Source organism: Mesorhizobium kowhaii, from assembly GCF_042431665.1.
In the GTDB taxonomy this organism is placed as follows: domain Bacteria; phylum Pseudomonadota; class Alphaproteobacteria; order Rhizobiales; family Rhizobiaceae; genus Mesorhizobium; species Mesorhizobium kowhaii.
Genome location: NZ_JBHLYT010000053.1, coordinates 795090 through 852346 on the forward strand (window position 1 = coordinate 795090; position 57257 = coordinate 852346).

Annotated in this window: 47 protein-coding genes and 3 pseudogenes (2 of these 50 cut by a window edge); 16 read left to right on the forward strand and 34 right to left on the reverse strand. The window is 63.0% G+C overall.

The window, feature by feature from the left end:
- On the reverse strand, positions 1-331 hold the 5' portion of the coding sequence (locus tag ACFFNA_RS31085; protein ID WP_378923628.1) for a basic amino acid/polyamine antiporter. Its footprint begins 1100 nt before the window's first position; 331 of the gene's 1431 nt are visible here — the first part of the coding sequence; its start codon is at positions 329-331; the stop codon falls past the left edge of the window.
- Between the two features lie 341 nt (positions 332-672).
- Here ACFFNA_RS31085 and ACFFNA_RS31090 point away from each other — a divergent pair.
- From ACFFNA_RS31090 to ACFFNA_RS31110, 5 genes and pseudogenes are all read left to right on the forward strand, one after another.
- Positions 673-2059, forward strand: a pseudogene (locus tag ACFFNA_RS31090) (basic amino acid/polyamine antiporter).
- Positions 2060-2082: 23 nt separating this feature from the next.
- Positions 2083-3321 (forward strand): arginine deiminase, encoded by a 1239-nt coding sequence (locus ACFFNA_RS31095; RefSeq protein WP_378923841.1) that lies wholly within the window; start codon positions 2083-2085, stop codon positions 3319-3321.
- A 70-nt stretch (positions 3322-3391) separates the two neighbouring features.
- Positions 3392-3964, forward strand: a complete 573-nt coding sequence (locus ACFFNA_RS31100; RefSeq protein WP_245446328.1) for an HdeD family acid-resistance protein — start codon at positions 3392-3394, stop codon at positions 3962-3964.
- Between the two features lie 49 nt (positions 3965-4013).
- Complete coding sequence (locus ACFFNA_RS31105) at positions 4014-5171, forward strand: efflux RND transporter periplasmic adaptor subunit (RefSeq protein WP_378923629.1); 1158 nt, start codon at positions 4014-4016, stop codon at positions 5169-5171.
- On the forward strand, positions 5168-8188 hold the full coding sequence (locus ACFFNA_RS31110) for an efflux RND transporter permease subunit (RefSeq protein WP_378923630.1): 3021 nt from the start codon (positions 5168-5170) through the stop codon (positions 8186-8188). The genes ACFFNA_RS31105 and ACFFNA_RS31110 overlap by 4 nt, the downstream gene beginning before the upstream one ends.
- Before the next feature lie 250 nt (positions 8189-8438).
- Here ACFFNA_RS31110 and ACFFNA_RS31115 read toward each other — a convergent pair whose 3' ends face one another.
- On the reverse strand, positions 8439-10508 hold the full coding sequence (locus ACFFNA_RS31115) for an oxidoreductase (RefSeq protein WP_378923631.1): 2070 nt from the start codon (positions 10506-10508) through the stop codon (positions 8439-8441).
- A gap of 277 nt (positions 10509-10785) precedes the next feature.
- On the opposite strand from ACFFNA_RS31115, the gene argE reads away from it, so the two are divergent.
- Positions 10786-11952 (forward strand): acetylornithine deacetylase, encoded by a 1167-nt coding sequence (gene argE, locus ACFFNA_RS31120; RefSeq protein ID WP_378923632.1) that lies wholly within the window; start codon positions 10786-10788, stop codon positions 11950-11952.
- A gap of 12 nt (positions 11953-11964) precedes the next feature.
- On the opposite strand, the gene ACFFNA_RS31125 is transcribed toward argE, so the two are convergent.
- The 13 genes and pseudogenes from ACFFNA_RS31125 to ACFFNA_RS31185 form a co-directional block, all read right to left on the reverse strand.
- Positions 11965-12900, reverse strand: coding sequence for a LysR family transcriptional regulator (locus ACFFNA_RS31125; protein ID WP_111547928.1), 936 nt, complete (start codon positions 12898-12900; stop codon positions 11965-11967).
- Between the two features lie 50 nt (positions 12901-12950).
- A complete protein-coding gene (locus ACFFNA_RS31130) occupies positions 12951-14441 on the reverse strand; it encodes an aldehyde dehydrogenase (RefSeq protein ID WP_378923633.1) in 1491 nt (496 codons plus the stop codon).
- 26 nt (positions 14442-14467) lie between these two features.
- A complete protein-coding gene (locus ACFFNA_RS31135; protein WP_378923634.1) occupies positions 14468-15142 on the reverse strand; it encodes a DUF1028 domain-containing protein in 675 nt (224 codons plus the stop codon).
- A gap of 5 nt (positions 15143-15147) precedes the next feature.
- Positions 15148-15564, reverse strand: coding sequence for a RidA family protein (locus ACFFNA_RS31140; protein WP_111548058.1), 417 nt, complete (start codon positions 15562-15564; stop codon positions 15148-15150).
- A gap of 44 nt (positions 15565-15608) precedes the next feature.
- On the reverse strand, positions 15609-16883 hold the full coding sequence (locus ACFFNA_RS31145) for a flavin-containing monooxygenase (protein ID WP_111547925.1): 1275 nt from the start codon (positions 16881-16883) through the stop codon (positions 15609-15611).
- 232 nt (positions 16884-17115) lie between these two features.
- The gene (locus ACFFNA_RS31150; protein ID WP_378923635.1) at positions 17116-19491 is read right to left on the reverse strand and encodes a beta-glucosidase family protein; all 2376 of its coding nucleotides are present in this window, start codon (positions 19489-19491) and stop codon (positions 17116-17118) included.
- A 61-nt stretch (positions 19492-19552) separates the two neighbouring features.
- Positions 19553-20623: an ABC transporter ATP-binding protein gene (locus tag ACFFNA_RS31155; protein WP_111547923.1), complete on the reverse strand. Its 1071-nt coding sequence runs from the start codon at positions 20621-20623 to the stop codon at positions 19553-19555.
- 1 nt (position 20624) lies between these two features.
- The gene (locus ACFFNA_RS31160; protein WP_111547922.1) at positions 20625-21509 is read right to left on the reverse strand and encodes a carbohydrate ABC transporter permease; all 885 of its coding nucleotides are present in this window, start codon (positions 21507-21509) and stop codon (positions 20625-20627) included.
- Positions 21506-22381, reverse strand: coding sequence for a carbohydrate ABC transporter permease (locus ACFFNA_RS31165; RefSeq protein WP_111547921.1), 876 nt, complete (start codon positions 22379-22381; stop codon positions 21506-21508). The genes ACFFNA_RS31160 and ACFFNA_RS31165 overlap by 4 nt, the downstream gene beginning before the upstream one ends.
- Positions 22382-22506: 125 nt before the next feature.
- Complete coding sequence (locus tag ACFFNA_RS31170) at positions 22507-23742, reverse strand: ABC transporter substrate-binding protein (protein WP_378923636.1); 1236 nt, start codon at positions 23740-23742, stop codon at positions 22507-22509.
- A gap of 60 nt (positions 23743-23802) precedes the next feature.
- Positions 23803-25311, reverse strand: a complete 1509-nt coding sequence (locus ACFFNA_RS31175) for a glycoside hydrolase family 3 C-terminal domain-containing protein (RefSeq protein ID WP_378923842.1) — start codon at positions 25309-25311, stop codon at positions 23803-23805.
- An 18-nt stretch (positions 25312-25329) separates the two neighbouring features.
- A pseudogene (locus ACFFNA_RS31180) lies at positions 25330-26207 on the reverse strand (glycoside hydrolase family 3 protein); the annotation flags it as partial.
- Positions 26208-26326: 119 nt separating this feature from the next.
- Positions 26327-26467, reverse strand: a complete 141-nt coding sequence (locus ACFFNA_RS31185) for a hypothetical protein (RefSeq protein WP_167458743.1) — start codon at positions 26465-26467, stop codon at positions 26327-26329.
- Between ACFFNA_RS31185 and ACFFNA_RS31190 the strand changes: the two genes are divergently transcribed.
- The gene (locus tag ACFFNA_RS31190; RefSeq protein ID WP_378923637.1) at positions 26402-27445 is read left to right on the forward strand and encodes a helix-turn-helix transcriptional regulator; all 1044 of its coding nucleotides are present in this window, start codon (positions 26402-26404) and stop codon (positions 27443-27445) included. The two genes, ACFFNA_RS31185 and ACFFNA_RS31190, sit on opposite strands and share 66 nt — an antisense overlap.
- A gap of 85 nt (positions 27446-27530) precedes the next feature.
- On the opposite strand, the gene ACFFNA_RS31195 is transcribed toward ACFFNA_RS31190, so the two are convergent.
- The 5 genes from ACFFNA_RS31195 to ACFFNA_RS31215 all read right to left on the reverse strand — a co-directional run bounded on the left by ACFFNA_RS31195 (position 27531) and on the right by ACFFNA_RS31215 (position 32472).
- On the reverse strand, positions 27531-29135 hold the full coding sequence (locus ACFFNA_RS31195) for a GMC family oxidoreductase (RefSeq protein ID WP_111547917.1): 1605 nt from the start codon (positions 29133-29135) through the stop codon (positions 27531-27533).
- A gap of 95 nt (positions 29136-29230) precedes the next feature.
- Positions 29231-30034, reverse strand: a complete 804-nt coding sequence (locus ACFFNA_RS31200; RefSeq protein WP_027024762.1) for an ABC transporter ATP-binding protein — start codon at positions 30032-30034, stop codon at positions 29231-29233.
- A gap of 13 nt (positions 30035-30047) precedes the next feature.
- Positions 30048-30800, reverse strand: coding sequence for an ABC transporter permease (locus tag ACFFNA_RS31205; RefSeq protein ID WP_378923638.1), 753 nt, complete (start codon positions 30798-30800; stop codon positions 30048-30050).
- Positions 30801-30993: 193 nt separating this feature from the next.
- Positions 30994-31983, reverse strand: a complete 990-nt coding sequence (locus tag ACFFNA_RS31210) for an ABC transporter substrate-binding protein (protein WP_111547915.1) — start codon at positions 31981-31983, stop codon at positions 30994-30996.
- Positions 31984-32091: 108 nt separating this feature from the next.
- On the reverse strand, positions 32092-32472 hold the full coding sequence (locus ACFFNA_RS31215; protein WP_378923639.1) for a hypothetical protein: 381 nt from the start codon (positions 32470-32472) through the stop codon (positions 32092-32094).
- 231 nt (positions 32473-32703) lie between these two features.
- On the opposite strand from ACFFNA_RS31215, the gene ACFFNA_RS31220 reads away from it, so the two are divergent.
- On the forward strand, positions 32704-32895 hold the full coding sequence (locus tag ACFFNA_RS31220; protein ID WP_378923640.1) for a hypothetical protein: 192 nt from the start codon (positions 32704-32706) through the stop codon (positions 32893-32895).
- A 468-nt stretch (positions 32896-33363) separates the two neighbouring features.
- On the opposite strand, the gene guaA is transcribed toward ACFFNA_RS31220, so the two are convergent.
- Positions 33364-34926, reverse strand: a complete 1563-nt coding sequence (gene guaA, locus ACFFNA_RS31225) for a glutamine-hydrolyzing GMP synthase (RefSeq protein ID WP_111547861.1) — start codon at positions 34924-34926, stop codon at positions 33364-33366.
- Positions 34927-34982: 56 nt separating this feature from the next.
- A complete protein-coding gene (locus tag ACFFNA_RS31230; RefSeq protein WP_378923641.1) occupies positions 34983-35486 on the reverse strand; it encodes a MarR family winged helix-turn-helix transcriptional regulator in 504 nt (167 codons plus the stop codon).
- Between the two features lie 85 nt (positions 35487-35571).
- Here ACFFNA_RS31230 and ACFFNA_RS31235 point away from each other — a divergent pair, with 85 nt between their 5' ends.
- Positions 35572-35889: a hypothetical protein gene (locus tag ACFFNA_RS31235; protein WP_378923642.1), complete on the forward strand. Its 318-nt coding sequence runs from the start codon at positions 35572-35574 to the stop codon at positions 35887-35889.
- Positions 35890-35902: 13 nt separating this feature from the next.
- Here ACFFNA_RS31235 and ACFFNA_RS31240 read toward each other — a convergent pair whose 3' ends face one another.
- From ACFFNA_RS31240 to ACFFNA_RS31250, 3 genes are all read right to left on the reverse strand, one after another.
- Positions 35903-36541 (reverse strand): 5'-methylthioadenosine/S-adenosylhomocysteine nucleosidase, encoded by a 639-nt coding sequence (locus ACFFNA_RS31240; RefSeq protein ID WP_378923643.1) that lies wholly within the window; start codon positions 36539-36541, stop codon positions 35903-35905.
- 142 nt (positions 36542-36683) lie between these two features.
- A complete protein-coding gene (locus ACFFNA_RS31245) occupies positions 36684-37142 on the reverse strand; it encodes a PaaI family thioesterase (protein WP_013530371.1) in 459 nt (152 codons plus the stop codon).
- Between the two features lie 141 nt (positions 37143-37283).
- Positions 37284-38573 carry an RsmB/NOP family class I SAM-dependent RNA methyltransferase gene (locus ACFFNA_RS31250; RefSeq protein ID WP_378923644.1) on the reverse strand — a complete coding sequence of 430 codons (1290 nt, stop codon included), beginning with the start codon at positions 38571-38573 and terminating at the stop codon, positions 37284-37286.
- 319 nt (positions 38574-38892) lie between these two features.
- On the opposite strand from ACFFNA_RS31250, the gene ACFFNA_RS31255 reads away from it, so the two are divergent.
- From ACFFNA_RS31255 to ACFFNA_RS31270, 4 genes and pseudogenes are all read left to right on the forward strand, one after another.
- Entirely contained in the window at positions 38893-39570 is a 678-nt protein-coding gene (locus tag ACFFNA_RS31255) for an MIP/aquaporin family protein (RefSeq protein ID WP_111547857.1), read from the forward strand.
- A 304-nt stretch (positions 39571-39874) separates the two neighbouring features.
- Positions 39875-40969 (forward strand): branched-chain amino acid ABC transporter substrate-binding protein, encoded by a 1095-nt coding sequence (locus tag ACFFNA_RS31260; RefSeq protein ID WP_378923645.1) that lies wholly within the window; start codon positions 39875-39877, stop codon positions 40967-40969.
- Between the two features lie 81 nt (positions 40970-41050).
- A complete protein-coding gene (locus tag ACFFNA_RS31265; protein WP_378923843.1) occupies positions 41051-43522 on the forward strand; it encodes an adenylate/guanylate cyclase domain-containing protein in 2472 nt (823 codons plus the stop codon).
- Between the two features lie 31 nt (positions 43523-43553).
- Positions 43554-44283 (forward strand): annotated as a pseudogene (locus ACFFNA_RS31270) (FAD-dependent monooxygenase); the annotation flags it as partial.
- 105 nt (positions 44284-44388) lie between these two features.
- Here ACFFNA_RS31270 and ACFFNA_RS31275 read toward each other — a convergent pair.
- The 5 genes from ACFFNA_RS31275 to hisS form a co-directional block, all read right to left on the reverse strand.
- Positions 44389-45492 (reverse strand): calcium:cation antiporter, encoded by a 1104-nt coding sequence (locus ACFFNA_RS31275; RefSeq protein ID WP_111547853.1) that lies wholly within the window; start codon positions 45490-45492, stop codon positions 44389-44391.
- Between the two features lie 191 nt (positions 45493-45683).
- Positions 45684-47456, reverse strand: coding sequence for an AMP-binding protein (locus ACFFNA_RS31280; RefSeq protein WP_378923646.1), 1773 nt, complete (start codon positions 47454-47456; stop codon positions 45684-45686).
- An 81-nt stretch (positions 47457-47537) separates the two neighbouring features.
- Positions 47538-48236 carry an ATP phosphoribosyltransferase gene (gene hisG / locus ACFFNA_RS31285; protein ID WP_378923647.1) on the reverse strand — a complete coding sequence of 233 codons (699 nt, stop codon included), beginning with the start codon at positions 48234-48236 and terminating at the stop codon, positions 47538-47540.
- A complete protein-coding gene (locus ACFFNA_RS31290; RefSeq protein WP_378923648.1) occupies positions 48233-49354 on the reverse strand; it encodes an ATP phosphoribosyltransferase regulatory subunit in 1122 nt (373 codons plus the stop codon). The genes hisG and ACFFNA_RS31290 overlap by 4 nt, the downstream gene beginning before the upstream one ends.
- Positions 49355-49528: 174 nt before the next feature.
- A complete protein-coding gene (gene hisS, locus ACFFNA_RS31295; protein ID WP_111547849.1) occupies positions 49529-51031 on the reverse strand; it encodes a histidine--tRNA ligase in 1503 nt (500 codons plus the stop codon).
- A 249-nt stretch (positions 51032-51280) separates the two neighbouring features.
- On the opposite strand from hisS, the gene ACFFNA_RS31300 reads away from it, so the two are divergent.
- Positions 51281-51535, forward strand: coding sequence for a hypothetical protein (locus tag ACFFNA_RS31300; RefSeq protein ID WP_378923649.1), 255 nt, complete (start codon positions 51281-51283; stop codon positions 51533-51535).
- A 55-nt stretch (positions 51536-51590) separates the two neighbouring features.
- On the opposite strand, the gene ACFFNA_RS31305 is transcribed toward ACFFNA_RS31300, so the two are convergent.
- The gene (locus ACFFNA_RS31305; RefSeq protein WP_378923650.1) at positions 51591-52229 is read right to left on the reverse strand and encodes a DNA-3-methyladenine glycosylase I; all 639 of its coding nucleotides are present in this window, start codon (positions 52227-52229) and stop codon (positions 51591-51593) included.
- A gap of 205 nt (positions 52230-52434) precedes the next feature.
- On the opposite strand from ACFFNA_RS31305, the gene ACFFNA_RS31310 reads away from it, so the two are divergent.
- The gene (locus ACFFNA_RS31310) at positions 52435-53178 is read left to right on the forward strand and encodes a L,D-transpeptidase (RefSeq protein ID WP_378923651.1); all 744 of its coding nucleotides are present in this window, start codon (positions 52435-52437) and stop codon (positions 53176-53178) included.
- 270 nt (positions 53179-53448) lie between these two features.
- Entirely contained in the window at positions 53449-54369 is a 921-nt protein-coding gene (locus ACFFNA_RS31315; protein WP_095088843.1) for a bifunctional 5,10-methylenetetrahydrofolate dehydrogenase/5,10-methenyltetrahydrofolate cyclohydrolase, read from the forward strand.
- Positions 54370-54385: 16 nt separating this feature from the next.
- On the opposite strand, the gene glcF is transcribed toward ACFFNA_RS31315, so the two are convergent.
- The 3 genes from glcF to ACFFNA_RS31330 all read right to left on the reverse strand — a co-directional run.
- Positions 54386-55711 carry a glycolate oxidase subunit GlcF gene (gene glcF, locus ACFFNA_RS31320; RefSeq protein ID WP_378923652.1) on the reverse strand — a complete coding sequence of 442 codons (1326 nt, stop codon included), beginning with the start codon at positions 55709-55711 and terminating at the stop codon, positions 54386-54388.
- A 13-nt stretch (positions 55712-55724) separates the two neighbouring features.
- Complete coding sequence (locus tag ACFFNA_RS31325) at positions 55725-56930, reverse strand: FAD-binding protein (protein WP_378923653.1); 1206 nt, start codon at positions 56928-56930, stop codon at positions 55725-55727.
- Positions 56931-57177: 247 nt separating this feature from the next.
- A protein-coding gene (locus ACFFNA_RS31330; RefSeq protein WP_378923654.1) for an FAD-linked oxidase C-terminal domain-containing protein crosses the window boundary here: on the reverse strand, positions 57178-57257 show its final stretch. It continues 1417 nt past the right edge of the window; only the last 80 of its 1497 coding nucleotides appear in the window; its start codon lies beyond the right edge, outside the window — the gene reads right to left on this strand; it ends in the stop codon at positions 57178-57180.

Consider the following 57257-nt stretch of genomic DNA (forward strand, 5'->3'; position numbering starts at 1 on the left):
TGATCAGGACCCAGTAAGAGACGTCGGCGATACAGGCGACCAGCCAGTAGCCGAAGGCCGACAGAAACCCGGCATAGTCACCGAAACCGGCTTTTGCGTAGGCAAAGATGCCGGCATCGAGTTCGGGCTTGCGCTCCGCGAGTGCCTGGAAGACTCGCGCCAGGGTGTACATCCCGGCCCCGGCGATACACCAGGCGATGATAGCGCCAACCGGCCCGGTCGCGTTGGCGAAGGTGCGCGGCAGTGAAAATATACCCGCGCCGATCATTGATCCGACCACCATGGAAGTTAGCGCGGCCAATGAAAGGGATCGCGGGGTATCGGATGTCATGGTCGCGTCCTAGGGAGGGCGTTTGCTTACCCGGCTGTGGGCTTTGCAGTCGCATTCCAGACTATCCTTCCGCCCGCTCCAACGCGGCCAGAGAGGCGATGAGGTTTCGATGCTGCATCGACGTCATCGACAAGTCTAGCCAAGGTGACGCTCTGGGACGCAACAAGTCCCAAATAGAGACTTGGTGCCAAGCCGTGAGATTCCCAGCTAATTTCACGCCCATTTCAAAAGCATAGATTTACTTCGCCCATCGGTTGCGGGCTCGCTTGGTCGCCCATCACCGGGAGAGAGACGTGACGAGTAAATCCGAGCAGAAGCTGTCCTTATTCGCGTTGACCGCAATGGTCGTCGGACTCCATGATCGGGGCCGGTATCTTCAATCTGCCCGGCAGGTTCGCCACCGCGACGGGCCCGTTCGGCGCCATCATCGCCTGGGCGATAGCCGGAACCGGCATGTACATGCTGGCCCGGGTGTTCCAGGCGCTGGCCGAGAAGAAACCCGATATCGACTCCGGCGTCTTCGCCTATGCCAAGGCGGGATTCGGCGACTATATGGGCTTCCTCTCGGCGTTCGGCTATTGGCTCGGAAGCTGCCTCGGAAACGTCTTCTACTGGGTGCTGATCGGATCGACGCTCGGGCGCTTTTTCCCGGAGATTTTTGGGGATGGCAGCACCGCGACCGCGATCATCGTCTCGCTGGTTGGCATCTGGGCCTTCCATTTCATGATCCTGCGCGGCGTCGAGCAGGCCACCTTCATCAATAGCGTCGTGACGGTCGCCAAGATCGTACCGATCATCGTGGCGATCCTCGCCATGGTGTTCGCGTTCAACTACACGCAATTCTCCGAGAACTTCCTCGGCGGCGTGGGCATGCCGGAAAAGACCCTGCTGGCGCAGGTGCGCGACACCATGCTGATCACCGTTTTCGTCTTCCTCGGCATCGAGGGGGCGAGCGTGTATTCGCGCTTCGCCGAGAAGCGTTCGGATGTCGGCACCGCGACCATTCTGGGTTTTGTCGGCGTCACGGGCCTGATGGTAGCTATCACCCTTCTGCCCTACGCCACGGCTCCGCGTGCGGCCATCGCCGGAGTCCAGCAGCCCTCGCTCGCCGGCGCGCTCGAACTGGTCGTGGGACATTGGGGCGCGGTGTTCATTTCCATCGGCGTGCTGGTGTCAGTGCTCGGCGCTTATCTCGCCTGGTCGCTGATCTGCGCCGAGGTGCTGTTCGCCGCGGCGAAGTCGCAGGACATGCCGAAGCTTTTCGCGGCGCAGAACGGCAACCGGGTTCCCGCCAACGCGCTTTGGCTGACCAATATCGTCGTCTCGCTATTCGTCATCTCAACCTACTGGTCGCGTGACGCCTTCAACGTCATGCTCGACATGACAAGCGTGACGGCGCTGCTGCCCTACCTGCTGGTCGCGGGCTATGGCGTGCTGATCGCCCGCCGCGGCGAGGGGTACGAGACCACGCCCGGCGAGCGCGGGCGCGACCAGTTATTCGCCTGGATCGCCGTCGTCTACACGCTCATCATGTTTGTGGCCGCCGGCTTGAAATACGTACTGCTGGTGGCGGTGCTCTTCGTGCCGGGAACCGTCCTCTACCTCTGGGCGCGGCGCGAACAGAACGCGCGGTTCTTCACATCGGTCGAACTTATCATCTTCGCCGTCACCTTGGTCGCTGGCCTCGCCGGTTTCGTCGGCCTGCTGACCGGCGCCATTACACCTTGACGAGAAAGGCACAAGCCATGGCGATGGAAACGAAATTCGGCGTGCATTCCGAAGTGGGCCAGCTTCGCAAGGTCATGGTATGCGCTCCGGGCCGCGCTCACCAGCGGCTCACGCCGAGCAATTGCGACGCGCTTCTGTTTGATGATGTGCTCTGGGTCGACAACGCAAAACGCGATCATTTTGATTTCATGACCAAGATGCGCGACCGCGGTGTCGAGGTCGTCGAGATGCACAATCTGCTCGCCGAGACTGTCGCCATTCCGGAAGCGAAGAAGTGGATTCTCGACAATCAGGTAGTGCCGAACCAGGTCGGCCTTGGTCTCGTCGACGAGGTGCGCTCCTATCTGGAAGGGCTCTCCAACCGCGATCTGGCTGAGACGCTGATCGGTGGCCTCTCGACCCACGAATTTCCCGAATCCATCGGCGGCGAACTGCTCGAACTGATCCGCGACGCGGCCGGGGTGAACGAGTATCTACTGCCGCCGCTGCCGAACACGCTCTACACCCGCGACACCACCTGCTGGATTTATGGCGGCGTCACGCAGAACCCGCTCTACTGGCCAGCGCGGCATGAGGAGACCATCCTCACCACCTCGATCTACAAGTTCCACCCCGACTTCGCCGGCAAGGTGAACGTGTGGTGGGGCGACCCGACCAAGGATTGGGGCCTCGCCACGCTGGAAGGCGGCGACGTCATGCCGATCGGCAAGGGCAATGTGCTGATCGGCATGAGCGAGCGCACCTCGCGTCAGGCCATCAGCCAGCTCGCGGCGGCGCTGTTCGAGAAGGCCGCCGCCGAGCGCGTCATCGTCGCGGCGATGCCGAAGTTGCGCGCGGCGATGCATCTCGACACGGTGTTCACCTTCGCCGACCGCGACTGCGTGCTGCTCTACCCAGACATCGTCAATGGCATCGAGGCATTCTCCTACCGACCGGACGGCAAGGGCGGCGTCGAGCTGCACAAGGACAAGGGTACCTTCGTCGAGACGGTGCGCGACTCGCTCGGCCTCAAGCGGATGCGCGTCGTGGAGACCGGCGGCAACGCCTATATGCGCGAGCGCACCCAGTGGGACAGCGGCGCCAACCTCGTTTGCGCCTCGCCGGGCGTCGTGTACGCCTACGACCGCAACACCTATACAAACACGCTGCTGCGCAAAGAGGGCATCGAGGTCATCACCATCATCGGCGCGGAACTGGGCCGCGGTCGTGGCGGCGGCCATTGCATGACCTGTCCGATCATCCGTGATCCGGTGGACTACTGACAGCGGAGAGCGTTTCCGGAGATCAGAAATGGGCGCCGCTCATGCAGGAATTCTGGCTAGGCGATCGACGATGAGCGGCGTATCCACGAGCGGAACCGATCACCAGCACCGAGCGGCCTCCCTGCGTTCCAAATGGGGATGGTTTTTAGCGTTGGGTATGACCCTGGTGTCGGCTGGAGTGCTGGCCGTCGCCCTGCCCGCAGTTTCTACATTTGCGGCAAGCGTTGTCCTTGGAATTGTTCTTGCACTCGCGGGCGCCGTGAAGATGCTTCAATCCTTGCAGGTCAAGGAGTGGAGCGGATTCATCTGGCAAGAGTTGACCGGCGCGGTCGAGCTGGTCGGTGGTATCCTGATATATTTTAACCCGTTGAAAGGCGCTCTCGCGATCACTCTGGTGATCGCCTTGGTGTTTCTTGTACAGGGCATTCTTCAAGTCGCGCTCGCGGTCCAGGTGCGGAAGCAAGCTGGTTGGCAGTGGTTTGGCGTTTCGGGCCTGGTCGCACTGGTCGCCAGTGCGACGCTCGCATTGAAGTTGCCCTACACCAGCATTTACACGCCAGGCACGATTGCCGGCATTTCCCTCCTTGTCGCGGGCGGCGCGTACATTGCCATTGCCCTCACGATGCGCAGAGCCGGGTCATGAAGATCTCGCGCAAAACATCTGGGCAACATCGTTCGGTTGAGAAGCCGAGATGATCAGACATTTCTCTTGTGCTTGCCTGATGATTGCTTGTTTGGCGGGCGCCGCGACGCCTTACCTCAGTTCGACTTCCTTCGCCCAGCAGCCTGGAGCGAGGCAGGGACTTCCGCCGCCTGCTGTGGTCATCGAACAGATCAAGGTTCAGCAGGTCAGCAGTCCCGCGCAATTTACTGGTCGTGTGGAAGCGATCGAAGCAGTCGACATCCGGGCGCGCGTCACCGGCTTTCTGCACTCTGTCAAATTCAAGGATGGGCAAGCGGTAACGGCTGGGGACGCACTGTTTGAAATCGAGCCGGATCAGCTCGATGCTCTGGTCGCGTCGGCGCGGGCCCAGGTGGCGCGTGCCGAGGCAACACGAATATCGGCCGAACGGACCCTGGCGCGCAACCGGGACTTGTTCGCCCGAAGAACGGTCTCGCAGGCCGCCCTGGACGAGGTTCAGGCCGCATTCGATGTCGCTGCCGCCGATGTGCAGGTTGCTCAGGCGGCCCTGGCTACTGCCGAACTCAACCTGTCCTATGCTCATATCACAGCACCGATCTCCGGCAACATCGGCCGCGCGACGTTCACGACGGGCAATCTGGTCGGATCGGATTCCGGCTCGCTGGCACGAATAGTCGGCCTGGACACTGTCCGCGTCGCTTTCGCCGTGAAGGAGGGGTTGCTTGTGACGATCCGGCAACAGGAGGCGAGCGGCAGCAACCTCGATCCAAATACGCTGAAACTTTCGCTGCGTCTTGCCAACGGGACGGATTACGACACGCCCGGTCGAATCGAATTTATCGAGAACGAGATCGACCCGCAGACCGGGACGGTCGCGGTCCGCGCAGTTTTCCCCAATCCTCGTCACATCCTTCTGCCGGGACAGTTCGTCACCCTCTACGTGCGGGAGAAAGACGCGCCCAGCTTGCCAGTGGTGCCCCAGGCGGCGGTGCTGCAGGATCGCGAGGGGCGCTTTGTCTATCTGCTAGGCAAGAACAATATCGTCTCGCAACGGCGCATCGATACCGGCGCACGCGTTGGCAATGGATGGGCGGTCAACACCGGCTTGAATGGAGGCGAGCAGGTCGTCGTCCAGGGAATCCAGCGTCTTGCCGAAGGCATGACGGTTCAGCCGAGCCAAGGCCAGCCAGTCGGCGGCGACTCATGATTTCCGATCTCTTCATCACCCGGACCCGGCTGGCGATCGTCATTTCAATCGTCATTTCGATTGCCGGCACGATCGCCATCTTTTCGCTGCCGGTGCAGCAATACCCTGAGATCACGCCGCCGACGGTCACGGTGTCCGCCATCTATCCCGGCGCCAGCGCGGAAGTGATTGCCGATGTCGTCGGTGGGCCACTGGAGACAGCCATCAATGGCGTCCCCAATATGATGTACATGTCGTCGACGAGTTCGAATGCCGGGCAATATTCGCTGTCCGTGACGTTCGAAGTGGGGACAAATCCTGACATTGCGCAGGTCAATGTGCAGAACAGGGCGCAACTGGCGATTACCCAGTTGCCGGCCGCGGTAACCCAGCAAGGCGTGTCGGTGCGGTCGCGCTCGCCCGACTTCGTGCTCGGCATTGCCTTCTATTCTCCTGACAGCAAGCTCGACGTGCTGCAGATCACCAATTTCACCTCGACGACAATCGCCGATGCGATCTCGCGCGTCGCGGGCGTCGGCGAGGCTTCCGTCGTCGGCGCGTCCGAATACTCGATGCGTGTATGGATAAATCCGGCGCGCATGGATGCGCTCGCCATAACCGCCGATGACGTGGCGGCTGCCATCCAGCGGCAGAACATCCAGGCCTCGCTCGGCCAGGCCGGCGCCCCGCCGGCGCGGGAAGGCACCGAGCTACAATTTACGCTTGTGGCCCGCGGCCGGCTCATGAGCACGGATGAATTCGGCGACATCGTCGTGCGTACCGGGGAGGCCGGAGCGATAGTACGGCTGCGCGACATCGCCCGCATCGAACTCGGCGCCCGGAATTACTCATCGAGCGCGAGCTTCGCTGGGCACGAAACGGCGATGTTGCAGATAAACCAGGCGCCTGGGGCCAACGCCATCCAGACCGCCAATGCCGTGCTCGCCGAGCTCCAGCGCCTTTCATCCGGGTTCCCGCCCGGCCTCCAATACCAGGTCGTCTACGATGCAACGCGTTTCGTCCGGACGAGCCTTTCGCTGATCGTGCGTATCCTGGGCGAGGCTTTCCTCATCGTGCTCGTCGTCACATACCTGTTCCTGCAGGACTGGCGCGCCACCTTGGTTTCGGCACTGGCCATACCCGTCTCGATGCTGGGCGCCATCGCCGTCCTGCTGGCGTTTGGATACTCGATAAACTCGATCTCGCTGCTCGCCCTGGTGCTGGCCATCGGACTGGTCGCGGATGACGCGATCCTTGTCGTCGAGAATGTCAAGCATGTCATGGAGGACGACCCCACGATCGAAACGGCGGCGGCGGCTCGCAAGGCAATGGGGCAGATCACCGGGCCGATCATTTCCACCACGCTCGTGCTCCTCGCCGTGGTGACCCCGACAGCTTTTCTCTCGGGCATAAGCGGGCAGCTCTACCGTCAGTTCGCGATCACGTTGTCGGCGGCGCTGGTTCTCTCGTCATTTGTCGGTCTGACGCTCAGCCCCGCACTCAGCGCGATCCTGCTGAGACGCGGACAGCGCGGATACCGGCGCGGTCCACTCGGCTGGTTCGCGCGCCTCCTGGATGCGACGCGCGTCTGGTATGGGCGGGTGGTCGGGTTCCTGGTGCGGCTGTGGATCATACCTCTCGCCGCGCTCGCCGCCTGCTTCCTGGGCGCCTACCTGCTGCTCGGCAGCCTGCCCGCCACCTTTCTCCCGGACGAGGACCAAGGTGCCCTGTTTGTGGATATCCAGCTTCCGAACGCCGCCTCGCTCGATCGCACGCGGGCTATTGTGGGCGAGGTTCAAAAGACGCTCTCGGCGACGAAAGGCGTCGAGAACGTCATTTCGGTCGCCGGCTTCAGCATCGTGCAGGGGACGCAATCTCCCAACGGAGCGATGGTGGTCGCGGCGCTGGATCCCTGGGACCAGCGCAACACGCCGGACCTGCGGCTGGACGCCATGCTTGCAAGATTGCGCGCGCAGTTCTCGACCATTGCGGGCGCAAATGTCGCTGTCTTTTCGCCGCCAGCCATTTCCGGAATCGGCGCGGTCGGCGGTCTCGACCTGCGCCTCCAGGCGTTGCAGGGGCAGTCGCCGGAGGAGATTGCGGAGGTGGTGCGCGGATTCGTTGCGGCGATCAACCAGGCGCCGGAAATCGGTGGCGTGGCGACAACCTTCAGCGCCGATGTGCCGCAGATTTACGTCGATGTCGACCGGACCCGCGCCGAAGCGCTTGGCGTGAGTGTGTCCGATATCTATTCGACGATCGGCGCCAGCTTCGGGTCGCGCTACGTGAATGACTTCACGCTGCAGGGGCGGGTCTTCCAGGTTAATCTCCAGGCTGACGCCGAGCATCGCGGGGACGCCGAGGATATCCTCAATCTCCATGTGCGCAGCCGGGCGGGTGCAATGGTGCCGCTCAGGGCGGTGGTGTCGACCAGCACCGTCCTCGCGCCCTTCGTCATCTCCCGCTACAACCTCTCGGTATCGGCACCGATCAACGGGCAGGTCGCGCCTGGCGGCAGTTCCGGAGCGGCGATGGACGCTATCGAACGCGTGGCGGCTAAGGCGCTGCCGGCCGGCTATGGGTACGAATGGTCCGGCCTGTCCTTCCAGGAGCGGCGCAGCAGCGGACAGGAGACCATCATCTTCGGACTGGCCTTTCTGTTCGCCTATCTGTTCCTGGTAGCGCAGTACGAGAGCTGGACCCTGCCCATCGCCGTCATCGTGTCGCTCGGAGCCGCCTTGTTCGGCGCGACCGCGGCGCTCACGCTTTTCGGACTGCAAAACAGCCTCTACGCGCAGATCGCCATCGTGCTTCTCATCGGGCTGGCGTCCAAGAACGCCATCCTGATCGTCGAATTCGCCAAGGAGCGCCGTGAGGAGGGGCGGCCGATCGCTGAGGCAGCAAGGCTCGGTGCCGAGCAGCGCTTCCGCGCCGTGATGATGACGGCTCTGTCCTTCATTTTGGGCATTGTGCCCTTGGCGGTGTCCACTGGCGCCGGCGCTGGCGCTCGCCAGGCGGTGGGCCGCTCTTCGAGTTGATCGGACGCGCGATCGAACGACCGCCTCAGACAAGCCGCCCCCCTCCTCCCATTCGAGCTTGGACGCCCTCCCACGTGCGGCGACCGTCGGGAAACTTCTCCTTTCGCGGACTATCGATAGGACCGGTCGATTTTTTTCACAGGCTGGCACAGATCCATCTTCGCGGCAGGTAAAAAAATACCGTCATTTCCGCTAGAGATCGCGCTTCCCAACACGATCTCCCAAAAGCCTGGGTTAAGGATCCCGTCCTCTATTCCGCGGCCAGTGCCGTCACTTCTCGCCGGAAGGGCAGCGCGTCGCCGATATCGAGTTCGTCCAGCTCACGAGCGAAACGATGGCCGGCGTAGGTCGCCCAGGCGATCGGGCCCGGCGCCTCGGCATCGCCGATGACCTTGATCGAGCGAATGCCGCTATCGGCCCACTCTTCCCGCCGCGCCTTCAATTCGCGCCAGACTCCATCGTCCTGTTGGCGCGACGTCACCAGCACCACGGCGTCTGCGGCGATGTCATGTCGGGTGCCCGTATAAGCACAGGCAGTGGCAACACCATCCGGCACAATGCGCGTCACGATCCGGTTTAGCACGATCTCGACGCCGAGCTTGGCCAGCCGGCGATGGATGGCGCCTTGCTCCAGCGTGTTGCGGGTCCAGTCGGACACATAGGCGGACGGCGTCACCAGCGTCACCCTGGCGCCGTCGCGCGCCATCAGTTCAGCCAGAACGCCACCCATATAGTAGTGGTCGTCGTCAAACAGCACGACGTTGCCGGTCGGCACATTGCCGCCCATCAAGTCGTCCGGCGTGTAGACCGGCATGGCCGGGTCGACCGGCATCGGCACGATATGCGCGCGCGCCACGCCGTCGCGGCGCCATATCGAGCCGGTGGCGATGGCAATGTTCTGAAAACCGAAGGCCAGGATGTCCTCGGCCGACAATCGGCTTTCGAAATAGACGTCGACATTGGACATCTGGCTGAGCTGATACTGGCGATAGTCGCGCACGCGGCCCCAAGCGGAGAGGCCAGGCAAGCGGCATTCGCGCGCCACGCGACCGCCGAGCTCGGTGCCGGCTTCGGCGATGACCACCTGGTAGCCGCGCAGGCCGAGTGCGCGGGCGGCCTCCAGCCCGGCAGGGCCGGCGCCGACGATCAGCACGCTGTCGCTGTCGCCCTTGGCCTGCATCCGCTCCGGATGCCAACCCTTGCGCCACTCCTCCATGAAGGTCGGGTTCTGCGTGCAGCGCGAGATCGACATGGTCATGTCGCCTGTGATGCAGATGTTGCAGCCGATGCATTCGCGAATGTCCTCGATCCGCCCCTCTTCCACCTTCTTCGGCAGGAAGGGATCGGCAATCGACGGGCGCGCGCAGCCGATGAAATCGAGCGTACCGGACCTGATCATCCTGACCATGACATCCGGCGAGGTGAAGCGACCGACGCCGACGACCGGCTTCGACGTCAGCGTCTTGATGCCGGAGACCAGGCTCTCCTGCGCGGCCTCCTCCTTGAAGCGCGACGGTCCGGAACAATCCTCCCAGGCGCCATGCGCCAGGTCCCAGAGGTCGGGCAGGTCGGCATGCATCTCGATCATGTCGCGCACTTCGGAATTGGCGAAGCCAAGCTCGCCGATCATCTCGTCGAGCGACAGCCGCAGCGTCAGGCCGCAGGTGTCACCGATGGCATCGCGACCCTCCTCGATCAGCTCGCGCATCAGCCGCGAGCGGTTTTCCAGCGAGCCGCCATATTCGTCGCTGCGCTGGTTGGTGGCGGTGGACAGGAAGTGCTGGATGATGCCGAAACCATGCGCGCCGTAGAGACACACCAGGTCGAAACCCGCCAGCTTCGCGCGTTTGAAGGCATTGCGGTGCCAGCGGCGCAGGTCGCGTATATCCTGCTTGTCCATGGCGCGCGCCTGAACCGGATCGTTGGTGAAGGTGCGGATCGGCAAGGCCGACGGTCCACGCGGCACTTCCTTGGTGTAGAGGTTCGGGCCGTTGATCCCGGAATAGGCGAGCTGGATGCCGGCCAGCGCGCCATGCTGATGCATGGCTTTGGCCATCCTGGCGAACGCCGGGATATCGGCGTCGTCCCACAGCCTGAGCTCGATGAAGGGCGTGATCTCGGAGGTGTGGTGCATCTCGGTCTGCTCGGTGAAGATGACACCCCAGCCACCTTCCGACTTGATGCGACGCATCTCAGCCGCTGCCGACGGATCGCGATAGCCGCCGCCATTGCAGTGCGGCACCTGGTAGAAGCGGTTCTTGGCGGTCAGCGGACCGATCTTCACAGGCTCGAACAGAATATCGTAGCGTGGATCACGCATGGTGCTTCCTTCCTGCCAGCGTCGCCTCGCGGCATGCGTGATGGTTTTGAACCTTGGCGCAAGCCGGTCCGCCCAGTGGGTAGATGCCGTGAACCTACTCATAAGTTGCGGCGCGTGCCGGAAAACTACAGATTTCTTCTGTGCCGATTAGGACGCGCCTAATCAGCCCCCGCCGCCTGGATTAGCATCCGGTGAATCCCTGTTGAGCCAAATGCGACTTCAAGGCCGTGGCCACGCGATGCTAGATAGCGCGCACGGCCAATGAGACATACGACGCATGGACAGCATCCAGATCCTTGAAAAGCTGATCGCATTCGCGACGGTGAGCCGTGTTTCGAACCTCGATCTCATCGGCTACGTGACAGACCTGCTGGCGGCACAGGGCATTGCATGCCAGATCATCCGCAGCGCGGACGGCCATAAGGCCAACCTCTTCGCCACCATCGGGCCGGCCGATGCTCCTGGCGTCATGCTGTCTGGCCACACCGATGTCGTCCCCATCGACGGCCAGGACTGGACGCTGCCACCTTTCGAGATGAGCGCGCGCGACGGCAGGCTGTACGGCCGCGGCGCAGCCGACATGAAGGGTTTCGTGGCCTGCGCGCTCGCGGCCTGCCTCAAGGCCTCGAAGATGTGCCTGCAAACGCCCTTGCATCTGGCGCTTTCCTACGACGAGGAGATCGGCTGCATCGGCGTGCACAGCCTGATCGACATGCTGCGTTCGGCGCCGCACCTGCCATTGCTGTGCATCGTCGGCGAGCCGACCAATATGCAGGTGGCGACCGGCCACAAGGGCAAGCTTGCGGCACGCGCAATCTGCAGGGGACGGGAAGGCCATTCGGCGCTGGCTCCGCTGGCGCTCAATGCCATTCATCTCGGCTGCGACTTCGTCTCCGCACTGCGCCAAGAACAGGATCGGCTGGCGCGCGATGGCGTACGCGACGGCGACTACGACATTCCCTACACCACCGTCCACGTCGGCAAGATCAACGCCGGCGCGGCGCTCAACATCGTGCCGAACCTCTGCCAGCTCGACTTCGAGATCCGCAATGTCGCGGCCGACAATCCCGACCAAATCCTCGATGGGTTGCGCGCGGCGGCGGCGCGCATTGCCACTGCCGCTTCAGCGATCGCGCCAGAAGCTGCCATCGACATCGATATCACCAACACCTATCCGGGGCTGGACACGCCGGCGAATTCGCAGGCCGTAGCCTTCGTCAAGTCGTTGACCGGCGCCAACGATACCATCAAGGTTGCCTTCGGCACCGAAGGTGGATTATTCAGCCGCGACCTAGGCACGCCGACCATCGTGTGCGGACCGGGCTCGATGGCGCAAGGGCACAGACCGGACGAATTCGTCAGCGTCGAACAGATGCGCCGCTGCGACGACATGCTGGACAATCTGCTGCGGCGGCTTGCCGGACAACAGTTGCAGGTCGCCTGACAGAGGCTGCTGCTATTCCACGACCCGCCCGCTGCCGAACACGCCCTGTTCGACGACGAAACGGCGGCAATGATCGATGAATGCCTGCACCGTCTGGGTGCGGTGCTCGGCGTTGGGCAATGCAACCCCCATGGTCAAAGGCCGCAAATCCCCCTCCAGAGGCACGAAGACCAGCGGCTTGCCGTCTGGCGCCAGCGTGTTGAGCGGCCGCATGTTGGCGATGCCGTAACCGAAGCCGTTCGCGACCATCGAACGCATCACCGCGATGTCGCCGGTGCGCTCTGCAATGTTCGGCCGGATCCCCCGTGAATGAAAGGCCGAAAGGAAATATTCGCGGCTGTATGGCAGGTCGAGCAGCACCATCGGCTCGTCGGCCAATTCTTCCGTCGTGATGGAAGCCTTGCCGGCGAAGCGGTGCCCCTGCGGCAGCATGACATAGGCCGGCACCAGCATCAGCGGTTCGAACGTCGTGTCCTGCGACAGTTCGAGATCGTAAGTCAGCGCCGCGTCGATTTCGCCTCGCTGCAACATTTCGAGCAACTGGCCCTGATTGCGTTCGAACTGCCGGAACCGCACCTCGGGATAGGCGCGCTCGAACTTCATGCGCAGGGTCGGCATGACGATCTGCGCGAAGGTCAGCAGACATCCAACCGCCAGCGGCCCGCGCACCTTCTCGGCGATGTCGCCGGCGATGTCGTGCAGGGCGTCCGCGTCGGCCAGCAGCCTGGCGGCCTCCTTGAGGAAAACGCGCCCGCCAGCCGTGAGCGACAGGCCATGCGAATGCTTGCGCACAAAAAGCTGGACGCCGAACTCGGCCTCAAGCTGCGCTATGGACGCCGAGATCGAGGGCGGCGAAACATTGACCTGTTCGGCCGCCTTGGTAATGGAGCCGGCTTCGCCGACGGCGACGAAATATTCCAGTTGTCTCAGCGTGAAGCGTAGCGGCATGGGCGGCTATGTTGCCGGTTTGGGCGCTGCGATCAAGCGCCCGCTCTGCCTCAATATTTGATCCATGTCGTTTTCAGCGCGGTGTACTTGTCCAGCGCATGCAGCGACAGGTCGCGGCCGAAGCCGGATTGCTTGATGCCGCCGAACGGCGTCATCGGGCTCAGCGCATCGACCGTGTTGACTGAAACCGTGCCGGCGCGGAGCCGGCCGGCAACGCGGTGCGCGCGCGAAAGACTGTCGGTCCAGAGCGATGCAGCCAGCCCGTACGGGCTGTCATTGGCAATACGGATAGCTTCCTCTTCATCGTCGAAGGCTATGACCGAAAGCACCGGCCCGAATATCTCATCGCGGGCAATCGGGTCGTCATGGGCAACATTGTCGAAGATGGTGGGCTGTATGAAGCTGCCGCGACCATTGACCGTGACCCGATCGCCGCCGGCAACCAGGCGCGCGGTCTTCTTGCCGGCCTCGACGAAGCGCATGACGTTGGCTGCGTGGCGGGCATCGACCATGGCGCCCATTTTCGAGGCCGGGTCGAGCGGATCGCCGGGCTGGGTGGCCGCCGCGCGATCAGCCAATTTCTCCACGAAGGCATCCTTGATGGAGCGTTGCAAGAGCAGGCGCGAATTGGCCGAACAGACCTCGCCCTGGTTGAAGAAGATGCCGAACGCCGCCATGTCGGCCGCCGCATCGAGATTGCCGCAATCGGCGAAGACAAGGTTCGGGCTCTTGCCGCCTGTCTCGAGCCAGACCTGCTTCATGTTCGACTGACCGGAATATTGCAGGAACATCTTGCCGACCGCGGTCGATCCGGTGAAGGCCAGGCAATCCACATCCATGTGGCGGCCGAGCGCCTGGCCGGCCGTCTCGCCAAGGCCAGGCACGACATTGAGCACACCGGCGGGCAGGCCCGCCTCCATGGCGAGTTCCGCCAGCCTGAGCGCCGAGAAAGGCGACTGCTCCGCCGGCTTCAGCACCACGGAATTGCCCGCTGCCAGCGCCGGCGCGCATTTCCAGGTCGCCATATCGAGCGGGAAATTCCACGGCACCACGGCACCGATTACGCCGAGCGGCTCGCGCCGCACCAGCACCAGATCGCTGCCGCCGGTCGGCGCCACTTCGTCATAGATCTTGTCGATGGCCTCGCCATACCACTGGAAGATCGTCGCCGAACCCGGGACGTCGACCGTCGCCGCATCCGTGACGAGCTTGCCCATATCGAGCGACTCGAGCAGGGCAAGCTCCTGCAGGTTTTCGCGCAGCAGCCGCGCCAGCCGCAGCAGCACCTCCTTGCGATGCGCCGGGTTCGTGCGGGACCAGACGCCGGCCTCGAAACTGCGCCGCGCGGCGGCAACAGCCAGATCGACATCTTCCTCGCCGCACGACGCCACCTCGGCCAGCGTTTCGCCGGTGGCCGGATTGATGCTGGCGAAGGTCCGGCCCGAACGCGCGGGGACCGTCTTGCCGTCGATGAATGCCCTGTCGCGAAAACGGATCGCGGATGCCCTGCAGATCCAGTCCTTGTGACTGAGTTCGCTCATGCGCATGCCTTCCCCCTGTGTGCCGGCTACTCGTCGCCCGGCACGCCGTAGCCCGGCGCGTCGGACGGATTGATCGCGCGGGTCACATAGGCATCGAGTTGCGGCTTGTAGCGGTCCCACAGGGCCGCCAGGTCCTCGATCGGGCAGCCGTCGCTCCAGTCGCAGCGCAGGTCCGCGACGGGCCATGCAACCTCGCGCACCAGCTTCATTCCAGCGGAGTGGACCGGGCCTGCCTCGCCACCCGCTTTCAGCGCGGCGCGCATGGTCGCGATCAGGCGGTCGCCGAGATGCCCTTCAGAGGCGAGGAAGGCCTCGACCATGGCTTGCGGCACGCCATCATGGGCCAGCATGTTGCCGCCGCAGGCGACATTGTCCGCACGCGCCTCCGCCCAGATGCCAAGCGCTTTGGGTCCGGAATGGATAGAAGTGGTCCCGGCGGCATCGACAGCCAGTATCTGCCGGTAGTCGCTGTAGGCGCCGGTGCGATTCAGGATGGCGACCGCCTCGGCGGCCGACGCACCGCGCGCCAGCAGTTCGAGCCCCCTCGTGCCGAGTGTCGGATCGGTGACGTTCTGGCTGGCGACCGCCCCGACGCCCGCTTGCGCATAGGCGCAGCGCGCCGCCACCGCCGGAGAGGAGGACGACACCGCGACGCCGAACATGCCCGTGCGGCTGCATCGCGCGACAATGGAAAATGTCATGATTGTCAGTCCGGGATTACGGCGGTGCCGTCGATCTCGACCAGCCAGTCCGGCCGCGCCAGGGCCTGCACGACGAGACCGGTCGAAACGGGATGCACGCCTTTGATGTACTCGCCCATGGTGCGGTAGACCGCCTCGCGATGGCGCACGTCGGTGATGTAGACGACCACCTTGACCAGATGCTCCATGGTGCCGCCGCACTCTTCGATGAGCTGCCTGATGTTCTGCATCACCTTGTGCGTCTGCTCGGCCGGATCGTGGCTGTCGATGTTCTTGGCGGTGTCGAGATCCTGCGGGCACTGGCCACGCAGATAGACTGTCCGGCCGCCCCGCGTGACGACCGCCTGGCACAGATCATTGTCGAGGTTCTGCTCGGGATAGGTGTCCTTCGTGTTGAACTTGCGAATTCTTGTATGCACCATCTTGGTCTCCATCAGATCGGGCTGGCAGCTGTCGTCAGCGTCGGTCAGGCATCCACTGTCTCGCGCTGCGCGGCAGCATGGTAGGCCAGATATTTGCGCTGCGTCGAAATACGGTCTGCGACATGCTTGGCATCATGCCAGACACCCCAGATGAAACTCGACCCTCTTCGCGACTGCCAAGGCAGGCCGAGAAAATAGATTCCAGGCTCGATCGAGACGCCGCGCTGATGCCTTGGCCGGCCCTTCTCGTCAAAAGCATCGACCTTCAACCAGCTGTAATCGACGGCAAAACCTGTCGCCCAGATGATCGCCGCTATCCCGGCGCCAGCCAGATCGAGCTCGCCGATCGGGTTGGTCAAGCAGTCGGGATCCGGGTCGATCCGACGGGCCGTGGGCTCCTCCGCAAGGTCGAGACCGTTGCGCGCGACATAGGCGTCGGCCTCGTCCAGCAGCGACATCAGGTTGGCGTCACCGCGAGCAATGTTCTTCGCCAGATCAGGCGCGAAGGTCAGCACGCCGTCCTGATATGTTTTCGTCATGCCAACCAGGGTAAGCCCCTGCGCGGCCAGCCGACGGAAATCAATCGTTTCGCCGCCACGCGCGCCGCTCACCGCAATCGTGACATGTTCCGTGCCAGGCCCCGGGGTTTCGAGGTCCCATTTGCCGAGAACGCCAAGCCACCAGCAGAAATCGCGCCCGCGATAGGCGCGTGGCGGGCGGTCGTGCGGGCCGACCGAGAGGTAGACGCGCCGCCCCGAGCGCTGAAGCTCATCGGCGATCTGCACACCTGACGATCCCGCCCCGACCACCAGCACCGCGCCCTTTGGCAACTGTCCGGGGTTGCGGTACGCGCTGGAATGAATCTGCGGAATGCCGGCATCGCCGGGGACAAGAGCGGGGATGACGGGGATCTGGAAAGGTCCGGTCGCTGCGACGATGCTGTTGGCTTCGATCACCCCATCCGACGTCTCGACGCGGAACCCGGGCCGACCGACATTTCTTTGCACGAGCTTGACCTCGACGCCGCAGCGGATCGGCGCATTGATCTGCCTTGCATAGGCGGCGAAATAGTCCGCAACCTCCTCCTTGGAGGGAAAGCCGTCGGGACCCGTCACGGGAAATTCCATGCCTGGGAAACGGTCATGCCAAGCTGGGCCATTGGCAACGAGCGAGTCCCATCGCTGCGAACGCCAGCGCTCGGCGATCCGGCCACGCTCGAGAACGAGATGCGGCACCGCGCATTTGCTCAGATGCTCAGACATAGCCACCCCCGCCTGGCCACCGCCGACGACAAGCGTGTCTATTTTTTCCACTGACATTTCTGCGCCCTTTCCCCCCAAGAGTTTCTGCGGATGCGAGGAGGTCAGATCGCTGGTGTACTGGAGGGACCGGATAGCGAAAATTACGATTTCACGTGGCAGTGGTTAGCTTGTCCCTAAATGCCAAGAGAGACGCCCGGACATGCCGAGCGCGAACCGCGACGTACCGCCCCATCGCACCCGATGTGGGCGCGATGGAACGGCAGGCCAGGAAGCTTCGGCCGCCGGGCGATCAGGCGGCGCGACGCTGCTGCTGATCCGCTTCCTGATTGATCTCGGCAAGAAGCGCCTCGATGTCGGCTTTCGGGAAGGTGCGGCGGAAACGCCGATCGAAGGTCGTGAAGATGCCGACGAACGAGTTCGTGCAGTGTTCCAGCATGCGATCGGCATCTTCCGGAGAAATGTCGAGCTGTTTCTGGAGAAAGCGGTTGAACTTGCGGCGAGCGGCCGGGTTTTCCAGAATGAAGATCGGTTGCGTATCCCGCTCGATGCGCCGGTGAACCGCGACTGCGGAGACCGTCTGCAATTCGGTGCTGAGACGGATATCGCGTGATGACGACGCCACCTCGATGGTGACTGCGTCATTGTCGAGCACCCAGGCTTGAAGCGCGGTATCGTAGGCACAAAGATCCTGTGCCGCGATGTCCACCGTCACCGTTCGGCTCTCACCTGGCTTCAACTCGACTTTGGCAAAGCCCTTCAGCTCGCGCACGGGACGCGTCAGCCTCGGCCGCCCGTAACGCGCATAGACCTGACAGATCTCCTTGCCGCCGACCTTTCCGGTGTTGGTTACGGCAAAGCTGACCGCGACCTTCTCGCCGGTCCGCAGGATGGTGCGGTCAAGCGCCAGATTCGAATAGGCGAACTCGGTGTAGCTCAGCCCGAAGCCGAACGGAAAAAGCGGCTCGATGCCACGCGCATCGTACCAGCGGTAGCCCACGAAAATGCCCTCGCTGTAGACGTGCCGCCCGTTTTCGCCGGGATAGGTGAGAATGGTCGGCATGTCCTCCATGCGCTTCGGGAAAGTGGTCGTCAGCTTGCCCGACGGGTTGACGCGGCCAAACAGGATGTCGGCGACGGCACCGCCTGTCGCTTGACCGGAAAAGAACATCTCAATGACTGCCGGCACCTTCCCGATCCAGGGCATGGCGACCGCGTCGGGGCTCGATATGATGACGACAATGTTCGGATTGGCGCGGGCAAGCCGCTCCACCAGCGCGTCATGACCTGGCGCAAGGCCGAGCGAGCGGCGATCGGACCCTTCGCCGTCATAACCATTTTCCGTGTTCACGAAGACCAGCACGATATCGGCGCCGGCCACACCCTGCACTGCCTCGTTGACCAATACCTCGCACTCGGACGCGATCTCGCTCGTTCCCTGAAAGACATCGATCGATATATCGCTGCCGGCAAGCTTGCGGATCTCGTCCACGGGCACGTCCTTGGATGTCGGCGTCGTCGTCGCACAGCCCGAACCCTGGATGACGGGAGCCGCGGCCCCCTCGCCCACGATCGCGATCCGTTTGACCTTGGTTTGCGAAATCGGCAGGAGGCCGCCGTCGTTTTTCAGGAGGACCATGGAGTCCGCAGCCAGTCGGCGGGCAAGCGCGTGGTGCTGCGCCCGATCGAACGTCACTGTCCGGTTTTCTCCTTGCCTGGCCTTGCGGACCAGTTCGAGAACGCGCTCGCAGGCGCGGTCGACGGGCGCCCGATCGACATCGCCCGCTTCGATCGCCGCCAGAAGATCGGCCTTGCGGGTTTCACTTTCCGGCATGTCCAGATCGTTGCCGGCGATCAGCGAGGCCGGCCTGTCCTTGACGCCGTGCCAATCGGAAACGACGAGCCCGTCATACCCCCATTCCTCGCGCAGCACCTTGGTGAGCAGCCAGGAATTTTCAGCGGCCTGAACGCCGTTGAGCCGGTTATAGGAGCTCATCACCGTCCATGGCTCGCTCTGACGGATCGCCCGCTCAAAGCCTTTGAGATAGATTTCGCGAAGCGCCCTTTCCTCCACGATCGAATCCATCGTGGTACGCTCGACCTCCGAATTGTTGCAGGCGAAGTGTTTTAACGAAGCGCCGACACCGTTTTCCTGAAGACCGCTGATGACGCCGGCGGCAAAATCGCCGGTCAATATCGGATCTTCCGCGTAATACTCGTAGGAGCGCCCGCCAAGCGGCGTGCGGCGGATGTTGATCCCGGGTCCCAGCAGCAGATGCACGCCGAATTCCTGGCACTCCCGGGCCAGCGCCTCGCCCAGCCGGTGCGCGAGATCGACGTCCCAGGAACAGGCCAGGCTGGTCCCGTTCGGAAAACAGGTGGCTGGCTTCATCTGCCCCCACGCGGTCTGCACATGGTCCGCGCGCTGGTTCACCACCGAAAGGAACGCCGCGAAATCCATGCCACCGGCCTGATCATCGTCGATCTGCGGGATGGAGTAGCGCACGCCGTAGGTGCCATCGGTCATCACCATGTGCGGGATGCCCAGTCGTTCGATGGCCTGTGTCTTCCACATGCGATGACCGGCGAGCAGCGAGACTTTCTCCTCGTCCCTCATCTCCGCGACAAGCGCCCTGAAATCGCCGGCCTTGAATTTCTCACTGATCATTTGACGTCTCCGGAAATCACTGTGGAACGAGAGCGGCAGGGCCGCGAACAAAGCGACGCTGTCATAGCCGGCGCTCCGTCGCTGCCAAGAAGAACGATGCCTTGGACATGTTGAACCGAAAGCCAACGTCCCTTTGCATGGCCCGGGCCGCATCGACGGTCAGCTTCACGCTGAACCGCTGGCCGAGGCAGTCGAACCAGCCGAGCGCGTCCGCACCCAGAAGTTCCGTGAAGGCGAGCGTCGCGGGAATGCTGTCTGGCGTGCCGCGCTCGACGACATCAACATCCTCGCAGCGGATTCCCAATATGACCTCTGCCGCCGTCGGCCCGGCCGCGAAACCGTAAGACGACGCATCGAGGCAGACATCGTGTGTCTTGAACCGCAGCGTCCCTTCCAGAGTCCCCTTGAGGAAGTTCATCGCCGGAGAGCCGATGAAACCGGCGACGAACAGGCTGGCCGGTTTTTCGTAGACTGTCTGCGGCTCGGCGAACTGCTCCACCTTGCCCTTGTGCATGACCGCCACGCGGTCAGCCATGGTCATGGCTTCGATCTGATCATGCGTCACGTAGATCATCGTCGACTTCAGCGTCTCGTGGAGCTGCTTCAGCTCCACCCGCGTCTCCGCGCGCAGCTTGGCATCGAGATTGGAAAGCGGTTCGTCGAACAGGCAGATGCTGGAGGAGCGGACCAGGGCCCGTCCGATCGCCACACGCTGACGCTGGCCACCTGAAAGCTGGCTTGGCTTGCGGTCGAGCAGCGCTTCGATTTGCAGGAGCCTGGCGGCCCATGCGACCTTTTCGGCGATCGTCGCCTTCGGCGTGCCGGCAATTTCCATGCCGAAGGACAGGTTGCGCCGTACCGTCATGGCCGGAAACAGCGCATAGGACTGGAACACCATCGCCAGACCGCGTTGGCTGGGTTCCAGGTGGCTTACGTCGACATCGCCGATAAGGATCTGGCCGGAGTCGCAATCGTCCAGACCGGCGATGACGTTGAGCAAGGTGGATTTGCCGCAACCCGAAGAGCCGAGAATGACCACGAACTCGCCCGGCGCGATCTCCATGTCGACGGAGTCCAGCACCGTAAGGCCGGCGAAGGATTTTCTGATCTGGCGGATCGATACGCTTGACATTTTATCCCTTGACCGCGCCGGCGGCGATGCCGCGCACGAAATAACGACCTGAAAGAAAGTAGACGACCAGCGTCGGAATAGCGGTGATGACGGCGGCGGCCATGTTGACGTTGGGCGATACCGAGCCACGGGCATTGTTGACGATGTTCGTCAGCTGCACCGTCATCGGCAGATTGTCGTTGCCGGCAAAGATCAGGCCGAGCAGATAGTCGTTCCATATGCCGGTGAATTGCAGGATCGCCACAACGACGAGGATGTTGGTCGAAATCGGCAGGATGACCGACCAGAATGTCCTCAGGAAACTGGCGCCCTCCATGCGGGCCGCGCGGCTGATCTCGTCGGGCACCCCGACATAGAAATTGCGGAACAAAAGCGTCGTATAGGGCAGGCCGTAGACCACATGCACCAGGACGATGCCGGCATAGGTGCGGAACAGGCCCATACTGCTCAGGATCTTGACCGTGGGGTAGAGCATGGCCTGATAGGGGATGAACAAGCCTATGGTGACCAGCAACATGATCAAATTGGCGCGGCGCGATTTCCACTGCGCCAGGGCGTAGCCATTCAGCGCACCCACCAGGGTTGAGATGGCAACGCTCGGCACCGCGATCTTGATCGAATTCCACAGCCCGGGCCGAACCCCGCCGCATTCGAGCCCGGTGCAGGCGCTTTTCCAGGCCGTGATCCAGGCATCGAAGGTCGGCCTGACCGGCAGAGCGAGGAGATTGCCTTGCCGGATCTCCTCCAGGGGCTTGAGCGAGTTGCTGATTATCAAAAGCAAAGGCAGCAGGAAGAACGCCGCCGACATGATGAGAAACGCATAGAGGCCGAAGCGCGCGACGCGCAGCCCGAACACCGGTCTGTCGACTTGAACGGCGCGGCTCATATGCGCTTCCTGAATTCGCTGTAGAAATAGGGCGTCAGCATCACCAGCGAGATCAGCAGCATGACGATCGACGCCGCCGAAGCCAGGCCCAGATTGACGCGGGCGAAGTAGAAATCGACGGCGAACTTTGCCGGCATTTCGGTGGCAATGCCGGGCCCGCCCTTGGTCATGGCGATGACCAGATCGTAGCCGCGGATCACTTCCGACATGAGCAGCACGACGCAGGATGCAATCACCGGCCGCATCCCGGGAAAGATCACCTGCAGATAGGCGCGCCAGAGCGGAACGCCTTCCATGCGGATCGCTCTCCACAGATCATTGTCGACGCCGCGCAAGCCGGCCAGGATGATGACCATCACGAGGCCCGTCGAATGCCAGATGCTGGCAATGACGAGCGTGTAGATGGCTCGGTCGGGGTTGGTCAGCCAGTCGAAAGTGAAGCTTTCCCACCCCGCGCTTCGCATGAGGCCTTGCAAGCCGTTTACCGGGTCGAGCACCCATCGCCAGGACAGTCCGGTTACGATCAGCGACACGGCAAGCGGGTAGAGAAAGATGGTCCGAAACAGCGATTCAGCCTGGATGCGGCGATCCGCGAAGATGGCGAGTAGCGCGCCGAAACAAAGGGTTCCGATGATGAACAGGACACCGAAGATCACCATGTTCATGCATGACACGAGCCAGCGATAATTGGTGAACAGCTTGACGTACTGATCGAAGCCGATCAGTTCGTAGCTGGGCATCAGCGTCGAGCGCGTCATCGACATATAGAAGGTCCAGAGGATCGACCCGTAAAAGAATATTGTGACGACGCCGAAGAACACGGCAACCGTGACATCCGGCTTGAAACTCTGCCGATGCAGCCAGGCCCTCATTCTGCCTCCAGACCGCGGCTTGATGGCGGGATCGCGCTCACAAACAAACCCATTCCTCTCAGAATCTTCCATTCCCCGATTGCAGCGGGGTGCCGGGCCGCAAGATCGCAGCCCGGCTCACCTTACTATTCGCTCTGCAGGATTTTCGAGAAGCTCTCGACCGCCGCTTGCGTCGTCATGGACTTGTCGGTCCAGAACTGGGTGGCAAGGTCGGTCACCTGTCCATTCAGGTCGCCTGCCAGCGCATCATAGGCGGCCTGCACCGCAGCACCCGGCGTGGCGAGCGTCTTGGCGCCGAGCTGCGCACAGACGTCGAGCTTGGTCGTATCCACGTCGGTGCGGGACGGCACCGAGCCCTTGACCTCGGCGATCTGCTCCTCCACCGCGGGGTCCATGACCGACTGGGCAAGCAGGGTCTGGCCCTTGATGCGGTCCTCATCCTTGTTCACCGGGAAGGCGAAGACGTCGATCAGGATCGCGTAGCTCGGTTTTTCGCCGGGCGTGAGGAAGCAGCCGAAATCCTTGCCGGCAACCTTGCCGGCGGCCAGAAACTCGCCGCGTGCCCAGTCGCCCATGAACTGGAAGCCGGCCTTGCCGGTGACGACGAGGTTGGTGGTGTCGTTCCAGGAACGGCCCGGGCTGGCGGGGTCGGCATAGGTCGATACCTTGCGGAAGGTTTCGAAAGCCTTCGCCAGGATCGGCGACTTGAGCGCCTCGGGCGAGCGCTTCACGATCAGCTCGTTCCAATAGTCGGGGCCGCCGATCGCAAGGATCGAGCTGAACAGGATGCCGACCTCCTGCCAGGGCTCGCCGCCGACGGCTATGCCGATGCGGCCGGATGCCTTGATCTTGTCGGCCGCCGCGAAGAGGTCGTCGAAGGTCTTGGGCTGCTCGATCTTGAGTTCGTCCAGGAGGGGCTTGGAGTACCAGACCCAGTTCTGCGCATGGATGCCGACGGGCAGCGCAACGAGGTGGTCACCCACATTGAGCTTGCTCCACACCAGCGGCGACATCACCTTCTGCCAGCCTTCCTTGGCGGCGAGATCGTCAAAGTCGCGAAGCTGGCCGGAACCGGCGAGGTCGCGCAAGGCGGAGTTCGGCGTCATCAGGATGGCGGAGGGCGGTTCACCACCGGCAATGCGGCTGGTGGCGGCGGCAAGGGCCGCGTCGAAGTCGGCCGATGGGCTGTCGATCCACTTGCCGCCCTTCGACTTGAAGGCGTTGGCCACCGTGTTCATCGCCTTGGATTCGCTGGAGCTCGTCCAGTAGTGCTGCACGTCGACGGTTTGCGCCAGCGCGGCATTGGAACCGGCGAGCAGGCCGAGTGCGGATAGAGTGAAAGTAAAGCGTCTTAAGTTCATCTCCGTTCCCCTGATGCTTTGTTGATCTCAAGCCCCGGGACGTCCGGGGCGGCGGTTCGGTCACCGTGTTCGGTCAGCTTCGAACGGCGCCGTCATCACGTCATGCTGCCTTGCTGACTGTCTCGCGATCTCCTTGTTGAGACCGTCGAGAAATGCCGCCATCGTGGCTTTGGAGATCTTCTCGCCGGCCACCCAGGACACGGTCTTGTAGATCCCCAGGAAGGAGCTGGCGCAGTACTCCATCATCTTTGCCGCCTCTTCGTCGTCGAGATCGAGTTGCGCCTTGAGGAAGTCGCGGAAGCGGCGGCGGGCGAAGTCCTGCTCCAGCACGAGGAAAGGCTGGCTCTCCACGTCGAGGATCGTGGATGGCAACGCCGGCGCGTCCACCATGACCGTCTTCTCGAGACGGATGTCGCGTGAGGATGCTCCGATCTCGAAGTCTATCTGGCCCGCATCGAGGAGCCATTGCCGATAGGCAGGGTCGTAGTAGCGCAGGTCGCTGCTCTCGACCGTCACCTCGACGCGTTTGGTCTCGCCGGGTTGCAGTTCGACCATGGCAAAGCCCTTGAGTTCGCGGATCGGCCGCATCAGCCGGGGACTGTGCGGCCGCGCGTAGAGCTGGACAATTTCCTTGCCGGCGACACTGCCGGTGTTCGTGATGTCGAAGGTTATGCGGATCGTGCTCGAACCATCGATGCGGTCGGCGCTGGTGGCGATGTTGGAATACTCGAACGTCGAATAGCTGAGACCGAAGCCGAACGGAAACAGGGGGGCAAGCTTGCGCTTGTCATAGTGGCGGTAGCCGACATGGAGGCCTTCGCTGTAGACATGGCGGCCATTCTCGCCCGGATAGCTGAGATAGCCGGGAATGTCCTCCATCTGGACCGGGAATGTCACTGTCAGTTTGCCGCAGGGGTTTTGCCTGCCGAACAGGACATCGGCAATGGCTTTGCCCACGCCCTGCCCGCCGAAGAAGGCAGCAACCACAGCCTGAACGCTGTCGATCCACGGCATGGCGACCGCATCCGGAGCAAACAGGATGACGACGATCCTGCCATTGCGTTTGCCGAGACGCCCGATCAGCTCGTCCTGGCCGGCGTGAAGGTCGAGATGGGTGCGGTCGGAGCCTTCGCCATCGTAGCCGACCTCGGTATTGCCGAAGAACAGCACCACATCGGCCGCATCGATGGCCGCGAGAGCCGATTGTTCGGACGCGCTGCCGGCTTCGAAATCGGCAACGGCATGGAAGCTGACCGTGGCTCCGGGAGCAAGCCTGCGGATTTCATCCAGCGGAATATCCACTTCGGTCGGACGTGTCGTCGCGCAGCCGGACCCCTGGATGACCGGCTCGGCGGCAGCCGCGCCGACCACTGCGATCTTGCCGACCTTCGCCGCGTCGAGCGGCAGGATCGCCATCTCGTTTTTCAGAAGCACGATCGATTCCGCCGCCATGCGCCGCGAAAGCGCGTGGTGTTTGTTGAAGTCGGCCTCGGCGTTCGGCCTGATGGCGTTGCGTGCCGTGCGAACAAGCTTGAGTACGCGCAGACAAGATCGGTCGAGCGCTTCCATCGGCACCCGGCCGTCCTTGACCGCGTCGATCAAGTCCTGCTTGCGCGCACCGCTTTCCGGCATGTCGAGATCGTTGCCGGCATTGATCGAGGCGGGACGATCCTTGATCCCGTGCCAGTCGGAAACGACAACGCCGTCGTAACCCCACTCGTCGCGCAGCACCTCGGTCAGCAGCCAATGGTCTCCGCCGCCTGGACATCGTTCAGCCGGTTGTAGGAACTCATCACCGTCCAGGGATTGCCCTTGCGGATGGCCCGCTCAAAGCCCGCGAGATAGATCTCGCGCAAGGCGCGCTCGTCGACGACGGAGCTCATCGTCGTGCGCTGGACTTCCGAATTGTTGCAGGCGAAGTGCTTCAGCGAGGCCCCGACGCCGTTCTGCTGCAAACCGTTGATGACGGCCGCGGCAATCTCGCCGCTCAGCACGGGATCTTCGGAATAATATTCGTAGCTTCGGCCGGCGAGCGGCGTGCGGCGGATGTTGATGCCGGGACCGAGCAGAATGTTGACGCCGAAGGCCTGACATTCGGCAGCCAGCGCCTGACCGAGATCATAGGCCAGACCAACGTCCCACGAGCACGCCAGTGAAGAGCCGTTCGGAAAGCAGGTTGCCGGACGGGTGGAACCGAATGCGCTTTCGACGCCCGTCGAAAGATCCGTGTTGACGACACCGAGGAACGCGGCGAGTTGCCCGTCGCCATCCTGCATGCCGTCGATCTGATCGATCGAATAGCGCACCCCATAGGTTCCGTCCGTCATCAGCAATTCGGGGATGTTGAGGCGATAGTTGGCCGCGGTGCGCCACAGCCCGTGACCGCTGACCGCAGCGACTTTCTCTTCGACGGTCATTTCCGCGACGAGGGCATTGAGTTGCTTATCGGAAACATTCCAGCTCATGCACGTTTCATCCGCTTTGCCATGCGCCGTAGGCTCGCCGCCCGCGAATTGCCGGGCACCGCCTGGGCGTCCGATCTCTTCCAGGACGACGATTTGATGACATCCGGCGGGGCGCAAATCTAGCCGCGAAACTTGTACTGGAAGTACGACAGTTTTTGATGCTTACTGAGCGATGCCTTCACGGAGGACGAGAGATGAACATCGCCTATTTGCGGCCCGGTGAGCTGCGCGGCAAACAGGATGCCGGCTTTGAAAGCCATGCCCCCACGGCGACACGGCACTTTTGGGCCTTCGTCCACGGCGCCATAGACGTTCCGTATCACTGGCATCGCGAGATGGAGATACTTCTTGTGCTGCGCGGCCGGTTTCGACTGGTGGTTGATGGACAGGTCTGCGAGATGAACCAGGACGACGTGATCGTCATCAACTCGGACGTGCCGCACAACTCCACGTCGGTCTCACGCGATGCGCTGATCTGCGGCGTGCATCTCGACGCCGCATATTTCGAGCGGCTGGGTTTGCCCGGCTTTTCGTCCCGGCATTATCTGTGCCGCACCTTCCTGCACGGCCGTTCTTTCATGAACAGGATCGCTCCCATGAAAGCGCTGATGGCGCGGCTGGTCCTCGACCAGACCGGGCATCCTGAGGAGATGATGGTTCGAGACACAATCGCCAATCTCCTCGCCTGTTTCGTCTACCGCGCGATCCCCTGGGAAGAGCCCGATGGGGGCGCGGCTCAGCTCCGCTCCGCCAGCCGTAATCGAATACTCAAGATCATGGACACGGTCGGGGAACAGCAGGACAATCAATCCCTGAGCGAGATCGCGGCTACCGAAGGTCTGACGCTCAGCCACATTTCGCGCCTGTTCAAACGTCATCTGGGGATAGGCTATCGCGACTATTGCCAGAACCAGCGGCTGGACACCGCCGCGCATGAACTTCGCATCACCGACCATACGATCAGCGTGATCATGGAGCGCAACAGTTTCGGCAACCCGGCGGTCTTCTACAACAAGTTCAGAGCCCGCTTCGGCTGCAGCCCCGCCGAATTTCGGCGTGGGCAGGGGCTGCGCGGCGCAAAAAGCAAACTGACCGAGGAAGACGCGTCCGAGACACTTCGGATACTGACGCACCATGCCGCCGAGATCGGCAGGGCCGCGGAAGTCTCCGTTGGCATCGGCTTGGCGGGACGCCGGCAGGTTACGCTTCGCGCCCCCTACAATGCAAGCGCTCGCTGAATCGGACGCTGGAAGAAAACGTCCCGCGATCGCTCCGTCTCTCGTGCAATCCGGAGTTCGGCGAGCCGCCATGCCCCGGGGAATGCTACGACAGCATCGCCCTCGCCGCCTTTTCGCCGATCATCATGGACGGCGCATTGGTGTTGCCGCCGATCAGCGTCGGCATGATCGAGGCGTCCGCCACGCGCAGATTGTCGAAGCCGCGCACCTTGAGACCGGCGGGATCGACCACCGCCATGGTGTCGTTGCCCATCTTGGCCGTGCCGACCGGATGATAGACGGTCAGGGCTTCGGCACGCAGATAGGCGAGGATCTCGTCGTCGGTGACGACATCCGGTCCCGGCAGGATTTCCGGTCCGCGAATATCGGCAAAGACCGGCGAAGCCAGGATCGAGCGCGCCAGCTTGATGCCTTCGACAAGGGTCAGTGCATCCTGATCGTCACTGAAGAAGCGGTGATCGATCAGCACGTTGCGGCGGGTGCCGTCGCGCTCGAGCGTGATTTCGCCGACGCTTCCGGGTCTCAGCACGCAGGTGTGCACGGCATAGCCGTGGCCATATTCGACAAGCCGGCCGCGATGGCTGCGGTAGCCGGGGACAAAGTGGAATTGGACATCGGGAACACTGCCGGCATATTTCGTCTTGGCGAAGCCGCCGGCCTCGACGTAATTGGTCGTCAGCATGCCCTTGCGCCGGACGAAATACTGAAAGGGCGCCGCCAGCATCGCCGGCAGATTGGCGAGCGACAGGCCGAGCGTCCTGGTGCTGTTCGATCGCAGCGTGATCATGCCGTCGACATGGTCGCGCAAATTCTTGCCGACGCCCGGCACGTTCATCACCGGTTCTACCCCTGCCGCCTTCAGTTCGTCGGCCGGGCCGATGCCAGAAGCAAGCAGGATGCGCGGTGATCCGATCGCGCCTGCGCTGAGCACGATTTCGGCGCGGCATGTCAGCCTTTGGGCTGATCCGTCCTTGATCACATTGACGCCAGTGACGCGCCCGCTTTCGACTGCCAGATCAAGCACCTCGACACCTGACAGGACCTGGAGGTTCGGGCGGCTCAGAACCGGCCGGACGAAGGCGGTGTAGGCCGAGAACCGTTCCCCCCTGTTCTGGGTAACATTGTAGATGCCGAGGCCGAGTTGGCCATCGCCGTTGAAGTCGCGGTTTTCGGGCAGGCCCACGCCCCGACCCGCCTCTACCCAGAGGCTGGATACGGCGTTGGGATCACGCGGATTGTCAACCAGCAGTTCGCCCTCGTAGCCATGATAGGCCGGGTTTTGTGACAGGAGGTTCCGCTCCAGTTTCTTGAAGACCGGCAGCACGTCGGCATAGGACCACCCCGCGCAGCCAAGCGCTGCCCACTCGTCGTAGTCCTGCGCGGCGCCGCGAATGTAGACCATGGAATTGATCGAACTCGACCCGCCAAGAAGCTTGCCCCGGTTGACCGGTATGCGGCGGTTGTTGAGCAGCGGCTGCGGCACGCCTTTGTAGCCGTAGTCGAAAGTCGGATTGCCGTAGAGCGAGAGGATGCCGGCTGGTACGCGCACCCGGGTGCGGTCGTCGCTGCCGCCGGCCTCGATAAGACAGACGCGGCTGGCGGGGTTGGCGCTCAGCCTGTTGGCCAGGACACAACCGGCCGAGCCCGCTCCAATGACGATGTAGTCGAATTCCGCGGTCGCGATGCTCATGCCATGCCTGTTTCGTGATCCACCCCGAAGACTGCCGGTCTTTGCTTCATGCATGTCGTCTTCCCAAAACCGAGGTCACTTTTGGGCGACATGCATTAGTGCTCTTCGTCTTCGTCGTTCTTCAAGAGATCGAGGATTTCCCGCTTCATGGCGATGAAGTTCGGCTCCATGACCAGATCCATGCTGCGTGGACGCGGGAGGCTGACGCGGATTTCCTTCTTGATCTGGCCGGGCCGGCCGGACATGACGAGCACCCGGTCCGCCAGCAGTATCGCCTCGTCAATGTCATGCGTGACGAACAGGACCGTTTTCTTGGAATGGTCCCAGATCCTCAGCAGAAGCTTCTGCATTGAGTGGCGGGTCTGGCTGTCGAGCGCTCCGAAGGGTTCGTCCATCAGCAGCACCTGCGGATCGTTCGCGAGCGCACGCGCAATCGCCACGCGCTGCTTCATGCCGCCCGACAGCTGCGAGGGATAATGGTTGGCGAATTTTGCCAGGCCGACCTCATGGAGAAAATGCTCGACGATGGCCCTGCGCTCGGCCGCCGACATGCCCTTGCGCTTCGGACCGTATTCGACGTTCTGCGCCACCGTCAGCCAGGGGAACAGCGTGTAGGCCTGAAACACCATGCCGCGATCCGGACCCGGCTCGGTAACCGGCTTGCCGCCGACCGAGATCATGCCGCCGGTGCGTTCCTCGAGGCCGGCGACGAGATAGAGCAGGCTCGACTTGCCGCAGCCGGATGGACCGACGATCACGCAGAACTCATTGGGCACGACATGGAAGGAGATGCCGTCCAGCGCCAGCACGGCGTTGTCGCCCTTGCCGTAGCGCAGGACCACATTGTCGATGGCGATGTCGGAGCTCTTCGGTTTCGTCGCGAGTGTCAGGGCGTCCATGTCAGCGAGCTCCTCAATTGGCCCAGGGAGCGACGAGGCGGCGGATGCCCCGGAACAATTGGTCGGTGCAAAGCCCAAGGATGCCGATCATGGCGATGGCCATGAAGATCACGTCGACCTGGAAACCGCGCATTGCCTTGAGCGAGATGTAGCCAAGTCCGCTGCGCGCGGCGACGAGTTCGGCAACGACGAGGTAGGTCCAGGCCCAGCCCATGGTGACGCGCAGCACGTCGAGCACGTTCGGAAGCGTGGCCGGAAAGACGATGTGGAAGACCGTGTCGCCGCGTTTCGTGCCGAGCGTATAGGCTGCGTTGACGAGGTCGCGCTGAACGCTGCGGGCGCTGTCGGCGATCATCACCAGCTGCTGGAAGAAGATGCCGAAGATGATGACGGCCACACGCTGCTCGATGCCGATGCCGATCCACAGGATGAACAGCGGCACGAAGGACGTCACCGGCAGATAGCGAATGAAATTGACGAGCGGATCGAGCGCGGCCTGGACGATGCGGTAGGTGCCCATCGTCAATCCGAGCGGTACCGCCACGATGCTCGAAATGACGAAACCGATCAGCACCACCTGGACGCTGGCCAGGACGTGCTCCCACAAGGACCCGTCAAGCGCCATGCTGATGGTGGTGGACAATACGGATTCGGGGCGCGGCAGGAACATTTCCTTGACCGCTCCGGAATAGGTCAAAGCGAACCAGCCACCGATGACCGCGCCCCAGACCAAGACGCTGAGCGTGATGGAGAGAGGGCGCGACACGGCCCGAAAAGGCGTGGTGACAGCTTTCCAGGCGGATCGACCGGGCTGATTTGTTTCCACGCTCGTGGTCACGATATGGCTGATGGGAGACGTTGCATTCGGTGCCAATGTCACAGGGGAACCCTTTGGGCGGCTAGGACCGCAGGCGCGAGGCTCGGCCTGCGGTCCAGCGAACTCACTTTACAAGGCCAGATCACTTCGTAAGGAAAGACGGATCGACCAGGTCGTCGTATTTGATGTCCATCTTGAGCTTGCCGAAGCCGCCCCAGACGTCGCCGCCCAGCTTGATCAGCTTGCCGGCTTCACCGCTCTCGCCGCCGGCGAAAAATTCGGCATTGCGCGCCTTGCCGTAGAAGTTCACGCCCGCGGCGGAGGAGGCGAAGTCCTTCGGATCCTTCAGCCAGCCGCCGACACCCTTGGCCATCACCTCGTAAGCCTTTTCGGGATTTTCCTTGATCAACTCGTTGGCCTTGTAGAGCCCCTTCACCAGCGCCTCGACATCGCCAGGGTTCTTCGTGATGTAGTCGCAATTCAGCGCCACCACATCGACGATCAGGCCCGGCGTCTTCGAGGAGTCGATCAGGACCTGTCCCTTGTTTGCCTTCTTGGCCAGCGTCAGATGCGGCTCCCAGGTGACGGCAACAGGAATGCGATCGGCCATGAAGGCGGCGGCAGCGTCATCGGCCGTCATGTTGGTGACCTTCACGTCAGCCTGGCTGAGACCGGCCTGCTTGAGCAGGATGTTGAACCAGAACTGGGACACCGAGCCTTCGTTCAGCCCAACCTCCATGCCCTTGAGATCGGCGACGCTCTTGAGCTGGCTGGGCGCCAGAACGCCGTCGCCGCCATGGCTGTCGTCCAGGGCATAGACCGATTTAAAGCAGACATCCTTGGAACGGTACTTCATGATTTCGTCTATGGTCGAGGCGCTGCCGTCGAGCTCGCCGGCGGCGACGGCCGCCATGTACATCGATGCTTCCTCGATGATTTCGAGCGAGACATCGAGGCCGCCTTCCTTGAAGTAGCCCATGTCACGCGCAAGGAAGAGCGGGCCGTATCCGACCCAGGTCGTCATGCCCAGCTTCAAGCTGCCGGCTTCGGCGTGGAGGCTCACCGAAAGGGCGCTCAGGGCAATGCCGGCCGCAAGCGCGGCGTGGCGAAACTTCGAGATTATTGTCGTCATCACGTTCCCCTGTCTTTTTCTGAGGTCAGGCGTATCCCAGCCCAAACGAAATCTGCTCCGGACGCATCGCCGAAGCATGTCGCCTGACGTTCTTTTCTTGTTTCTCTTTCAGCCGACGGTGGAGCAAAGCACGCTGGGTGCGCCGCACAAATTATGATTTTCAGTAGTTCGGCTTAGGCTAGACCTAACCAAGCCGGCGCTAGAACGCGTCCGCACCACCCACAACATTGGCGAGAAGGAGTTGACGATCCAGATGACCTGATCGTCGCTTTCGGAGAGGTCAACGACGATCTCGTCGCCAGTCTTTGCCACGGTGGCATGGATGGGTATGTTCTCGATGCCATGGCCGTCATCATCGAGAATTGATTGGCCTTTGTGGACACCAACGCTCCAGCCGACGATGCAGGGCCGCGCCTGCTCCGCAGAGGTTAGGGATGTCGTCCACTGGCTGCGAGACAACGTCCCATACTCGCCCACCAACGCGGTCACCGCCGTGCTCCGACCCGGGCGGACCCAATCACGGCCTGAAGATTCCCTTGAAGTCTTCCGTGCGGCGAACATTTGTTAGCGAATGGGCGCCCTGTCTCAATTCGCCCCGATCGTGGAGCTTTATCGGCGTGACGCAGATGCCCTCCAGCCAGATCTCGGTCATAGCCAGATTTTAGTACCCGGGTGCCGAGCCGCCGATATCGCTTTGATGAGCTCTGTTGAGAGTCCGGAATGCCGGTTCGCTCTCCCCACCGTGATCAAAGGGCAATCCACGAAATCGGCTATGCGCTGATCATGATCGCCGAAGGCATGGCTGAACTTGCGGACTTGTCGACGACCTCCGCAACTGACGACTTAAGTGATCCCAATGCCAGGCCAGCGAACAATGTTGCCGGCTACGCCTTGATCAGCGCACCGGGCTAACGCGCCAAGGCGGCAGCCAATCGGCCAGATTTCGCCGAGCTTGACCTGGCTCTCGCCGGACAGTTGTGACGGCTGCAGGTACAACGGGGTTGTCGCCTACCTTTTCTCCGTTGCCATTCTGTCTCGTCCGACGGGCCTCGCCGTTTCCGCTTTTTCCGTTCGTCATGAAATTCTCATTCGAATCCCGATATTACTTATGGTCGCGTTAAACGAGCGGCCGGGTGCTGCGAAGTCGACTGGGCACGTATCCGGCTCGTGCCTTTCTGACCCGCCGATTTGCACGCCTTGGTACGCCAGAGCTCTCTGCGAGGCTGAACGGGATTTACTTCCGAGGCAACGATGCATCAGATCAGCAAAACAGTCAGGAGGAGCACAGGAAGCGATGGGCGGCATCTAACGCGGAGTGAAAAAGGAGAGCGATAGGCAGAGCGAGAGGGTTGCAGTTTTTACGCTGCCGCTGTCAGTCCCTCACTCCCACTCGATTGTGCCGGGCGGCTTCGAGGTGACGTCGTAGACGACGCGGTTGATGCCGCGCACTTCGTTGATGATGCGGGTGGCGGCAGCGCCGAGGAACGCCATGTCGTAGTGGTAGAAATCCGCCGTCATGCCGTCGACCGAGGTGACGGCGCGCAATGCGCAGACGAATTCATAGGTGCGGCCGTCGCCCATGACGCCGACGGTCTGCACCGGCAGCAGCACGGCGAAGGCCTGCCAGATGGCGTCGTAGAGGCCGGCCTTGCGGATCTCGTCGAGATAGATGGCGTCGGCCTCGCGCAGGATCTCCAGCTTCTCGCGGGTGATGCCGCCCGGGCAGCGGATGGCGAGACCAGGACCCGGGAACGGATGCCGGCCGATGAAGCTTTCGGGCAGGCCGAGTTCCTTGCCGAGCGCCCTTACCTCGTCCTTGAACAGTTCGCGTAGCGGCTCGACGAGCTGCATGTTCATGCGCGCGGGCAGGCCACCGACATTGTGGTGCGACTTGATGGTGACCGACGGGCCGCCGGTGAAGGAGACGCTCTCGATGACGTCGGGATAGAGCGTGCCTTGCGCCAGGAAGTCGGCGCCGCCGAGCTTCTTCGCCTCCTCCTCGAACACCTCGATGAACAGCCGGCCGATGGTCTTGCGCTTCTTCTCGGGATCGGCCTCGCCTTCCAGCGCCGAGATGAACTTGTCCGCGGCATCGACCAGGATCAGCGGCAGATTGTAGTGCTGGCGGAACATCGCCACCACGCCGGCCGCTTCGTCCTTGCGCATCAGTCCGTGGTCGACGAGGATGCAGGTGAGCTGGTCGCCAACCGCTTCATGGATCAAGAGGGCCGCGACCGAGGAATCGACGCCGCCCGACAGCGCGCAAATGACCTTGCCCTTGCCGACCTGCTTGCGGATCGCCTCAACCGCATGTTCGCGGTAGGCGCGCATCGTCCAGTCGCCTTCGATGCCGGCGATGTTGTGGACGAAGTTGCGCAGCAGCCTTGCACCATCCGGGGTGTGCACCACCTCGGGGTGGAACATGATGCCGTACATCTTGCGCTCGATATTGCCGAAGATGGCGAAAGGCGAGCCTTCCGACTTGCCTAACACCTCGAAGCCCTTGGGCAAGGATATGACGCGGTCGCCATGGCTCATCCACACCTGGTGGCGCTGACCGGGCGCCCACAGGCCCTCGAACAGCGGACTGTCCTTCTCGATCTCGACGAAGGCGCGGCCGAATTCGCGATGGTCCGAGCTTTCGGCGACGCCGCCCATCTGCACGCACATGGCCATCTGGCCATAGCAGATGCCGAGCACCGGCACGCCGGCATCGAAGACGATCTGTGGCGCGCGCGGGCTGCCGATATCGCTGGTGGAGGCCGGGCCGCCGGAGAGGATCACGGCTTTCGGATTGATGCGCTTGAACGCCGCCTCGGCCGACTGGAACGGCACGATCTCGGAAAACACGCCGGCCTCGCGGATGCGGCGGGCGATGAGCTGCGTAAACTGGCTGCCGAAATCGACAATCAGGACGGTGTCGGGATGATTGGCTGTTTTCATGGCGAGCGTTTAGAGAAAGAAATGAGTCGACGCAATGGGTTGCGAGGCCTTGGCCGTCACTTCGATTCCACGACTTCGCCTTCAGCGCCAGCATCTTCATCCATCGCCGCAGCCTGTGCGGCCGCAAGCGCCCGCAAAGCGTCCATCAGCGCCGTCAACCGCTCCTCACCAATGCGACCGATATAGCGCCGCTCAATCTCCATCTTGACCCGGTCGCCGTCATGCAAGGCATCCAGCCCCTTGCGCGTGTAGCGCACCAGCTTGCCGCGGCCATCTTGCGGATCCGGCAGACGCTCGACGATGCCCTCCGCCTCGAGGCCGTCGAGCAGTTGCTGGATCGCCTGCTTGGAGATTGCCGAGCGTTCGATCAACGCCGACTGGCGCATGCCGTTCCTGGCGATGTGTCCAAGCAGTCCGGCGCGCGCTTCGGTGAACCAGCCGTGGCCGGCGGCCCGCATCGCGGCGGCGAACTCGGCCTGCCAGGCACGGCTTGCCTGCCATAGGCGCCAGCCAACGTGATCGGGCAGGGCTTCGATTTTTTCGTCAAGCTCCTTGACCATTTTATCCCAACTCCATATAGTCAAGGTACTTGACGATACTCATCCCGTCGAGGCTCTTTCGAACTCAAGCACGTGGACAGGGACCATGACAATTCTCGACAGGAACACGCTGGCCGTTATCATGATTGGCACCACGCATGTCATCGACATGGGCGGCAAGGATGCCTTCATACACTACGAAAACGAGAACCGGGCGCATATGCTCCTGCCGGATGGTACCCTTTTCCATGGGATTTGGACGCTGCTAGACGACGGCTACAAGGTCGAATGGAGAGATGGCCCCACCGGCTCGTGGAAACTCGATCATTCGCCGGGAGCCATCGACTATGTCGATGCGAACGGTGCCCTGCGCGGGCGGATTTCGCGCATCGATTTCGGCGATTCAGCGAGCTTGGCGGCTTGATGCTATTTGCAGGTCAAGCGCCCAGCAAGCCATCGCCGATCGCCTGTTCCAGCAGGCCGACCGCGCCCGCCAGCTTCTCGTCGATGACGTGCAGATATTCGGTCCAGTCGCCGACGTGCCGCAGATCCGCCGCCCCATCGGAAATGCCGCGCAGGCCGATTAGCGGGATGTCGAACAGCTGGCAGGCGCGCAGGCAGGCGAAGGTCTCCATGTCGACCATGTCGGCGGTGATCGCGTCATAGGCGGCGCCGGTGACGATCGCGCCACCGGTGGACAGCGTTGCCTCCCTTAAGTCGGGAATCCTGAACGGCAGCGGCACGGTCACCGGCAGGTCGAGAAACGGCGTCGCCCCCTTCTCGAAGCCGAGCGGCGAGGCGTCGATGTCGCGGTAGCAGACCGAGACGGCCTGGTAGATTTCCGTCTGCTCCAGCGTCCGGCTGCCGGCTGAGCCGAGCGACACAACGAGGTCCGGCAGGGCTTTTTGGGACTTCATCAAGGATAATTGGGCGCCAAGCCTGACGCCGGCCTCGACCGGCCCAACGCCGGTCATGAAAGGTGCGAACAATCGCTTCAGGTGCGGGCCGTATTCGGCCTCGGCAGCCATCACGAAGAGGACGTCCTTGCCTGAGAGGCGAGACACTTTGCTGGTCACGATGATTTACCCCTCCCTGCTCCGATTGTCTGCTTATCTGCGCCGCCGCTCGCCGGGACCCGCTGCCTGCGGCAGCTCCCGGCGTTCGTGGCCTTTCATCGTGCCACTGGCACGATGAATTCGCCTGCGGCGAACCCGCCACTCACCCCTCGATGCCATCGCGGCCGACCACCGTCATCATCGTGCCGGTCATGGTGGCGATCAGCTTGGCCTCGCCGTCGGCGGCGAAGGCATAGGCCTGGCCGTCGGCGACGATGATGGTGCGGCCGGGTTTTGTCACCGAGCCGCGGAACAGGAAGCGCTCGCCCCTGCCCGGCGCCAGCAGATTGACCTTGAACTCGATGGTCAGCACGCCAGAGTTTTCCGGCATCAGCGAGAAGGCGGCATAGCCGCAGGCCGAGTCCAGCGCCGTGGAAATGACGCCGGCATGCAGGAAACCATGCTGCTGGGTCAGTGCCGCCGAATAAGGCATCTCGATCTCGATGATGCCCGGCGTCACCAGCGTCAGTTCGGCGCCGATCGTGGCCATAGCCTTCTGGCGCGCGAAGGAGGTCCTGACGCGATCCTCATAGTCCGGGGCGGGTACGATCTTTGCTGCCATGGCCGCTGCCTTCCTTTATGCGGATAAGCTTATTGCAGAGGCATGGGCGACAGGCAAATGCTTTTGCTGCACTGCAACATTGAACTCATCTGCACGCGGGGAAACACGCATCCACCAAGGATTGGCGATATCCGGTGAGGTTCAGGCCGACCTTCGCATGGCACAGAAGTAAAATCCGTCAGTGCCGCTCAGCGCCGGCGACAGCGAGATGTCGCCTGCCGGACCGATCCGCGCGGCTGCCGCATGGCCGGGAAAACGACTGTCCCAGAGCGCCCGATGATCGACCGGGACAAAGCCGCTGTTGCGGTGCCGGAACGCCGCGACCTGCTCGCCATTCTCCTCGTCGAACACCGAGCAGGTGATGTAGACAAGCAGGCCGCCGGGTTTGACATAGGCTTTGGCCGCTTCGAGGATCGCCGACTGCTCACCCTTGCGGGCGTCGAGCTGTCTTTGCGTCAGCCGCCATTTGGCATCGGGACGACGCCGCCAGGTGCCGCTGCCGGTACAAGGCGCGTCGACCAGCACGATGTCCATGTGGTTGCCGAGCGGAGCGAGTTCGGCCGGCTTGGTGACGACCTGCACATTGCGGTTTTCCGAGCGGCGGATGCGGTCGAAGATCGGCGCCAGCCGCGCCTTTTCGGCGTCGTGAGCAAAGATCTGGCCGCGATTGCCCATCGCAGCCGACAGCGCCAGTGTCTTGCCGCCGGCGCCGGCGCAGAAGTCGAGCACCTGCATGCCGGCTTCGGCCCCGGCAAGGGCTGCCGCGACCTGCGAGCCTTCGTCCTGGACCTCGAACCAGCCTTTCTGGAAAGCCGGCTCAGCTTGCACGTTCGGATGCCTGCCGTCGCCATCGATCGGCGGGATGCGGATGCCTTGCGGCGCGATGGCGGCAGGTTTGGCGCCGGTTCCCGTCAGTTCGGCCAGCACCTTGTCACGGTTGGCCTGTAACGTGTTGACCCTGAGGTCGAGCGGCGGGCGCGTCGCCAGCGCCGCACCCTCATCGGCCCAGGTCGCGCCGAAGGTTTTCTCGAAAAGCGGCGCGCACCAATCCGGTACGTCGGCCCGTACTGCGTCCGGCGCATCGGCAAGCCGGCGTTCGGCAATTGCCTGAAGCTCGGTGGTCGTCAGCAGCGGTGGCGCGAATTTGTCACCATCGAGTGCCTCGTTGAGGGACTGCGCCGTCTGGCCCCATTCGAGCAGCAGCGCGCCGAAGCCGATGGCGCGCGGCGTGTCTTCGCCGAGCAGCCAGCCGGCGGAACGCTTGCGGCGCAAGGCATCATAGACGATGTTGCCGATCGCGGCGCGATCGCCGCCGCCGGCGAAGCGGTGCGACAGGCCCCAATCCCTCAGCGCGTCAGCAACCGGCCGGTGACGCCGTCCGATGTCTTCCAGCACTTCGATGGCCGCAGCCAGCCGTCCGCCCAGTCGCATTCTTCATTCCACCAAATCGAGCACATTTCTCCGGGCCTGCTCTTAGAGCCTTTCACGTCCGGAATGAACCCCCGCTTCCGTCCCGCGAGCCGACGCGATCTTGGCCAGCCTGCGAGCCTGCCCGACCAATGAAATGTCCCAAGGCTGCAGCACAGATCGATAATAGATGAAAGGTCTCTAATGTTCGCAACTGGCGCCTGCAAGCACGGCTCGTGGCGCAACCGCTCTGCTTCCCAAGGTTTTCGGTTGGGAATACTCTTGCCGTCATGATTCGCGGCGCAGAAAAGGCGGACCGGCGGATCGATACGAGGAGAGGGCAATGAAGACTTATCTGGCGGAAGTTCTAGGCACATTTTTATTGGTGTTCATCGGTACGGCTTCTGTGGTGACGGGCGGCTTCGGCGGTGCGCTGCCGCTTGGCCAGGAAGGCATCGGTCTGGCGTTCGGCATCGGCCTCATTGCGGCGGCCTATGCGATCGGCCCTATTTCGGGCGCGCATCTCAATCCGGCGGTGACGCTGGGTGTCTTCCTTGCCGGCCGGCTGCCGGCCAAGGATGTCATCCCCTACTGGATCGCGCAGATCATCGGCGCCATCCTCGCTTCGCTGGCGCTGTGGATCATCGTCTCCGGCCAGACCGGCGGACACACCGGCGGCTTCGGCGCCAATGGCTGGGACGTGGCGAAATGGGGCGTCAGCTCGGCGTTCCTGTGGGAACTGATCGGCACCTTCACCTTCGTCACCGTGATCCTCGGCGTCACCGCGGAAAAGCACTCGACGGCGTTCGCCGGCCTGGTCATCGGCCTGACGCTGGCAGGGTTGCACTTCGCCATCATCCCGGTGACCGGCACGTCGCTCAATCCGGCCCGGTCGATCGGCCCGGCGCTGTTTTCCGGCAGTGCGGCGATCGGCCAGCTCTGGCTGTTCATCGTCGCACCGTTGATCGGCGGCGCCATTGCCGGCATCGTCGCCAAGGCGCGCGTCTTCGAGAAGGACTGAGTTTTGGAAGCTTGAATGCGAAAAAGGCGCGGGCCGTGGCCCGCGCCTTTTGTGATTGGTGCAATAGACCCCATCAAGGTCTGCTAATGACCCAATCGCGACGCTCCCTCCGGTCGGTGGTAACGTCCGGATTTGGCGCGCGATTCCGACCTCAGCGAACGAAGTTGTGACAAGCCATTCCAGTGTATGATCGCTTCGCCAAATTGGGTGTGCGCTGCAAATAGCAGCCGAGATAGTCGCGCTTGCCGAAGGGGCTGTCGGCTCTGACGGGATTGGCGTAAGCTACAGTTAAGGGGGTGCACACATGCACCGCATCATCGCCATAGCGATCGTAGTTCTCGCGGCCGTGTTCAGTTCCGCGCGGGCTGAGGTGCTGATCGGGGTCTCGGCTGCGATGACAGGACGGCTTGCCTGGATCGGCGAGCAGGGACAGCGCGGCGCGGAGATGGCGGTGGCCGATGTCAACGCGGCGGGCGGCGTGCTCGGCCAGAAGGTGAGGCTCATCTCGGTCGACGATTTCTGCGATCCCGAGCAAGCGGTCGCGGCCGCCCAGAAGCTGGTGGCTGACGGGGTCGTGCTCGTCGTCGGGCATTATTGCTCCGGGGCCTCGATCCCCGCGTCAAAAGTGTACGAGGAGGCGGGCGTCGTTGAGATATCCCCAGGCTCGACCAATCCGCAGCTGACCGAACAGGGCCGTGCCAATGTCTTTCGCACCATTGGCCGCGACGACGTGCAAGGTTTCATCGCCGGCAACTACCTTGCCGATCGCTGGGGTAACAAAAAGATTGCGATCCTCCACGACAACTCGACCTATGGGAAGGGTCTCGCCGACGAGACCAGGAAGCAGCTGAACAAACGGGGCGTGACTGAAGCTGTTTACGACGCATACACGCCCGGGAAGGACGACTATTCAGCCGAGGTCGCTGCGTTGCAGACCGCCGGCGTCTCAGCCTTGTATGTGGGTGGGTATCATGCCGAGGTTGCGCTGATTGCTCGCGCTGCACACGACCGTGGCTACACGATTCAGCTCATATCCGGAGATGCTTTGGCGACCGAGGAATTTGCTCTGATCGCAGGCTCAGCGGCGGAGGGAACCCTGTTCACCTTCCCGGCGGACCCGCGGCGAAATGCCGGCGCGGCCGCGATCGTGGAGCAGTTCCGTGCGGAGAACTTCGAACCCGCTGGCTACACGCTGTTGAGCTACTGCGCGGTCCAGGTCTGGGCCCAGGCAGTCTCGAAGGCAGGTTCGCTGGAGCCGAAGGCCGTCATTGCGGCACTGCACGAACAGGAATTCGACACCGTCATCGGCCGGGTCGATTTCGACGACAAGGGCGACCTCACGAAGCAGAGCTGGGTTTGGTACGTCTGGCGCGGCGGAGAGTACGTGCCGGTTGAATAGGGTTCGCTGATCGCCGGCGTGCCGGCTGAGACGTCTAGTCTGATGCAGACCAGTGTGGCCGGACTGTTCCGACTCGCCGAGATGCTTGAACGCCTCGGCATACGCGGCCGGCTGTTGCTCGCCTTTTTCGGGATCAGCGCCCTTGCGGTGCTGGCAACCGCTGCGGCGCTTTATGCCTTCCTCCAGGTTGGCGACGTCGTCGACCGAATTACCACGGATCGAGTGCCGTCGGCGCTTGCCTCCCTCCAGCTGTCGCGCCAGGCCGAACGGGTCGCTGCTGCCGCGCCATCGGTGCTGGCAGCGACAAGCAGGGCTCAGCACAGCGAGGTCTCGGCTGCCGTCGCGCTCGAGATGTCCCGCCTCGAGGCCCTGCGCACGGACCTCCGGGATGCCACGTTGGGCACAGTGCCTTTGGCCGAGATCGAGGAAGCCGCGATTGTTCTGAGGCGCAACCTGAAGGAGCTCGACTCTCTTGTTGTCGCCCGGCTCGACGTGGTCGCCCACAAGGAAGAGCTCCTGAACCGCCTCGCCGCGACGACGACCGGAAGCCAGCGCCTTGTCGCCACCGGCATCCTAGTGATGGATTCCAGGCTCCCGCAATGGCGGGCGGTCGCGGCCGACACGTCGCTGTCGCCCGATCGACGCGCAGCGGCGATGGCCGACCTGGTCCAGGCGATTGCGGCCTACATCCCCCAGCAGAAGGCACAGCTGGAGATCTCGGCGGTTAACGACGCGCTGGTGAAGGTTGCGAACGCGCCGACGCCGGGCGACCTGGCGTTGATCCTTTTTCCACTGCGCCGTTCGCTCACTGCTCTTGAAAAGGTTTCCACGGAGATCGACGAAAAGCTGCGGACCCGCTTCCGGCAGCGTGTCGACGAATTCAAGGGTTTGACCGACGGCGAGGACAGCATCCCCAAGGCGCGGGAGGACGAGTTTGCTGTCCTGGCACAGGGCGAAAGGCTTCTGGCCGAGAACAATCGACTGTCGCGCAATCTCACCGCTGGCGTCGATCGCCTGGTCGCCACGGCAGACCAGGAGATCGCTGCGTCCGGTCGCGAAGCCGCGCTCGTCCAGCGCTACGGCACCGCGGTTGTGCTCGGCTCCGCCTTCCTCAGCCTCCTGAGTTCGGTTCTGGTTGTCTGGCTCTATGTCGACCGCAGCCTCCTCGCCCGACTGGGGGCCGTGAGCCAGGGCATGCTCGCGATTGCGGGGGGCAACCTTCGTGCGCCGCTGCCAGCCGCGGGCAGCGACGAAATCGGGCGCATGGCCGAAGCGCTGAGACTCTTCCGGGATACTGCTGTCGAGGTCGAGGAAAAGAACCTGCGCGACGTTGCGGAAGCTCGTCAGCGGCTCATCGATGCCATCGAAAGCATCTCCGAAGGATTCGCTCTGTACGACGGGGAGGACCGGCTCGTCCTCAGCAACAGCCGCTACCGCGAACTGCTCTACAGCGACCTTGCGATCGAACTGATCCCCGGCACGACATTCGAGCACATCATTCGCCGATCCGCTGAGCGCGGCTACATCAGGGACGCGGAGGGGCGGGTCGAGGAGTGGGTCGCCGAGCGCCTCTCGCGGCACCGCAACCCTGGCGAACCTTGGGTGCAGCGGCGAGGCGACGGGCGATGGGTCATGATCAGCGAGCGGCGGATCAGCGCCGGCGGCACGGTCGCCGTCTATTCGGACATCACTGAGCTGAAGCAAAGGGAGGAGAACCTCGCCGAGAAATCCGTGGTTCTGGAGGCGCTTTCCAGCAAGCTGGCGAAGTATCTGGCGCCCCAAGTGTATCGCTCGATATTCACCGGCCGCCAGGAGGTCAGGATCGCCAGCCAGCGGAAGAAACTGACAATATGCTTCTCCGATATCGCCGGCTTTACCGAGACCACTGACAAAATGGAATCCGAGGATCTCACCCAACTCCTCAATCACTATCTGACGGAAATGTCGAAAATTGCTTCGGACCACGGCGCGACGATCGACAAATATGTCGGCGACGCGATCCTGATGTTTTTCGGCGATCCCGAGACTCGCGGCGTCAAGGAGGACGCGCTGGCTTGCGCGCAGATGGCACTTGCAATGCAAAAGCGGATTAGCGAGCTTGCCGAAGTCTGGCGGGACATGGGGATCGAAATACCGCTGCGCTGTCGCATCGGCATCCATACCGACTACTGCACCGTCGGTAACTTCGGCAGCGAAGACCGGATGGACTACACGATAATCGGCGGCGCCGTGAATCTCGCCTCGCGCCTGGAGCAGGAGGCGCCGCCGGGGGCCATCCTCATTTCCTACGAGACGTTTGCGCAAGTGAAGGACTCAATCGACTGTGAGGAGCTGGGGCACGTCCAGGTCAAGGGGATCGCCTATCCCGTCGCCACCTACCGCGTCATCGATCTGAAGGCCAATCTAGCGGGCGCTTGTCGCGCCGTTCGAACCGAGCTGCCGCACTTCAGGCTGGAACTTGAACCGGAGCTGATGTCCGCCGACGAGCGTGGCGGTGCCGCCACTGCGCTTCGAGATGCGCTGGATCGGCTTTCCCACAAGCCCGGGCAGTAGGGTTTGGTCCACAACGACCCCTCCCAATGACGCCGGCATCCAGTTCTACCACGACAACATCGACACCTCGAAGTGGCAGTATCGCCCTGCCAGGTCCGGCAGGCACCAGCTTGGCGGTCGAGATGGAGCATCTCGAATCCGCCTTGGCCGCTCGCGCAGGCGCGATGGGCGTCGAGATCAGGCGCGGCCTCGGCCTAGAAGACTTCGACCAGTCGGACGAGGACGTGACCATTCGCGCTGGTGGCGAGACTTTCCGTGGACGCTGGCTCGTCGGATGTGATGGCGGCCGCAGCACGGTTCGCAAAGCTGGCGGCTTTGAGTTCGCCGGCACCGATCCCGAGTTCACCGGCTATTCCGTTGAAGTCGAGATGGCCGATCCGGATAAGCTCCGCCTGGGCCGCCACTACACGCCGACGGGCATGTATACATACTCACGACCCGGGACGATCGCGATGGTCGAGTTCGACGGGGGCGCTTTCCACAGAACCCAGCCAATCACGCTTGAGCATGTGCAGGAGGTATTGCGCCGCGTCTCAGGTGCCGACGTCACCGTGACGGCCCTCCAATCTGCCACGACCTGGACAGATCGCGCCTATCAGGCGACCGCTTACCGCAGGGGGCGGGTGCTGCTCGCCGGCGACGCCGCGCACATCCATTCTCCCTTGGGCGGCCAGGGGCTCAACCTCGGGCTTGGCGACGCGATGAACCTCGCTTGGAAGCTGGCTTCCACAATCCGTGGCGATTCGTCGTCGCGATTGATCTGCAACGGGCACGCGGCGGCCCAGGCTGATGAGCCCAATCCGCCCGTTGACGGAACCGGTGGCCGTCTCGTCCCTGCACCCGATTGCCAGCCTACGCCAAAGTTTTCATGGTACAAATATAAGAAATATATACGTAAAAAATACCACGATATGGACCATGCCAGTCAAGAATGTTGTTCTTTCGGTACTAAAGCTCACGTTGCATATGAAGAGTGCTAAAATCAAAAGTACTGTGTCAGTCGCTGGAAGCCCCAGGGTTAACCCTCTTCCCGTCAGCAGGCTGGCGGCTGCGACCGCCGGTATTGTCAAACCAATTGTAGCGCAAGCGGAACCCATCGCAACATTCAAGCCGCGTTGCAGCTCATTATTGAGTGAAGCGCGAACCGCCGAAATGGCCTCTGGCATCAAAACCAACCCGGCGATCAATGCCCCCACAATACTGTCAGCCTGAGTCACCTGGTAGGTAACGAGCGTATCTTCAACACTTGCGGCGACTTGCTCGGCGAGCATGACAATTCCAATCAGCCCGATCAACAGGAGCAAAGTGCTGGCAGAGACGCTTTCGTGAGGGGCAGTCCGCATCGAAACGTCGTGTTCTTGTCCTTGGACGAAATCGTCTCGGTGTCGGACAGTCTGCGCGAACACAAAACTTGCATAAAGCATCACTGAAAGTACGCTCACAAAGCCAAGTTGAGCTGCTGAAAATGTGCCAGGCCCCGTAGTTTGTGTGTAGGTTGGCAGAATAAGCGTCATGACGGTCAGTGCGATCAGAACCGCCAAATATGCGCTGGTCCCTTGTCGAACAATTGCCTGCTTGCGATGACGCCAGCCGCCAAGCGCGAGACACATGCCGACGACGCCAGTCGATGTAATCATCACCGTTGAAAAGACGGACTCACGTGCAAGCGTAGGGTTGTTCTCTCCATGCAGCATCATGGAAACGATGATCGACACTTCGATTGCCGTCACGGCAAAAGTCAGCACCAATGTGCCGTAGGGCTCTCCTACACGCCGAGCCACCGCCTCGGCATGGTCGAGCACCACGAAAATGGTGGTGAACATAATCGCGCTCGAAAGCGCTCCGACAAGGATCCTGACGCTCAGCGAACCTTCATCTACCGACAGCCCGCTTGCCCTGACTGCGACAGCCATCACCAAGGCGGCTAAGGGCATCGCATAAGAAGTCACCGATCGTCCGAAACCACTCATTCAAGCCCCTTATGCATTTCTGCGAAACTTGCGGAAAATCCGTGTGGAGCACCTTCGCCAATATCCGGCAGGCCCCAGCGGCCGGCGTTCGACTCCTCACAAACAACGTCACCCGCAGCTCCAAACGATGCCGCAGGATCCGCGATCCTTGGCTGCATTCAGTGCACCGACAAATCGAAGCGCTGCTCCCCTCACGCCGTCTTCTGCGTCACCAACCCCAACTCTTCCACCATCGCCTCGCGCATCAAGAACTTCTGCGGTTTGCCGGTCACTGTCATCGGCAATTCGGTGCGGAAGCGGATGTGGCGGGGGACCTTGTAGTGGGCGATCTGGCCGGCGCAGAAGGCCTTGATCTCCTGTTCGGTGGCGATCTGGCCTGGCTTGAGCACGATCCAGGCGCACAGCTCCTCGCCATATTTGGCGTCGGGGATGCCGAACACCTGCACCTCCCTGACCTTGGGATGGCGGTAGAGGAATTCCTCGACCTCGCGCGGATAGACGTTCTCGCCACCGCGGATGACCATGTCCTTGACCCGGCCGACAATGTTGCAATAGCCCTCGGCATCGATGGTGGCGAGGTCGCCGGTGTGCATCCAGCCGTCGGTGTCGATGGCCTCGCGGGTCTTGTCGTCGTCGTCCCAATAGCCCTTCATCACCGAATAGCCGCGTGTGCACAGTTCGCCCGGCGCGCCGACGGCGACGGTTGCGCCATCGGCATCGACCGCCTTGACCTCGACATGCGGGTGGATGCGTCCAACCGTCGAGACGCGCTTTTCCAGCGGGTCGTCAACGCCACTCTGGAACGACACTGGACTGGTCTCGGTCATGCCATAGGCGATGGTCACTTCTGACATATGCATCAGCGACACCACCTTCTTCATCACCTCGATCGGGCATGGCGAGCCGGCCATGATACCGGTGCGCAGGCTGGAGAGGTCGAAGGATGAGAAGTCCGGGTGATCGAGCAGCGCGACGAACATGGTCGGCACGCCATAAAGCCCGGTGCAGCGCTCACTCGCCACCGCTTTCAGCGTGGCGCCGGGATCGAACCCCTCGCCCGGAAAAACCATGGTCGCGCCTTTCGACACGCAGCCCATCGTGCCCATCGACATGCCGAAGCAATGGTAGAGCGGCACGGGGATGCACAGTCGGTCGTCGACGGCCAGCTTGATCGCCGAGGTGACGAAATTGCCGTTGTTGACGATGTTGTTGTGGGTCAGCGTCGCACCCTTGGGTGCTCCTGTCGTGCCTGACGTGAACTGGATGTTGATGGCGTCGCCGGGCTTCAGGCCCTCCGAGATGCGGTCGAGGCTGTCATGCTCGTCGCGCCCGGCCATGGCCAGCACATCGCCGAAATTGAACATGCCGGGCGAGTTGTCCTCGCCCATGCGGATGACGATCTTCAGCGTCGGCAGCTTTGTTGCCTTGAGCTTGCCGGGCGTAGCGGTGGCGATCTCCGGCGCCAGCGTCTCGATCATGCCGAGGTAATCGGAGGTCTTGAACTTGGCCGCCGTGACAAGCGCCTTGCACCCCACCTTGTTCAGCGCATAGTCGAGCTCGGTCAGCCGGTAGGCGGGGTTGATGTTGACCAGGATCAGGCCGATGCGGGCGGTGGCGAATTGCGTCACCAGCCATTCCCAGCGGTTGGGCGACCAGATGCCGACGCGATCGCCCTTTTCCAGGCCCAGCGCCAGGAAGCCGGCGGCCAGCGCATCGACCGTGTCCGACAGTTCGCTCCAGGTGAAGCGCTTGTCCTGGTCGACGAAGACCGCGGCATCGAGCGTGGCGTATTTGCTGGCGGTGTCGGAGAAAAGCGCGGGAATAGTCTTGTTGAGCAGCGGCACGCTGCGCTCGCCCGAGACATGAGCCTTGCCGTCGACGGGTGCTACGAAGACACCACCGTCGCGCGATCCACGCCCGCGCAAATTGCTGGCATTCTTCAGCTCGTCGAGATTGATCGGCATCGCTGTCTCCTCCCGGGATTGGGCGAGCCTATCAGCCTGCCGGGACGGTGGAAATCCCGTCGATGGTACTGGAGGGCATCCCTAGCTGACGATGGCGGCCATCCTGGCGGCGATATCGCGCAGAACCGCTTCGTCAGCCGCCGCACGCGTCTTCCTTGATGCCACCAGACAGGCCTGCGAGCGCAGGACGAGGCCGTCGCCGAGCACCTTGAGATGATTGGCGCGCAGCGTCGAGCCAGTGGTGGTGATATCGACGATGACATCGGCCAGGCCGGCCGCCGGCGCGCCTTCGGTGGCGCCGAGGCTCTCGACGATGCGATAGACCTGGATGCCGTGTTTTTGCGAGAAGAATTGCTGCGTCAGCCGCCAGTATTTGGTAGCAATCCTGAGCCGCCTGCCGTGGCGCTGACGGAAATCGGCAGCGACATCATCGAGATCGGCCATGGTGTCGACGTCGAGCCAGATGTCGGGCACGGCGACCACGACATCGGCATTGCCGAAGCCGAGACGAGCGACGATTTCGGCGCGGGTTTCCCAGTCGGCAAGGTTCTCGCGCACGAGGTCTTCGCCGGTGATACCAAGATCGACCGCGCCCTGGCCGATCTCGCCTGATATCTCGGAAGCCGACAGGAAGGCCACTTCGATGCTTTCCGCGCCTTCGATGCGGGCGCGATAGGCGCGCTCGTCGCCGGGCAGGCTGACGGCGAGCCCGGCCTTGGCCAGCACCTCCAGCGCCTGCTCCTTGAGCCGGCCTTTCGACGGGATCGCCAGGGTGATCATGGCGCCGTCTCCCGCAATGCGTCGATGCGATCGAGCCAGACGGAAAAGCCGACGCCGGGGATCGGCGTTTTGGCGCCAAGCAGCGTCAGCAGCCGGTCATAACGGCCGCCACCGACGAGCGGCCGTTCGCCGTCTTGCGCCGCGATTTCGAAGACCAGGCCGGTGTAATAGTCGAGCGGACGGCCGAAAGCGGCGTCGTAGCGGATTCTCCCAGTCGGCAGGCCGTGCGTCTCGATCGCCTTGGCGCGGGCGGCGAACTTCTCCAGCGCGGCGCCCAGCGAGAGACCGGCGCCGCTGGCGAAGGTCGCCAGCGCCTGGGCCGCGCCATCGAGCGGCACGTCGATCGCCAGAAAATTCTTCAGTGCGGCGAAGGCCTCGTTCGAGAGCCGCACGCTGCGCAACTCGGCCTTCTCGATCAGCCGCCGAGCAATGTCGGACGGCGCGCGCCCGGCAGACGCCGACAGACCGGCCTCCTCCATGCCACTAGCGATATACGCGGAAAGACCTTCGAGATCGCCGTCGAGGACAAGGGAAGCGACCGGGCCGGAGAGCTGGCCGTTGCGCGGCGGGTTGGCGAGATCGGCGAGTGCCGCCTGCAGCATCGGTGCCGAACCGAAGGCCCGGGCAAGACGCATGCGCCAGCCGCGCGGCAGGCCAAGGGCGGCCAGCACGGCCTCGAAAATGGTCTGGTCGCCGAGCGTGATCGCCAGCGCCTGGCCCGGCAGCACCAGGGCAAGCAGCGCATGCGCGTCTGCCAGCGAGCGGGCATCGGCTTCGGCAGTATCGCGATCGCCGAGATCCTCGATGCCGGCCTGGAAGAACTCGTTGCCGCCTTCGCGGCGCTGGCGAAACACCTCGCCCAGATAGGAATAGCGGCGCGGCGTGCCGGCCTGCGATCTTATGTGGTCGAGACAGACCGGAATGGTGAATTCCGGCCGCAGGCACAGCGCCTGACCGGTCTCGCTTTCGGTGAGGAAAATACGCCGGCGCAGATCCTCGCCGGCCATGTCGAGGAACGGATCGGCCGGCTGCAGCACGGCGACCTCGACCGCATGCGTGTCGCGCGTGGCGAAGAGGTTGATGATGTCGGCTGATATGGCGGGGTAGCGGGAGGTCATGAAGCGCCACCTTGCCTTCTCCCCTTGTGGGAGAAGGTGGATTGGCGCGCAGCGCCAAGACGGATGAGGGGTGCTGGAAGAAACGAGGCGTTGGCGTTCCCTGGAACACCCCTCATCCGACCGAGCTCCGCTCGGCCGCCTTCTCCCACAAGGGGAGAAGGCAAGGCTGGCGCTCTACTTGCCACGCGCCCTCTCCTCGACCTGCGCCGCCAAAATCTTCTTCACCTCGGCGACCAGTTCGCTTTCCGCCACGGTCACCTGCGCCGGGCGCGCGGCGCGCCATTCGGCGTTGCCGGTGATCTCGGCCGACAGGCGCGCGCCTTCGATCAGATCCTTGATCTGCAGCTCGCCCTTGGCGCGCTCGTCGCCGCCCTGGATGATTGCGACCGGGCAGCCGCGGCGGTCGGCATATTTGAGCTGCGCCTTCATGCCGGCGCCGCCGAGATACATTTCGGAACGGATGCCAGCGGCACGCAGCTCGCTCACCATCTTCTGGTAACGGCCGAGGCTGTCGGTGTCCCTGTCCATCACCAGCACGACGACCGGCGCGATCACATCCGCGCTGTCGAGCTTGCCGAGGTTCTTCAACGCCGTCATCAGCCTGGAGACGCCGATGGAGAAACCGGTCGCCGGCACCGGCTCGCCGCGAAAGCGCGAGACCAGACCGTCATAGCGGCCGCCGCCACCGACCGAGCCGAAGCGCACGATCTGGCCGTCCTCGTTGGGGATCTCGGCCAGCAGCTCGGCCTCGAAGACCGGGCCGGTGTAGTATTCGAGGCCGCGCACGACGGAACGGTCCATGGCAATACGGTCTTCGGCGTATCCAGCTGCCCTGACCAAGGCTTCAATCGTCGAGAGTTCGCCAACGCCTTCCTGGTAGACCGCGTTCGAACTGACGCTGGAATCCTGGCCGGGCTGTTCATTCCTCGCTGTCGCGAGAAGAACTGCCTCGGCTTGCACGTCATTCAGTCCGGCGCCTTTGGCGAAGTCGCCTTCGCCTTCCTTGCCGCCATCCCAGCGCCCAGGCCCAAGCAGAAGCTTCACGCCTTCGGGCCCGAGCTTGTCCAGCTTGTCAATCGCTCGCAGCACCGTCAGCCGGCGGCCGGCATTCTCGTCGCCGCCAAGGCCGATCGCCTCCAGCACACCGTCCAGCACTTTGCGGTTGTTGACGCGGATGACGTAGTCGCCGCGCTTGATGCCGAGCGCTTCCATGACGTCAGCCATCATCATTGCCATCTCGGCATCCGCCGCGACGCCCGGCGTGCCGATCGTGTCGGCGTCGAACTGCATGAACTGGCGGAAGCGGCCGGGGCCGGGCTTCTCATTGCGGAACACCCAGCCGGAGCGATAGCTGCGATAGGGCTTGGGCAGCCGCTCATAATTCTCGGCGACAAAGCGCGCCGTCGGCGCGGTCAGGTCATAGCGCAGCGACAGCCACTGGTCGTCATCGTCCTGGAAGGAGAATACGCCTTCGTTCGGCCGGTCCTGGTCGGGCAGGAATTTGCCCAGCGCATCGGTGTATTCGATCAGCGGCTGGTCGGCCGGTTCGAAACCGTAGAGCTCATAGACCGAGCGGATCGTCGCCATCATCTTCTCGACGGCGCGGATGTCTTCGGCGCTGCGGTCGGCAAAACCGCGCGGCAGTCGCGCTTTCGTCTTTTCCGATTTGTCGGCCATGGAATGGGTACTCGGTGTTTCGTGGCGCTGTACGGTAGGAAATTTCCTACTTCCGCAGCGCGCGTGTCCTAACCGATGCAGCTTTGTGCGGCAAGGGTTTGCCGCCTTGCCTCTCCTGCCGGGAGAAGGCAGAACCGAACCGCCCTGAAACAGAAACGCACCGAGAATGAAACAATCCCGCCATGAGCGCGGCATCGTGCCGACACAATCGCAGCCGATAACCCGCGGCGACACGAAGGGGTTCGGGCCATGACCAGCACAGCAAGATTCCATGCCATTGACGGCGATGCAGGCGAATTGCCCTCGCGCCTGCGTCCAGCCGACATCCACGCTCAGAAAATGGTCAGCCAGGCCGCCGGTCCGTTCGAGATACCGGCCGGCACCAGCAAGGGACCATCGATGCGCGACGCATTGATGACCGGCCTGCTGGTGATTTACCCGACCGTGGCCACGGTGGTGGCGATTGTCGCCGGGCTGGTGCTGGCCAGCGCCAACGGCACCTGAGATTGCCCCACCCGCGCCTTTGGCGCGGCCTCCCCACAAGGGGAGGTAAGAGCCTCTACTTCGGCCGCTTAAAAGCCTTCCGCTCCTTCTCGACTTGCCTGCGGCAGACGCAGCCCTCGAGATGGTCGTTGACCAGGCCCATGGCCTGCATGAAGGCGTAGACCGTGGTCGGGCCGACAAAGCTCCAGCCGCGCTTCTTCAGTTCCTTCGAAATCCGGGCCGAGACTGCCGTGGTTGGGTTGGCGCGCAGATGGGCGAGATCGACGATTTCGGGCCGCTCGTCCTTGCCGGGCTCGAACTTCCAGAACCAGGCGGCCAGCGAGCCGAATTCATCGGCCATCTCGCGGGCGCGCTTGGCGTTGTTGATGGTCGAGACGATCTTGCCGCGGTGGCGGATGATGCCGGCATTGCCAAGCAGGCGCTCGACATCCTTGTCGGTGAAGGCGGCAACCTTGTCGAATTCGAAATTGGCGAAGGCATCGCGAAAATTCTCGCGCTTGCGCAGGATGGTCAGCCACGACAGGCCCGATTGAAAGCCTTCGAGGCAGATCTTTTCGAACAGCCTGCGGTCGTCGGCGACAGGCCGGCCCCATTCATGGTCGTGGTAGTGCAGATAATCAGGCAGATTGCCGTGCCAGAAGCAGCGCGTGACACCGTCGGGACCGGCAAGCAGACCGGTGTTTTCCTTTTCCATAGCCAAAAATCCGTTCGTTAATGCGCTGCATTTACTGCGGCTTTACCAGATTCCTGAACCCGGCGGTAACCACACCAAAAGCTTTACTGACACTTACGCATTTTACGCATTCCGATTCATGTTTCGGTTGCTGCTTCCGCGCCAATGATCGCTGAACCGGCGGGCGTTTCCACCCGGTTGTATCAGACGATCAAGGTGCGTTCCGATGAAGACAGTTCTGTTTCCCGTACTCGGCACGGTGGCTGTGTTTGCCGCTGGCGTCACGCCGTCAACCGCCGGCGACCGCTATGCCGACAGGCCGCCGGTGATGGTGAGCCCCGACCTTTCCGCCCCCTGGGTGCTGCAGCTTGGCCATGCGCCCGGCATCGTTCGGCAGAACCACCAGGTCGTGCAGCAACCGCGCTTGCGCTACGCACAGCCGGCGCAGCCCGACCGGGTGCAGACGGCGGCGGTGCAGCCGCAGTCCAAGCGCATGGTCATGCGTCCGCAGATCAACCCGATCTACCTGCCGCAGGAAGTCGCCTATGACGGCCCGCAGAAGCCGGGCACGATCGTCATCGATACGACGCAGAATTTCCTCTTTCTGATCGAGAAGAACGGCAAGGCAAGGCGCTACGGCGTCGGCACCGGTAAACCCGGCTTCGAATGGTCGGGCACGCACAAGATCACCAACAAGCGCGAGTGGCCGGACTGGCGCCCGCCGGCGGAGATGATCAAGCGTGAAGCCGCCAAGGGCCGCTACCTGCCGACCTATCTGGCCGGCGGCATGGAGAACCCGCTCGGCGCACGCGCACTCTATATCGGCACGACCGAATATCGCATCCACGGCACCAACCAGCCATGGACGATCGGTGGCGCGGTGTCGTCGGGTTGCATCCGCATGCGCAATGAGGACGTCGTCGACCTCTATGAACGGGTCAATGTCGGAACCACGGTCGAGGTGATATAGTTCGGGTTGCGAATCACTTGGCCGGCAAAGCATCCAGCTTTAGCGGCCAGTCCAGAGATAACGGGGGACGGGCCGTATGGGGATGCGGCCAGTCAGGAAGGGTAGCACGGGAAACCGCGCTGCCCTTTCCGTTTTTGACCGAAGCCTGAGGGCCAGCGAAACACGGGCTTGGTCGGCACGTCGCGCAAAAAGCATGACGGTTCGCTTTCGCGCTGCCCTTGCCGATGTTCTTTTGCTATGTCGGCGGCAACCAAGCAAAAGAGTCCACCCATGTCCCTGTCCGACGACAGCCGCTATCTCAAGGGCGGCCCGGTTGCCCAGCGCATCATTGCCGCCGTGCGCGAGGATGCGGCGATCGCCAAAGCCGAGGGTTTTCCGCCCAAGCTGATCTCGATCACTGTTGGCGACACCGCGGCGGTGGATGTCTATGTGCGCAACCAGCGCGCCAAGGCGCAACTGGCCGGCATCGATTTCGAGGAGCGGCGCTTTCCCGCCACCATCACATCAGGCGAGCTGGAAGCGGCCATCCACGGCCTGAACGCCGATCCGCGCGTCACCGGCATCATCATCCAGCGGCCGGTACCGGCGCATATCCCGGTCAGGACGCTGCAGGCGGCGGTGCATCCGCTCAAGGATGTCGAGGGCATGCATCCGGCTTCGATCGGCAACATCGTCTACAACCAGCTCGACCTCGCGCCCTGCACGGCGGCGGCTTCGGTCGAACTGCTGAAGGAGACCGGCCTCGACCTCAAGGGGCTGGAAGTCGTCATCGTCGGCCATTCCGAAATTGTCGGCAAGCCGATCGCCTTCCTGCTGATGAGCGAAGGCGCGACGGTGACGGTCTGCCACCACATGACGCGATCGGTTGCCGCGCACGCGCGGCGTGCCGATGCGCTGTTTGTCGCCGTCGGCAAGCCGCGGCTGATCAAGGCCGACATGGTCAAGCCGGGTGCTGCGGTCATCGACATCGGCATTAATTCCGAAATCGGGCCTGACGGGTCCAGCCGTATCGTCGGCGACGTCGACACCGAGAGCGTCCGCGAGGTCGCCTCCTGGATCACGCCGGTACCGGGCGGCGTCGGCCCAATCACGGTCGCGATCCTGCTGCGCAACACCATGGTAGCGCTGAGCCGCCAGCGCGCGCTCTACGAGGCGACCTACGGCACGGCGGACAGGCTGGCGGCGGAATAACCGCCGGGACGGGCTTCTACTCCGCGGCGACGAGGCTCTCTTCCAGAATGCCTTCCGGCTTCGGCCCGCCATAGGCCCAGTCGAGCAGCTTTATCGTGTGCACCACCGGCATTTTCGCGGCGGACGCGATCTGCGTGATGCAGCCGATGTTGCCCGTGGCGACGATTGCAGCCCCTGTCGCTTCGATATTCTTGACCTTGCGGTCGCGCAGCTTGGCCGAAATCTCGGACTGCAGGATGTTGTAGGTGCCGGCCGAACCGCAGCACAGATGGCCCTCGCGCGGTTCGCGCACGACGAAGCCGGCCTTGGCGAGCAATTCCTTCGGCTGGCGCGTGATCTTTTGGCCGTGTTGCATCGAACAGGCCGAATGATAGGCGACGATGGTGCCCGGCTTGCGCACCGGTTCGGGCAGGTCGAGACCGGCCAGATACTCGGTGATGTCCTTGGCCAGCGCCGACACCCGCGCGGCCTTGTCGGCATAGGCCGGATCGAGACGCAGCATGAAGCCATAGTCCTTGATCGTCGTGCCGCAGCCGGACGCGGTGATGACAATGGCATCGAGCCCGCTCTGTTCGATGGCGCGCGTCCAGGTGTCGACATTTTGTCTCGCCGAGGCCAGCGCTGCCTGCTCCCGCCCCATGTGATGCACCAGCGCGCCGCAACAGCCCTCGCCCGGCGGCACCACGACCTCGACGCCGAGCCGCGTCAGCAGCGAAATCGTCGTCTCGTTGATGGCGGGATCAAGCACCGATTGCGCGCAGCCGGTGAGGATGGCGACGCGGCCTTTTTTGCTCCCCTGCCCGGCATGGAGGCCCGGCGAGGCCATCGGCGACGTTTTGGGGATCGATGCCGGCGCGAGCTTGAGCATTGCGCCAAGCGGCTTCAGCGCCGGGACCTTTTCGAACAGGCCAATGAACGGCTTGCCCAGCTTCGCCAGCCTGAGTGCGGCGCGAAAACGGGTGGGATAGGGCAGCACGAAGGCCAGCATGGCGCGGGTCAGGCGGTCGAGCAGCGGCCGCCGGTAGGTCTCCTGGATATGGGCGCGGGCATGGTCGACCAGATGCATGTAGTTGACGCCTGACGGGCAGGTGGTCATGCAGGCAAGGCACGACAGGCAGCGGTCGATATGGGTGACGATCTCCTTGTCGGCCGGGCGGCCATTCTCCAGCATGTCCTTGATCAGGTAGATGCGCCCGCGCGGTGAATCGAGCTCGTTGCCGAGCGTGACATAGGTCGGGCAGGTGGCGGTGCAGAAGCCGCAATGCACGCATTTGCGCAGGATTTTTTCCGATTCCGCGACATGCGGGTCGGCGAGCTGGGCAAGCGAAAAATTGGTCTGCATCGCTGTTCTAGTCCTAGGCCATGCGGCCGGGATTGAGGATGTTTTTTGGGTCGAATTCCTGCTTCAGCCGCGCGCTAAGTGCTGACAGCGCCGGTGCCTGCGGCTCGAACACCGGCAAGGCGGCGCGGTGAGAAGGTGCGGCGCGCACCAACGTCGCATGGCCGCCGCCATGTTTTCTCAACAGCCCGCGCAGCAGAGCGGCTTCCGGATCGCCCTCTTCCATGCGCAACCACACCAGCCCGCCCTGCCAGTCATAGAAGGCGCTGACGGCGGCCTGCATGCGCAGCGTCAGAACCATCTGGTGGCCCTCTCCCGGCGTCATCGACACGCGCCAGACCGGTTTCTCGCTGCCATCGGCGAAGGGCCTGCAATCGCGCACATCGCGCCAGATCACCCGTGAGGCCTCGCCCGAAATCTCTTCCAGCGGACCAGCCTTGCCGAGCAATGTTTTCAGAGCGGCGATGCGATAGGCGACGGAGGGGCCAAACCCTTCGACGCGCAGCAAAGTCGCGGCCTCGCTGCCAAGCGTGCCGCCGGCGACGCGCGCGGCGACCCGCTCCGGCAGATGGGCGGCACTAGACACTTCCGCGCTGGAGCCGAGCGCCAGGGCCATGGCAGCGGCAGCCGCGTCGTCGAGCAAACCTCGGACGGCGAACGTGACCTCGGTCTCGGCAGCGGGCAGCACCTTGAAGGTGACGTCGGTGAACGCGGCAAGCGTGCCCCAGCTGTTGGCCATCAGCTTCGACAGATCGTAGCCGGTGACGTTCTTGACCACGCGGCCACCGGACTTGAAGGCCTCGCCACGGCCTGAAACGGCATTGATGCCCAGGATATGATCGCGCGCAGCACCTGCCTTCAGCCGGCGCGGACCGGAAAGGTTCGCGGCGAGCACACCGCCGATAGTGCCTTTGCCAGCTTCGCTCCGGAACAGCGGGCCGTAATCCATCGGCTCGAAGGCAAGCTGCTGGCCGTTTTCCGCCAGCAGCTTTTCGATGTCGGCCAGCGGCGTGCCGGCCTTGGCCGACAGCACCAGTTCGGCCGGCTCATAGAGCGTAACGCCGGTGAGTTTCGACAGGTCGAGCGTGTGTTCGCTCTGTTGCGGACGACCGATGCCGCGCTTGGAACCATGGCCAAGGATTTCGAGCGGCGATTCCTCCGCCGCGGCCCAGGCGACGGTGGACAGGACTTCGTCCGAATTGGTTGGGGTGAAGATGGTCATGGAGCCGTCGCACCCTTGGTGAATGCAAAGGCGTCGCGATCCTTCGCGCCCCCCTCTGTCCTGCCGGACATCTCCCCCACTTGTGGGGAGATTGGCAGCGTCGCAAACAGCACTCTTCCTGCAACGTTGGCGATTGGCGAAAGCGGACCCAGCCTTTGATCTCCCCCCTTGTGGGGGAGATGTCCGGCAGGACAGAGGGGGGCGCGAAGAAACACCAAGGCGGAGACACTGGGCACGATTGCCACCCTCAAAACCTCGGAATGTCCGGAAACGGCAGCTTGCCGCCAGAAATGTGCATGCGCCCGAGTTCGGCGCAGCGGCGAAGCT

What these genes read in the sequence shown, in the direction of transcription:
- ACFFNA_RS31125 (WP_111547928.1), bottom strand. Translation starts at nt 12,900, where the DNA reads ATGCCGCTACGCTTCACGCTGAGACAACTGGAATATTTCGTCGCCGTC.
- ACFFNA_RS31315 (WP_095088843.1), top strand. Translation starts at nt 53,449, where the DNA reads ATGTCCCTGTCCGACGACAGCCGCTATCTCAAGGGCGGCCCGGTTGCC.
- ACFFNA_RS31245 (WP_013530371.1), bottom strand. Translation starts at nt 37,142, where the DNA reads ATGGCAGCAAAGATCGTACCCGCCCCGGACTATGAGGATCGCGTCAGG.
- ACFFNA_RS31230 (WP_378923641.1), bottom strand. Translation starts at nt 35,486, where the DNA reads ATGGTCAAGGAGCTTGACGAAAAAATCGAAGCCCTGCCCGATCACGTT.
- ACFFNA_RS31115 (WP_378923631.1), bottom strand. Translation starts at nt 10,508, where the DNA reads ATGCGTGATCCACGCTACGATATTCTGTTCGAGCCTGTGAAGATCGGT.
- ACFFNA_RS31260 (WP_378923645.1), top strand. Translation starts at nt 39,875, where the DNA reads ATGCACCGCATCATCGCCATAGCGATCGTAGTTCTCGCGGCCGTGTTC.
- ACFFNA_RS31155 (WP_111547923.1), bottom strand. Translation starts at nt 20,623, where the DNA reads ATGTCAAGCGTATCGATCCGCCAGATCAGAAAATCCTTCGCCGGCCTT.
- ACFFNA_RS31165 (WP_111547921.1), bottom strand. Translation starts at nt 22,381, where the DNA reads ATGAGGGCCTGGCTGCATCGGCAGAGTTTCAAGCCGGATGTCACGGTT.
- ACFFNA_RS31280 (WP_378923646.1), bottom strand. Translation starts at nt 47,456, where the DNA reads ATGCCGATCAATCTCGACGAGCTGAAGAATGCCAGCAATTTGCGCGGG.
- guaA (WP_111547861.1), bottom strand. Translation starts at nt 34,926, where the DNA reads ATGAAAACAGCCAATCATCCCGACACCGTCCTGATTGTCGATTTCGGC.
- ACFFNA_RS31095 (WP_378923841.1), top strand. Translation starts at nt 2,083, where the DNA reads ATGGAAACGAAATTCGGCGTGCATTCCGAAGTGGGCCAGCTTCGCAAG.
- ACFFNA_RS31185 (WP_167458743.1), bottom strand. Translation starts at nt 26,467, where the DNA reads ATGGCTTTCAAAGCCGGCATCCTGTTTGCCGCGCAGCTCACCGGGCCG.
- ACFFNA_RS31290 (WP_378923648.1), bottom strand. Translation starts at nt 49,354, where the DNA reads ATGACCTCCCGCTACCCCGCCATATCAGCCGACATCATCAACCTCTTC.
- ACFFNA_RS31190 (WP_378923637.1), top strand. Translation starts at nt 26,402, where the DNA reads ATGAACATCGCCTATTTGCGGCCCGGTGAGCTGCGCGGCAAACAGGAT.
- ACFFNA_RS31130 (WP_378923633.1), bottom strand. Translation starts at nt 14,441, where the DNA reads ATGAGCGAACTCAGTCACAAGGACTGGATCTGCAGGGCATCCGCGATC.
- argE (WP_378923632.1), top strand. Translation starts at nt 10,786, where the DNA reads ATGGACAGCATCCAGATCCTTGAAAAGCTGATCGCATTCGCGACGGTG.
- ACFFNA_RS31210 (WP_111547915.1), bottom strand. Translation starts at nt 31,983, where the DNA reads ATGACGACAATAATCTCGAAGTTTCGCCACGCCGCGCTTGCGGCCGGC.
- ACFFNA_RS31235 (WP_378923642.1), top strand. Translation starts at nt 35,572, where the DNA reads ATGACAATTCTCGACAGGAACACGCTGGCCGTTATCATGATTGGCACC.
- ACFFNA_RS31135 (WP_378923634.1), bottom strand. Translation starts at nt 15,142, where the DNA reads ATGACATTTTCCATTGTCGCGCGATGCAGCCGCACGGGCATGTTCGGC.
- ACFFNA_RS31145 (WP_111547925.1), bottom strand. Translation starts at nt 16,883, where the DNA reads ATGTCAGTGGAAAAAATAGACACGCTTGTCGTCGGCGGTGGCCAGGCG.
- ACFFNA_RS31140 (WP_111548058.1), bottom strand. Translation starts at nt 15,564, where the DNA reads ATGGTGCATACAAGAATTCGCAAGTTCAACACGAAGGACACCTATCCC.
- ACFFNA_RS31325 (WP_378923653.1), bottom strand. Translation starts at nt 56,930, where the DNA reads ATGACCATCTTCACCCCAACCAATTCGGACGAAGTCCTGTCCACCGTC.
- ACFFNA_RS31275 (WP_111547853.1), bottom strand. Translation starts at nt 45,492, where the DNA reads ATGAGTGGTTTCGGACGATCGGTGACTTCTTATGCGATGCCCTTAGCC.
- ACFFNA_RS31100 (WP_245446328.1), top strand. Translation starts at nt 3,392, where the DNA reads ATGAGCGGCGTATCCACGAGCGGAACCGATCACCAGCACCGAGCGGCC.
- ACFFNA_RS31110 (WP_378923630.1), top strand. Translation starts at nt 5,168, where the DNA reads ATGATTTCCGATCTCTTCATCACCCGGACCCGGCTGGCGATCGTCATT.
- ACFFNA_RS31310 (WP_378923651.1), top strand. Translation starts at nt 52,435, where the DNA reads ATGAAGACAGTTCTGTTTCCCGTACTCGGCACGGTGGCTGTGTTTGCC.
- hisS (WP_111547849.1), bottom strand. Translation starts at nt 51,031, where the DNA reads ATGGCCGACAAATCGGAAAAGACGAAAGCGCGACTGCCGCGCGGTTTT.
- ACFFNA_RS31170 (WP_378923636.1), bottom strand. Translation starts at nt 23,742, where the DNA reads ATGAACTTAAGACGCTTTACTTTCACTCTATCCGCACTCGGCCTGCTC.
- ACFFNA_RS31305 (WP_378923650.1), bottom strand. Translation starts at nt 52,229, where the DNA reads ATGGAAAAGGAAAACACCGGTCTGCTTGCCGGTCCCGACGGTGTCACG.
- ACFFNA_RS31300 (WP_378923649.1), top strand. Translation starts at nt 51,281, where the DNA reads ATGACCAGCACAGCAAGATTCCATGCCATTGACGGCGATGCAGGCGAA.
- hisG (WP_378923647.1), bottom strand. Translation starts at nt 48,236, where the DNA reads ATGATCACCCTGGCGATCCCGTCGAAAGGCCGGCTCAAGGAGCAGGCG.
- glcF (WP_378923652.1), bottom strand. Translation starts at nt 55,711, where the DNA reads ATGCAGACCAATTTTTCGCTTGCCCAGCTCGCCGACCCGCATGTCGCG.
- ACFFNA_RS31250 (WP_378923644.1), bottom strand. Translation starts at nt 38,573, where the DNA reads ATGCGACTGGGCGGACGGCTGGCTGCGGCCATCGAAGTGCTGGAAGAC.
- ACFFNA_RS31150 (WP_378923635.1), bottom strand. Translation starts at nt 19,491, where the DNA reads ATGATCAGTGAGAAATTCAAGGCCGGCGATTTCAGGGCGCTTGTCGCG.
- ACFFNA_RS31105 (WP_378923629.1), top strand. Translation starts at nt 4,014, where the DNA reads ATGATCAGACATTTCTCTTGTGCTTGCCTGATGATTGCTTGTTTGGCG.
- ACFFNA_RS31255 (WP_111547857.1), top strand. Translation starts at nt 38,893, where the DNA reads ATGAAGACTTATCTGGCGGAAGTTCTAGGCACATTTTTATTGGTGTTC.
- ACFFNA_RS31220 (WP_378923640.1), top strand. Translation starts at nt 32,704, where the DNA reads ATGCCGGTTCGCTCTCCCCACCGTGATCAAAGGGCAATCCACGAAATC.
- ACFFNA_RS31175 (WP_378923842.1), bottom strand. Translation starts at nt 25,311, where the DNA reads ATGGAAGCGCTCGACCGATCTTGTCTGCGCGTACTCAAGCTTGTTCGC.
- ACFFNA_RS31195 (WP_111547917.1), bottom strand. Translation starts at nt 29,135, where the DNA reads ATGAGCATCGCGACCGCGGAATTCGACTACATCGTCATTGGAGCGGGC.
- ACFFNA_RS31200 (WP_027024762.1), bottom strand. Translation starts at nt 30,034, where the DNA reads ATGGACGCCCTGACACTCGCGACGAAACCGAAGAGCTCCGACATCGCC.
- ACFFNA_RS31160 (WP_111547922.1), bottom strand. Translation starts at nt 21,509, where the DNA reads ATGAGCCGCGCCGTTCAAGTCGACAGACCGGTGTTCGGGCTGCGCGTC.
- ACFFNA_RS31265 (WP_378923843.1), top strand. Translation starts at nt 41,051, where the DNA reads ATGCTTGAACGCCTCGGCATACGCGGCCGGCTGTTGCTCGCCTTTTTC.